Source organism: Fontibacillus panacisegetis, from assembly GCF_900102215.1.
In the GTDB taxonomy this organism is placed as follows: Bacteria; Bacillota; Bacilli; order Paenibacillales; family Paenibacillaceae; genus Fontibacillus; species Fontibacillus panacisegetis.
Genome location: NZ_FNBG01000011.1, coordinates 1 through 57,671 on the forward strand (window position 1 = coordinate 1; position 57,671 = coordinate 57,671).

The 57,671-nt window shown below is 42.9% G+C and carries 46 protein-coding genes; 16 read left to right on the forward strand and 30 right to left on the reverse strand.

Translation table 11 applies throughout. The annotated features are described in order from the left end of the window. Positions 1-98 precede the first annotated feature (98 nt). The 5 genes from BLS49_RS10865 to BLS49_RS10885 form a co-directional block, all read right to left on the reverse strand. A complete protein-coding gene (locus BLS49_RS10865; protein WP_091229715.1) occupies positions 99-1,073 on the reverse strand; it encodes an aldo/keto reductase in 975 nt (324 codons plus the stop codon). A 124-nt stretch (positions 1,074-1,197) separates the two neighbouring features. Next, positions 1,198-1,968 carry a DODA-type extradiol aromatic ring-opening family dioxygenase gene (locus tag BLS49_RS10870; RefSeq protein WP_091229718.1) on the reverse strand — a complete coding sequence of 257 codons (771 nt, stop codon included), beginning with the start codon at positions 1,966-1,968 and terminating at the stop codon, positions 1,198-1,200. Positions 1,969-2,563: 595 nt separating this feature from the next. Next, positions 2,564-4,015, reverse strand: coding sequence for a polysaccharide deacetylase family protein (locus BLS49_RS10875; protein ID WP_091229721.1), 1,452 nt, complete (start codon positions 4,013-4,015; stop codon positions 2,564-2,566). Positions 4,016-4,216: 201 nt separating this feature from the next. Beyond that, entirely contained in the window at positions 4,217-10,402 is a 6,186-nt protein-coding gene (locus BLS49_RS10880) for an S-layer homology domain-containing protein (RefSeq protein ID WP_091229724.1), read from the reverse strand. Positions 10,403-10,611: 209 nt separating this feature from the next. Then, positions 10,612-11,043 (reverse strand): MarR family winged helix-turn-helix transcriptional regulator, encoded by a 432-nt coding sequence (locus tag BLS49_RS10885; RefSeq protein WP_091229727.1) that lies wholly within the window; start codon positions 11,041-11,043, stop codon positions 10,612-10,614. A gap of 136 nt (positions 11,044-11,179) precedes the next feature. Here BLS49_RS10885 and BLS49_RS10890 point away from each other — a divergent pair, with 136 nt between their 5' ends. After that, positions 11,180-11,764 carry an NAD(P)H-dependent oxidoreductase gene (locus BLS49_RS10890; RefSeq protein ID WP_091229730.1) on the forward strand — a complete coding sequence of 195 codons (585 nt, stop codon included), beginning with the start codon at positions 11,180-11,182 and terminating at the stop codon, positions 11,762-11,764. A gap of 57 nt (positions 11,765-11,821) precedes the next feature. Here BLS49_RS10890 and BLS49_RS10895 read toward each other — a convergent pair whose 3' ends face one another. Both BLS49_RS10895 and BLS49_RS10900 read right to left on the reverse strand, forming a co-directional pair. Further along, positions 11,822-12,304, reverse strand: a complete 483-nt coding sequence (locus BLS49_RS10895; protein ID WP_091229733.1) for a GyrI-like domain-containing protein — start codon at positions 12,302-12,304, stop codon at positions 11,822-11,824. Between the two features lie 64 nt (positions 12,305-12,368). Further along, positions 12,369-13,307 (reverse strand): helix-turn-helix transcriptional regulator, encoded by a 939-nt coding sequence (locus BLS49_RS10900; RefSeq protein WP_091229737.1) that lies wholly within the window; start codon positions 13,305-13,307, stop codon positions 12,369-12,371. A 151-nt stretch (positions 13,308-13,458) separates the two neighbouring features. Between BLS49_RS10900 and BLS49_RS10905 the strand changes: the two genes are divergently transcribed. Further along, entirely contained in the window at positions 13,459-14,931 is a 1,473-nt protein-coding gene (locus tag BLS49_RS10905; protein ID WP_091229741.1) for an MBOAT family O-acyltransferase, read from the forward strand. Positions 14,932-14,947: 16 nt separating this feature from the next. Next, the gene (locus BLS49_RS10910; RefSeq protein ID WP_091229745.1) at positions 14,948-16,036 is read left to right on the forward strand and encodes a hypothetical protein; all 1,089 of its coding nucleotides are present in this window, start codon (positions 14,948-14,950) and stop codon (positions 16,034-16,036) included. Between the two features lie 39 nt (positions 16,037-16,075). Here BLS49_RS10910 and BLS49_RS10915 read toward each other — a convergent pair whose 3' ends face one another. From BLS49_RS10915 to BLS49_RS10930, 4 genes are all read right to left on the reverse strand, one after another. Beyond that, positions 16,076-16,453: a RidA family protein gene (locus tag BLS49_RS10915; RefSeq protein ID WP_091229748.1), complete on the reverse strand. Its 378-nt coding sequence runs from the start codon at positions 16,451-16,453 to the stop codon at positions 16,076-16,078. Positions 16,454-16,525: 72 nt separating this feature from the next. Then, positions 16,526-17,452, reverse strand: a complete 927-nt coding sequence (locus BLS49_RS10920; RefSeq protein ID WP_091229751.1) for a helix-turn-helix transcriptional regulator — start codon at positions 17,450-17,452, stop codon at positions 16,526-16,528. Positions 17,453-17,621: 169 nt separating this feature from the next. Continuing rightward, positions 17,622-17,894 (reverse strand): PadR family transcriptional regulator, encoded by a 273-nt coding sequence (locus tag BLS49_RS10925; RefSeq protein ID WP_091229753.1) that lies wholly within the window; start codon positions 17,892-17,894, stop codon positions 17,622-17,624. 86 nt (positions 17,895-17,980) lie between these two features. Beyond that, complete coding sequence (locus BLS49_RS10930; protein ID WP_091229755.1) at positions 17,981-18,535, reverse strand: C40 family peptidase; 555 nt, start codon at positions 18,533-18,535, stop codon at positions 17,981-17,983. Between the two features lie 97 nt (positions 18,536-18,632). On the opposite strand from BLS49_RS10930, the gene BLS49_RS10935 reads away from it, so the two are divergent. After that, positions 18,633-19,550, forward strand: coding sequence for a phosphatidate cytidylyltransferase (locus tag BLS49_RS10935; protein WP_091229758.1), 918 nt, complete (start codon positions 18,633-18,635; stop codon positions 19,548-19,550). 13 nt (positions 19,551-19,563) lie between these two features. On the opposite strand, the gene BLS49_RS10940 is transcribed toward BLS49_RS10935, so the two are convergent. Further along, positions 19,564-20,235 (reverse strand): response regulator, encoded by a 672-nt coding sequence (locus BLS49_RS10940; RefSeq protein ID WP_091229760.1) that lies wholly within the window; start codon positions 20,233-20,235, stop codon positions 19,564-19,566. 20 nt (positions 20,236-20,255) lie between these two features. After that, positions 20,256-25,355, reverse strand: coding sequence for an AAA family ATPase (locus tag BLS49_RS10945; protein ID WP_091229766.1), 5,100 nt, complete (start codon positions 25,353-25,355; stop codon positions 20,256-20,258). A gap of 132 nt (positions 25,356-25,487) precedes the next feature. On the opposite strand from BLS49_RS10945, the gene BLS49_RS10950 reads away from it, so the two are divergent. After that, positions 25,488-27,002, forward strand: a complete 1,515-nt coding sequence (locus BLS49_RS10950; RefSeq protein ID WP_091229770.1) for a sensor domain-containing diguanylate cyclase — start codon at positions 25,488-25,490, stop codon at positions 27,000-27,002. A gap of 514 nt (positions 27,003-27,516) precedes the next feature. Here BLS49_RS10950 and BLS49_RS10955 read toward each other — a convergent pair. Beyond that, the gene (locus BLS49_RS10955) at positions 27,517-27,858 is read right to left on the reverse strand and encodes a zinc ribbon domain-containing protein YjdM (RefSeq protein WP_091229773.1); all 342 of its coding nucleotides are present in this window, start codon (positions 27,856-27,858) and stop codon (positions 27,517-27,519) included. 311 nt (positions 27,859-28,169) lie between these two features. On the opposite strand from BLS49_RS10955, the gene BLS49_RS10960 reads away from it, so the two are divergent. Further along, positions 28,170-28,799 carry a spore coat protein gene (locus tag BLS49_RS10960; protein ID WP_425432142.1) on the forward strand — a complete coding sequence of 210 codons (630 nt, stop codon included), beginning with the start codon at positions 28,170-28,172 and terminating at the stop codon, positions 28,797-28,799. Positions 28,800-28,855: 56 nt separating this feature from the next. Here the strand turns inward: BLS49_RS10960 and BLS49_RS10965 are convergent, their stop codons facing one another. Next, positions 28,856-30,556: a hypothetical protein gene (locus tag BLS49_RS10965; RefSeq protein WP_091229777.1), complete on the reverse strand. Its 1,701-nt coding sequence runs from the start codon at positions 30,554-30,556 to the stop codon at positions 28,856-28,858. A 228-nt stretch (positions 30,557-30,784) separates the two neighbouring features. Here BLS49_RS10965 and BLS49_RS10970 point away from each other — a divergent pair, with 228 nt between their 5' ends. Next, on the forward strand, positions 30,785-31,519 hold the full coding sequence (locus BLS49_RS10970; protein WP_091229783.1) for a glycosyltransferase family 2 protein: 735 nt from the start codon (positions 30,785-30,787) through the stop codon (positions 31,517-31,519). A 111-nt stretch (positions 31,520-31,630) separates the two neighbouring features. Here the strand turns inward: BLS49_RS10970 and BLS49_RS10975 are convergent, their stop codons facing one another. The 5 genes from BLS49_RS10975 to BLS49_RS10995 form a co-directional block, all read right to left on the reverse strand. Then, positions 31,631-31,879: a hypothetical protein gene (locus tag BLS49_RS10975; RefSeq protein WP_091229787.1), complete on the reverse strand. Its 249-nt coding sequence runs from the start codon at positions 31,877-31,879 to the stop codon at positions 31,631-31,633. Positions 31,880-31,920: 41 nt separating this feature from the next. After that, complete coding sequence (locus BLS49_RS10980) at positions 31,921-32,295, reverse strand: tetratricopeptide repeat protein (RefSeq protein WP_091229791.1); 375 nt, start codon at positions 32,293-32,295, stop codon at positions 31,921-31,923. Between the two features lie 181 nt (positions 32,296-32,476). After that, positions 32,477-33,094, reverse strand: a complete 618-nt coding sequence (locus BLS49_RS10985) for a M20/M25/M40 family metallo-hydrolase (protein ID WP_217640053.1) — start codon at positions 33,092-33,094, stop codon at positions 32,477-32,479. A gap of 492 nt (positions 33,095-33,586) precedes the next feature. Further along, on the reverse strand, positions 33,587-34,552 hold the full coding sequence (locus BLS49_RS10990; protein WP_245742340.1) for an alpha/beta hydrolase: 966 nt from the start codon (positions 34,550-34,552) through the stop codon (positions 33,587-33,589). Positions 34,553-34,636: 84 nt separating this feature from the next. After that, the gene (locus BLS49_RS10995) at positions 34,637-35,827 is read right to left on the reverse strand and encodes an outer membrane protein assembly factor BamB family protein (protein WP_175471377.1); all 1,191 of its coding nucleotides are present in this window, start codon (positions 35,825-35,827) and stop codon (positions 34,637-34,639) included. 111 nt (positions 35,828-35,938) lie between these two features. Here BLS49_RS10995 and BLS49_RS11000 point away from each other — a divergent pair, with 111 nt between their 5' ends. Together BLS49_RS11000 and BLS49_RS11005 are read left to right on the forward strand one after the other, a co-directional pair. Continuing rightward, positions 35,939-37,093 carry a helix-turn-helix domain-containing protein gene (locus tag BLS49_RS11000; protein WP_091229801.1) on the forward strand — a complete coding sequence of 385 codons (1,155 nt, stop codon included), beginning with the start codon at positions 35,939-35,941 and terminating at the stop codon, positions 37,091-37,093. A gap of 87 nt (positions 37,094-37,180) precedes the next feature. After that, positions 37,181-37,555: a hypothetical protein gene (locus tag BLS49_RS11005; protein WP_091229805.1), complete on the forward strand. Its 375-nt coding sequence runs from the start codon at positions 37,181-37,183 to the stop codon at positions 37,553-37,555. 109 nt (positions 37,556-37,664) lie between these two features. Here the strand turns inward: BLS49_RS11005 and cysC are convergent, their stop codons facing one another. The 7 genes from cysC to BLS49_RS11040 all read right to left on the reverse strand — a co-directional run bounded on the left by cysC (position 37,665) and on the right by BLS49_RS11040 (position 47,942). Beyond that, positions 37,665-38,168, reverse strand: coding sequence for an adenylyl-sulfate kinase (gene cysC, locus BLS49_RS11010; protein ID WP_091229808.1), 504 nt, complete (start codon positions 38,166-38,168; stop codon positions 37,665-37,667). A 20-nt stretch (positions 38,169-38,188) separates the two neighbouring features. Further along, positions 38,189-38,557 carry a sulfotransferase domain-containing protein gene (locus tag BLS49_RS25525; RefSeq protein WP_091229811.1) on the reverse strand — a complete coding sequence of 123 codons (369 nt, stop codon included), beginning with the start codon at positions 38,555-38,557 and terminating at the stop codon, positions 38,189-38,191. 25 nt (positions 38,558-38,582) lie between these two features. Then, positions 38,583-39,989 carry an ATP-binding cassette domain-containing protein gene (locus BLS49_RS11020; protein WP_091229814.1) on the reverse strand — a complete coding sequence of 469 codons (1,407 nt, stop codon included), beginning with the start codon at positions 39,987-39,989 and terminating at the stop codon, positions 38,583-38,585. Between the two features lie 25 nt (positions 39,990-40,014). Beyond that, positions 40,015-41,853, reverse strand: a complete 1,839-nt coding sequence (locus BLS49_RS11025; RefSeq protein WP_091229817.1) for an acyltransferase family protein — start codon at positions 41,851-41,853, stop codon at positions 40,015-40,017. Between the two features lie 26 nt (positions 41,854-41,879). Next, positions 41,880-42,950: a hypothetical protein gene (locus BLS49_RS11030; protein ID WP_091229819.1), complete on the reverse strand. Its 1,071-nt coding sequence runs from the start codon at positions 42,948-42,950 to the stop codon at positions 41,880-41,882. Further along, positions 42,947-46,081, reverse strand: coding sequence for a hypothetical protein (locus tag BLS49_RS11035; RefSeq protein WP_091229822.1), 3,135 nt, complete (start codon positions 46,079-46,081; stop codon positions 42,947-42,949). The genes BLS49_RS11030 and BLS49_RS11035 overlap by 4 nt, the downstream gene beginning before the upstream one ends. Before the next feature lie 346 nt (positions 46,082-46,427). Next, complete coding sequence (locus tag BLS49_RS11040) at positions 46,428-47,942, reverse strand: malate:quinone oxidoreductase (RefSeq protein ID WP_091229823.1); 1,515 nt, start codon at positions 47,940-47,942, stop codon at positions 46,428-46,430. 304 nt (positions 47,943-48,246) lie between these two features. On the opposite strand from BLS49_RS11040, the gene BLS49_RS11045 reads away from it, so the two are divergent. Then, positions 48,247-49,014: an ANT(4')-I family aminoglycoside nucleotidyltransferase gene (locus BLS49_RS11045; RefSeq protein ID WP_091229826.1), complete on the forward strand. Its 768-nt coding sequence runs from the start codon at positions 48,247-48,249 to the stop codon at positions 49,012-49,014. Positions 49,015-49,084: 70 nt separating this feature from the next. Beyond that, on the forward strand, positions 49,085-49,282 hold the full coding sequence (locus BLS49_RS24545) for a hypothetical protein (RefSeq protein WP_139173128.1): 198 nt from the start codon (positions 49,085-49,087) through the stop codon (positions 49,280-49,282). Between the two features lie 174 nt (positions 49,283-49,456). On the opposite strand, the gene hprK is transcribed toward BLS49_RS24545, so the two are convergent. Beyond that, positions 49,457-50,371: an HPr(Ser) kinase/phosphatase gene (gene hprK, locus BLS49_RS11050; RefSeq protein WP_091229829.1), complete on the reverse strand. Its 915-nt coding sequence runs from the start codon at positions 50,369-50,371 to the stop codon at positions 49,457-49,459. Between the two features lie 236 nt (positions 50,372-50,607). Between hprK and BLS49_RS11055 the strand changes: the two genes are divergently transcribed. Then, complete coding sequence (locus tag BLS49_RS11055; protein WP_175471379.1) at positions 50,608-51,546, forward strand: copper amine oxidase N-terminal domain-containing protein; 939 nt, start codon at positions 50,608-50,610, stop codon at positions 51,544-51,546. Between the two features lie 135 nt (positions 51,547-51,681). Here the strand turns inward: BLS49_RS11055 and BLS49_RS11060 are convergent, their stop codons facing one another. Then, positions 51,682-52,065 carry a RidA family protein gene (locus BLS49_RS11060; protein ID WP_091229835.1) on the reverse strand — a complete coding sequence of 128 codons (384 nt, stop codon included), beginning with the start codon at positions 52,063-52,065 and terminating at the stop codon, positions 51,682-51,684. 105 nt (positions 52,066-52,170) lie between these two features. Here BLS49_RS11060 and BLS49_RS11065 point away from each other — a divergent pair, with 105 nt between their 5' ends. Both BLS49_RS11065 and BLS49_RS11070 read left to right on the forward strand, forming a co-directional pair. Continuing rightward, entirely contained in the window at positions 52,171-52,512 is a 342-nt protein-coding gene (locus BLS49_RS11065) for a winged helix-turn-helix transcriptional regulator (protein ID WP_091229838.1), read from the forward strand. Positions 52,513-52,596: 84 nt separating this feature from the next. After that, positions 52,597-53,223 (forward strand): hypothetical protein, encoded by a 627-nt coding sequence (locus BLS49_RS11070; RefSeq protein ID WP_091229842.1) that lies wholly within the window; start codon positions 52,597-52,599, stop codon positions 53,221-53,223. 86 nt (positions 53,224-53,309) lie between these two features. Here the strand turns inward: BLS49_RS11070 and BLS49_RS11075 are convergent, their stop codons facing one another. Next, positions 53,310-55,352 (reverse strand): S-layer homology domain-containing protein, encoded by a 2,043-nt coding sequence (locus BLS49_RS11075; RefSeq protein ID WP_091229845.1) that lies wholly within the window; start codon positions 55,350-55,352, stop codon positions 53,310-53,312. Positions 55,353-55,563: 211 nt separating this feature from the next. On the opposite strand from BLS49_RS11075, the gene BLS49_RS11080 reads away from it, so the two are divergent. Further along, positions 55,564-56,253 (forward strand): response regulator transcription factor, encoded by a 690-nt coding sequence (locus BLS49_RS11080; RefSeq protein ID WP_139173129.1) that lies wholly within the window; start codon positions 55,564-55,566, stop codon positions 56,251-56,253. Next, entirely contained in the window at positions 56,250-57,659 is a 1,410-nt protein-coding gene (locus BLS49_RS11085; RefSeq protein WP_091229851.1) for a sensor histidine kinase, read from the forward strand. The genes BLS49_RS11080 and BLS49_RS11085 overlap by 4 nt, the downstream gene beginning before the upstream one ends. The last annotated feature ends 12 nt before the right edge of the window (positions 57,660-57,671 follow it).

Here is a 57,671-nt window from a genome sequence, read left to right on the forward strand (position 1 = left end):
GCATCCTTTTCCTGATATCTTGCCTTTACACTGCTAAACAAGAAGCGCCCCTCAAAGTTATCTTAGATAACTTTTGGGACAGCCTCTAAGCATTTTTTTCAAGATAACCGATACGTCGCAAACGGCTTGCCGTAACGGAATGAATCGCTTATTATATCCAATTTTTTAGAAACCTCTAAATCTAGATGGACCTCTACACTTTTCAGGTTATCCTCAAGCTGCTCAGTACGTGTAGCCCCTACAATAACTGTCGACACCGCTGGCCGATCCATCAGCCAAGCAAGCGAGAGCGCACCAGAAGTACAGCCATATTCTTCAGCAAGCTTACTTACATTTTGTCCAAGCGTTATGGATCGCTCATTAAGAAAACTGTTAAAATTCGGATCGGTAACAGCTCTTGAACCTGAAGGCGCACCTTCTGCGGAGCTATATTTTCCAGTTAAAATACCGCCTGCAAGCGGAAAATAAGGAATAATGCCAACGCCCTGATCCAGACAAAAAGGAACAAGCTCTTGCTCAGGCGTTCGATCTGCAAGTGAATAACTGGTTTGAGTAGATACATAACGCACATACCCTTTGTGATCGCTAATACCTGATGCTTTCATTAATTCCCATGCCGCATAATTAGATGCTCCAATATATCGAACCTTTCCTGAAGTCACCATATCATCTAAAGTACGTAATGTCTCTTCAAGCGGAGTATTAGGATCAAATGTATGAATTTGATACAGGTCGACATAATCTGTATTTAGACGTCTAAGGCTATCTTCCAGCTCCCGCTGTAAATGAAAACGAGATGATCCCCTCTCATTGGGGCCTTCCCCTTTTACTAAACCTGCTTTTGTCGCTAGAACTACATGATGGCGTCTTCCTTCAAGAGCCTGTCCAATCATTCTCTCTGATTCAGTACCTGCATAAATGTTAGCTGTATCAATGAAATTTATTCCACGATCCAAAGCACAATGAATGATTTTGATGGAAGTGTCTTGATCTGCACGTTTGCCAAACGCATTTGTACCTAATCCTAAGGCCGATACTTCAAGACCGCTCCCTCCAAGACGCACATACTTCATATTTTCCACCCGCCCCATCCAGTTCTTATACCATTGTTATTATTGTAGCTTGTGTTCTGTCTTTTTCAAGTTGATGAACGGATGGATATTGAGAATTCAATGAATGACTTCGAATCAAATGTCGTTAGAACTGCCAGCAGCTTAAGCTCAAATTGCCCAGCTGATAGCTGCGGTGGAGCAATTTGGCCTGCCGAGTCTTATCGCCTGTTCCCATCGCAATTAACAAAGGAATAAAGTGTTCGCTTGTTGGCACAGCCTCTCTAGCATAAGGAGCTAGCTCTCTATAGTTAAACATCGCCTCTGTATCCCATAACTCTATTTTGTTCTGTAGCCAGCTATCAAATGCTAACGCCCAATCATCTATAGCATTACCCTGCCAATTCACCATGCGCAAATTATGAACACTGCCGCCGCTGCCAATGATGAGAACATCCTGCTCCCTAAGCTCAGCAAGCGCTGCTCCAATTTGATATTGCTGTTCATTCGATAAATAACGGTTCACCGATAGAGCAACCACCGGAATATCGGCATCAGGATAAACTAGCTTCAGAATCGCCCAAGCGCCATGATCCAATCCTCTCTCCCCATCCAGTTGGCTCTGAATCCCATGCTCCGCAAACAACGATTGAATTTGTTCACTGATCGAAGGGGCGCCTTTTGCCGGATAGGTCATCCGATAAAGTTCATCTGGAAATCCGCCAAAATCGTAAATCGTACGGTACGTATCCGCAACAGCACTAACCGTCTGCACCTGTTGCTCCCAGTGCGCCGAAAAGATTACGATTGCTTTGGGCTTAGGTGTATTTGCAGCCAGATTTTTCAAAAGTTCTGTATATTCGTGCTGCTCAATGACAAGAGAAGGTGCACCATGTGCGATAAAATAAGATGGCATCATATCATAATCACTCCTCATTAAAGAATTGTTTATATTAGTAATAGAAATATATAATTCGTATGACTAATTTATCATTTTGTGCACTGACTGTCAATAAAAAACAACCTGCTAATTTCGCAACAAAGTCCCGTTTGGAGTTCAAAAGCTGCACATCTGCATCAATTTGCTAGACGAGCAAGTATGGACTACTTGGATGCTGCAAAAGCTTGCAAAAGTGCAGGTTTTTTCCTGTGTAACTGTTCATATGCCTGAAATTCCTGCAAAAGTGCATCAATTCAAGCCAGATCATCTCTATACCTGAAATCTGTGCCCCAAAGCCTGCACATTTGCATCAATTTCGCGTCAAAGTCGCGTTCGTTGTTCAAAAGCTGCATTTTTGCATGATGAGCACATGCGGATTACCTAGGTATTGCAAAAACCCGCAAAAAGTGCAGATTGCATAACACGTTTTATGTCTTGGATCGCGTTCTGATCCGGGAAAAAGGAATGGACTTGCCTCCGACAAGCGACGCGGTTGAGGCTGAGTTCGACTGGAATTGATTCATATAAGCGACAAAAGAGCGCCTGGTGTTTTTGCCAGACGCTCTCTTCGTTTTTATTCTTTTATCAAATCGCTAACTCTCACAAACGAATAGCCCTTGGCCTCCAGCTTCTCAATGGCTATCGGTAGTGCCTCGATCGTATGAAGATCATCCAGCATATGCAGCAAAATAATGCTGCCGCTCTTGCTCTGCTCCATAATCGCCGCGACGATTTGATCTGCAGTTCGGCTTCTGTTCCAATCATTAGGGTCAGCATCAAAATCAACGATCAAATGGTAACCCGCAGCTGATATGATCTGTGCTTGCTCATCCGTTACTGCCCCTGTTGGCGGACGAAAGATCATCGCAGGCTTTTCTTGAATAGCCTCGGTAATCACCTTGTGTGCCTTGACGATATCACTTTGAATTTGTAGTGCACTGAGATCATTCAACTCAGAGTGGCTATATGTGTGATTCCCTACATCGTGTCCTGCTTCAGCAATGGATCTGGCCAGATTCGGGTTCTTCTCAACCCCGTCCGCGCGTAAGAAGAAGGATGCCTTAACCCCATATTTGTCTAAAATGTCAACAATTTTAGTAATTGTATAATCCGTACCCCAGTCATCGAAAGTTAGCGCTACCTCTTTGCGACCGGTTTCTTTTCTGTCGATCAGAGTGTATTTCGTTGAAGTATAGTCAGCATTTATTCCAGCAGCATCATATCCTTCAATTTCTTCTAACCGCTTCCGCTCCCCACCTTCCGAGACAAGCTGACTCAGCGGCACAAACGAATAGCCCACATCCTTGGCAGCCTCTGCAATAAGGGAAATGCTTTCAGTAATCTGTTGGTTCTCCTCTGTATCCAGTGAAATAATGCCGCCCCGATTTATATATTTACGAATATAGTTTTTCTTCTGAATTTCCGTTTCATCTTGCCAGTTGTGAAGGAACAAGCTGTAGGAGATCACAGCACTCAGCCCATTATGTGCCGCCGCTAGCCTTACATCGTCGTTATAGTCTCCGCTTGCCGTTCTTATATAACGGGGAGTGACCCCCGTCTCCTTCTCTATGACCTCATTCGCCAGATGAATCTCCTTATAGATTTGATCATAGCTAAGCTTGCTCATATCATAACCATTCAGAGTATTGTTCCCGATTTCATGCCCACGCAACAAAATATCCTGTGCAATTCCAGGTTCCTCTGCCACTCTCATTCCCGTTAAAAAAAAGGTCGCCTTAATCTGATAGGTATCCAGTTGATCAAGCAGCTTGTCCATTGTGCCACTGTCCCCCATCCCGTTAAAGGTAAGCGCCAGCTCACGCTTGGTCGTATACACATAAGGAATGGCCTTACTCGGGTCCCCTGTGTATTTTACTATTGTTTCCTGAACCGCAGACTGCTCATTTGCTTTCGAATCATGTTTGCTCTCATTAGAGCCACAAGCTGACAGAAGAGCAACAACCAATGCCAAACATATGGCTTGAGCCATTTTGCCGCGGAGTCTAGTTGCTATTTTTGATTCCATGTTCCTTACTCCTTATAATGTATATTCAAATAAATTAATAGACTTGATAGACATAATCATACCAGCTAAAGATATACAAAAAATATACATACATAAAGCAGCAAATATTCCCTTGCCTACTTTGTACAATCGCTAAACGAATCTACAAAAAACTCCCGAGCAAGCCATCACATTTGGCCCGCTCGGGAGTTACTTATTGCATTATTTAACTTCGTCTTCAATACGCTGCACAAAAATTTCTACGGTTTTGCCGTTAATCTCAGCTCGTCTTGACTCATGAGAAACTGAAGCTTCTTCGATTTGCTGGAACGCCCAGAAGGACGGTGCAATATCTGGCCATGTCTGCTCTACTTCCGTCAATGGACCACGATAGAGCATTCTATTAATAAGTGTAACCGCCTCGGAACGAATGATGCTGTTGGATGGTTTGAATGAGCCATCCGGATAACCAGCAATCATGCCATTGCGATACAGCGACTCAATAGCCGAAGTTGCCCAATAATCAGAGGTAACATCAGTGTAATGCAATTCAAGCGGCTTACCTGTCTCAAGCTTCAAATATCGGGCCATTACCGCTGCGAGTTCACCACGACTAACCGGATCATTAGGACGGAATTTCCCGTCTGTTCCACCCTCAAAAATATCGTGTTTTGTCACAGTATTAATGTAATCATATGCCCAGCTGCTTGTTGATACATCCGAATAGGATTTCGACTCTACACCGTATTCACCAATCAAACGTGCGATAATCGCAGCCAATTCAGCACGATTCAAATATCTTTCAGATTTGAACGTACCATCTGGATAACCAAGAATATATCGCTGATGCTTCAAGTTACCTGCGCGATCGGAATAAACCAGCAGCTTGATCGATGAAGCCGAACCTTGTGCATTTGATACGATTCCTTGCTTATCTGCAAATTCTCCCTTAAGTGTTACATTAAGCTCTTGCTGACCGTCAGCTAATAAAGGCCACTGCAGAACAATTTTAAAGCTTCCTGATGTATTCGCCTTAAGGTCTTTTATATTCCAGACGATCACTCCTGCAAGGATTTCTCCTCCAGCAGCATCAAGCACCTTGACTCCATCTGGAAGTGTAACGCGAATTTGACCTTGCTTTAATTCCACATCAGAAATGTTCTTGTACAGAACGTCGACAGTACCCTTCCCGCTCTCTGGATGAATTGTGCGATCACTTTGCAGGTTCACAGCAATCTCTGGAGCCTTATCCGGCTGTGGTTCCGGTGTCGCTTTATCCGGCTGTTTTGCCGGTGGTGTAGCTGAGCCAGAAGACGAGCTACCTCCTGATCCAGAGGAGCTATCACCAGATGATGATGACACTGGGGCCATGAAAATATCGAATCTGACAATAGAGTACTCTACTTTAATCGCAGTCAATCCGTTTTCTGTATACACGGAGCTTTCCGGATGCGCGGATTTATCATTTCGGCTATCATATGTTTGATATCCTGCTGCTTCAGCCGTGATATAGTAATCACTGTCTGCATAGACCATCCAAGCATAAGCACCACCAGATACGATTTGCGTCGGACTGTCATTATTCGCAGGCGGGAACCCTGGCAGCTTAGGCAGAGTTACCGGCCCCGGTGTAATGCCATTGTTTCTGTTGCGTGCCGTATCCGCGTACCACAGCTTGACTGTAACATTGCGATCATTAATCAATTGTCCTGTCACAGAGTTTCTGATATCTCCATAGGGATCAATCAATTCTTCATTGATGTTTAGCTCTCCAGCTGCCTGAACCGTTACGCTTGGCAAATCACCATTACGTTTCACGTTAATGACAATGTAGCGACGATCAACCACCTGCCCGTTACTATCCAACACATTATAATAATAACGAATTTCCAGTTTATACGAGTTATCCGAAGCATTTCCTTGCGGTAATCCATCTGCAATAAACAAGCCATTCTGGTCTACTTCAAACCCATTGGTCTCCGCTGCTGTATTAAGCAAAGCTCCCGAAGGATTCGTAGAGTTCACGTACTGCTCACCCTTCTTAAGGAATACTACAAAATTCGGGTTAGCCGGCGTGTTTTGGATCGCAGAAAAATCAATCAAATGCAGTAATCCATTAGAATCCTTGCTTCCGATTACACCTGCAACCGCCTTATTAGCAGTGAATTCGTCCGTTCCATCACCCTTAATCGGACGATCGATTGAAGCTTTTTGTTTATAAGTAATAGACTTGCCATCACTAATCTCTTTACTATATTCAATCGTATACTGTTGTTTGCTAGGAATCAGAAATTCATATTCGCCATTCTTATCCGTAGTGACCGTTCCTACTACAGTACCATCCTCGCCTTTAATCGTAATAACCTTACCTGCAACAGGCTGAACACCTGCGGAATCTACCGTCTCGGTAATTTTGCCTTTTAATTTTGGAGGATCAAAAAAGATCGTAAATGATGCTTCGCCGCTGACCTCATGAACCAGATCAAATACAGAAGCCTTGATTCCTATTTCCTGCGCTCCCGTCATGCCTGTTAAGTCAGGAGACTGATAGTAAACAACTGCTTTACCGTCAGGTCCCGTCACTGCTTCCGGTGCAGCAAGCGGCTGTCCGTTAATATCGACGAATATACCGCCAGCAGCAGGAACATCGAATACAACCTTCGCCCCTGCAACCGGATTGCTATTGGAATCAGTTACCGATGCAATAAGCTTTGTTGTTGACTCTCCATCCCCGACGTTACGAACCGGAGTAGCTGTAAGCTCAACGCCACCGCCAAGAGGAACCGTAGAATCCATAGTAAACTCAATAGCAGATACTGCCGTCGTGCTTAATGTTCCCGCAGCTGTAGCAGTAACCTGATAAGTACCGTCCACACTTATTGGTGTTAGAGGTATCCAGCTCCAGCTTCCATCCGGATTTGTGGATAAAGATCCTTCAATTGTCTCTTGATTGTTATCCTTCACCACAAGACTGACAACAGATCCAGGTTCGCTTGTGCCTGTGATTTGTGTTACTGGCTTGCTGCCTCTCCAGCCATCCAGCGGCTCATCAATAGTGACATATACGTTATTTACCGGGAAGTCCTGTGGATTCCCCGTTTGAGGCCCCAGCGGACGCAGCGCTCTTTGAGGATCGCCAGCATCAACAATGCTCCCTCCATTTGATACGTATCCTAATTGTACTTTGGCGCTAGGTGGCACCTCAGTATCATTTTCCAATTGCAGCGTAAGCGTATCTGTACCGTTACCATCCGTAACGACCCCCGCAATTCGTACCGGATTACCGTCACCATTATCGATTGTAACCCAAATTTCCGGACTGCCTGTTTGCTCTACTACTGAAGGGAACTTGACCTTGATTGTATTTCGATCATTTCCAACAGCTGCTGCAATCGGCTCAAACATCAATTGATTATCAACAGGAAAACTTGACAGCCATCCCAGACTTCTGGCATTCGGCCCTGATTCTCTAATATCAATAAGACCACCATCAATAGGGTTTAATTGATTAGTCGAATAGTTCAATGTAATGTTCGTTCCATTTAATTCATCCAGCAGAACCGGAATACCGCCTGAAGGAATCCCGTCGCCTAATGTGAAGATCAGTGTTTTTCCGCTTGCATCACCGCTGTCAAACACCACACTGTCAACAAGGACCGGATCAGGAATTCCATCGATATTAAATGAGAATGAATAGACACTATTCACAACGCTGATCGGCTCAAGTGCTTGTCCAAAGACCACCCTCACCTTATCCCGCGTTTCATCATTGATCACTGTAGCCTGAACAGGTCTCATCTGGTTGTGTACTGGGTCGTTGATTAACGTATCCAGCTCTGAAGAAGATGCATCTGTTATACGATCAGCAGCATTGAGGTTTTCCGGATTGTAAGTCAACGAAACCTCCGCATTCAGCGGAATTTGACCACCCCATGCTGCAGGAAGCCCATCAGCAATAGATAAAGATAATTTATTTGGTGATGCTGGATCATATACCATGCTCGCATTCGAGCTATTAAGCAACAATGAGAATGCCGGATTGATTCCATCATTAATCGTAACTTCAAAGGCCTGCAAAGCTTCAGAAGGTACATTTACACTATCAGGAAACGTAATCTCGATCGCATTACGGCTCTGGTCATTTTTAACGCTCATGCTTTCAGGTTCAAACCGGTTTATAACCGGGATATCTCCGCCACCAGCCGTCGGGAAGCTTTCTAATGGCAAACCACCAGTGCCTGACCCTTGAACAGAACCAGAATTTTGATTATACCAGAGTGGAGGTTTCGATCCTGCAGGAATGACATAGTTATTCGGTAAATTCGTCGGAAAATCAGGACTATTCGAATCGATCTCCAACTTCAATCGAAACGGATCATTTTCTCCGTATTTGTCTTTGACAAAATCTACGATTTTCAACGGAACCAGAATGGGATCATTTGCCGTTCCAATATTTATGGAGAATCCACCTGTTTCAGTAGAATCAAAATCCACAGGAACATCCAAATCTACAATTACTGTACGGCGATCCGGACCCACCTCCGCTTTCACCACATGAGGAGCAACCCCTTCGGCAAACAGAACAGGAGCAGAATCGAAATTTCCACCGCCATATACTTTGCCTTGAATCTCGCCACCGATTCTGGCTTTGACATTCGTCAAATGCGGATAGTTACCGAGGTTCCAGACATTTACTTTGGCTACGCCATTCTCGTCTGTCGGTACTGTAATTTCACGCACGGTGACATCCTGACCATTGCGCGTATAGTGCCGGGTTGTAACCGTGTATCCATCTGCTGTCAAATACAATTTTTCGTCATCTTTTTGTGTAGCAGCCCAAGCTGTTCTTCCACTGCCGATGTTTTGCGAGGTATATTCTGAAATATAATATAACGAAAAAGTAACCGGATATCCCGCAATCAGCTGACCATCAATTGTTCTTACTTCAGCTTCCACATTCGCTTGCGAGCCTGCTGCAATGATACCTTGAGCGTTTGAAGTTTCACCCTCGTTAACCGGAACTACCTCCGTACCATAAGGCATGTCCTGGTTGCCACCATACTTCTTGAAGTCAACGGCCGCTCCATCCTTTACTAATGGCGTTTGATGAAGGATATTGATTTGCGTAGGAGCCTGTTCCACCTCTTGAGGTGTAGCCGTTTCCGGCACAATCAGTCCGCTATAATTGTTGAAGTACCAGGAATAAATATCATGATTTTGAGTAGATCCTCCAGTTGCAGCGGTAAAACCTATAAAAGCATCATCCTGCAACAGTAAGCTGGATAGATCCGTAGTATCGGATATGATCGGTTTGATCGTAAATGAACCTTCTGCATCCGCACGGTCTGCAACCAGATCTGTTCCTCTTAATACAGGGAACGAGGATAGCTTAACGCTTTGAATCTTGTTAGGACTGCCCTCTTTCACAAGCTTTCCGTCTTCACTGACAACAGGTGCCCAATATGTTTTGTCATCGTTTTCTCTAATCAGGTACACCTGAAACTTTTGTGTTACTCCATCATAATCAATCCAGGTATGAAATGACGTGTACGGGTCGCTCGTCGCCTCGCTGTTTGTTTGAGCTAATGACATCTTGCCAAGGTCAAGAGTGGCGATATTTTTCCCCTCTCGTATCCCCCCGTTCTTGGCTGATGCATGATGCACATCTCCATCACGAACAAGCGCTACATGAGATGTACGTGTACTTGTTACACCTTCAACAGGAGCAGGGTCACTACGATCCTCTGTTCCGTCCTTGGGGTAATTGTAATAAGTGTCATATTCCACACCAAAGCTTTTTGTTACGCCCGAATATCCCAGACCTCCGCCGCTGGCTCCCGCTTCATTAGACACAGTTTGCACAGCAAATACGATTCCATCGGCTTGTGATCCGCTCTCCATTTTGAAGCTGAAGTATGTACTGAATGAACGATTGTCCGACAGCGCAACACGCTCTTTATTGAACAAGCTGCCGAACGCGTTGCCCTTTGTAGTAGCCAAGCGGATAATGTCACGAGATCCGTCATTTTGAAATCCGACACGATTGGCAGTTGTATCGTTGCCCATGGTAAGCTCGGCTGCCGAATACTTTGTACCTCCACTCTTCACACCATAGTTATATTGAAGAGCTGATGATGACGCATTTCCCAATTGAATAAGTCCTGACGGAACTGTTGAACTGTCTGTCGCAGTAATTGTCGCTGAGCCAACTAGTGGATTACTGGTTCCAAAGCCAGCATTTTTTAGAGAAATATAGCTTTTGTTCAGATCAACCCCAACCGGAGCATTTCCTGCATCAGCTCTGCTGGTCGGATACAGCGAAAGACCGGAGCATACGATCACGAAAGCTAGCGCTGCATGAAGCCACCTTCTCCATTTCCTTTGCTTTCGAATGACATGTTTATCCAATACCTCTTCCTCCTTTGGAAATTCAAATCTATTAATTCAGCATAGCTAAATACATTACGTCCCAATATTATCCATCGTATGTATTGTATTACACGGTTCTGGACAAATTCTGAACAAATATGACAGCATTCATCAATAAAAATAGCCTGCAGCCCCATACATCGGACCACAAGCTACTGCTTCAGCAATATTCAACTATTATCATTGCATCACGTATAAAACACCTTACCCTGAAGAACATCAAGGGCCTGCTCGATTTCCTTTAATTCTTTCTCTGAAAAGCCTTGAATTCGCTCGTTAAATCGGGCTTCAATCTGCACAAAAATTTCATTCATCATCGTCTGCCCTTTAGCAGAAAGGCGAATATATTGCTTCCGGCGATCCTCCGTATCAGCTATCTTTTCGCATAATTGCTTGTCGGTTAGCTTTTTTAGCTCACGACTCGTATTCGGCATCGACATATGCATACATTCACTAATATCGCTTAGAATACAAGGCTGACTTACAGCGATATATTCTAGAATTTTATATTGTACGGTCGTGATCGCTTCTGATTTCACATCTTTGGTCATATCATTTGTTATTTGATGAACGGCTGTAGTAAAAGCCACAAATTTTCGAAAAATAGCGCTTCTGTCCATAAAATCACCTCTACCGACAACATATCAAAATATTTATCAAATAACAATTATCAATTTAAAATTATCATTTGACAACAAAATTGCAAATGTGGTACATTTTGCTTATCAAATGATAAGTAAAGGAGCGCAATAATACATGAACCTGCTCATTATTTATACTCATCCCAATCATCAAAGCTTAAGCTATGCATTTTTACAAGAAGTGATCAGAGGCAGCAAGGAAAATCCCAATATTAAAGAGGTGCAAGTGTTAGATCTTTATGAAGAAGGCTTTAACCCTGTTCTAGTCTTTAATGAACACAAGCGAAGAAGAGATATGCATATTGACCCGGATTCAGCAAAATACCGTGATCAGATTCTGTGGGCTGACAAAATTGCTTTTGTATACCCCATTTGGTGGGGACGTCCTCCGGCTATGCTCATGGGATACATTGATAGGATGTTTTCATCAGGCTTCGCCTATAAGGATACGGGTAAACTGTTGCCGGAAGGCCTGCTCAAGGGAAAGTCAGTCGTTTGCATCTCCTTTATGAAGGGGCCAACCCATTATCCGCTGCTTTGGTTAAATAATGCCCACAAAGTGTTAATGCGAAAAGCTCTGTTCAACTATGTAGGCATCAAAAGGGTAAAGTTCTTCGAATTTGGCAATATGGAGAGCCCAAAGGGACGGCATAAAGAGAAGCTGGGCAAAGTGTATCGCTACTTCAGAACGGTTCAATAGCCTGCTATATCCGCTGTCAAACAAAAAACGCCGTGAAACCCGGCGTCTCTTTCTGTTCTATTTTATTGCAATATAAATCTGTACTTCACTGTTAACAGGATCAAAATGGCGAGCATCATAAAGCTCAAAATCGCCCGTAAAGGCTCTTGTCTCCGATGAAGCCTGAAAATACCCCCAAATTTCCCCCCATGCCTGAGCTACCACCTCATACACCGGACCTTTTTTCGTCGTAAATACGAGATATTTGCTTGCCGGTATCACTGCAGAATTGTAGTTATTGGACTTCTCCGTCTCAGTATCGCCCGCTTCATGCCCTATAACCACCGTATATTCTCCGTTTGCGTCACTCTCGTAATCCGTGTATAGAGCGTAGATAAATTCCGGATTGATAATACGGGTGTCAGAAGCCATGTTGCTATTAAAGTAGGCCTCCCAAAGCCCTGGCAAACGTCCATTCGGACCCGCTTCCGCGGCGTTTGTTGTACGCACGCTTACCCCGGTCATTTTAATTTCTGGCTTTTCGATAGTAAATGTGTTCACTAGATCATCCTCTTTTCCTCATGTTTGATCCTATTATAAATAGGAAAAGCGGACACCTGTCTGTCTAGTTGCAATAACGTTCAATCACTTTTTGCGCAAGGCGCACGATTTCCTTCGCAACTGAATCCGGCTGCTCTACTTTGACATGATCCCCATAGCTTAGCAGCATTCCATAGAACCAATCATCAATAGGAAACCGTCCCTTCACCTGAATAGAACCATCCTCTTGAGTCGTAATTACCGCCGGAGGAAAGGAATCCTCAATCCTGTAGCGAACTTTGGGATGAAAGGTCAAAATCATTTCCTGTTCGATCTCCCTCGACCATTCCAAATCCCATACATACTGCTCTAACGACGGGCTCTCACGACGCACAAATGGCTCGCTCCGCAGCGTAAGCTCCTGAATCCGGTTCAATCTGAATACGCGAAAGTCGCCCCTTAACGTGCAATAGGCCTGCAAATACCATACATACCCCTTCAAAATCAGGTTTACGGGCTCCACCACTCTCTCGCTCTCTGTCCCGTTCCTATTCATATATAGAATTTTCACTCTTAAAGATTTTTCTATGGCTTGCCTGAATGCATTGATTTTTTCCTTAGCAGGAGCATTCTGACTCCAGGGATTAAAATCAAAAATCATTCCCATTCCTTTTGGCTCACCATCTACTCGATCTACTCTATGAAGTAACGCCTTCACCTTCTCAAGAAGAGTGTCCAAGTTGCTATCATCCAACGCCGTGTTCATCCCTTTGACCGCAGCGACAACGGCTGAAATCTCGTTAAGGGTTAAATATTGTCGAGTGATCGTGTACTGCTCCATAATTTCAAACCCGCCCGATGTGCCTTGGTGCGCCACAATAGGAATTCCCGATTGATTCAGCGTCTCCATGTCCCTGTAAATCGTCTTTGTTGAAACCTCAAAACGATCTGCTAACTCTTTTGCACTAACACGTTCACGATTTAGCAGTAAAATGGTCATCGCAAGCAAACGATCAATTTTCATCCGTCTTCTCCTAACTCTTTTACGAAATATTCCCAAATGTCACATGACAAAAAAATGACATCTAACACTACTGCCTATAGAAAAAATAGAGTATATTAACTACATTAATATAACAAAGATATCTGCTAATTTTATTTAGGAAAGGGTATTTATGCTTTTCAACTCACCTCAGTTTATCTTCTTGTTCTTACCCATCGTTTTTGTGGGTTATTTTGTCCTTAACTCCATCGCTCCTGTTTACATTTCAAGAGCATGGCTGGCTGCTTGTTCTCTCTTTTTCTATGGCTTTTGGAATCCTCGATATTTGCCGCTCATCCTTCTGTCCATAGCTTTAAACTTTTTAATCGGTCGTTCACTCATCCTCTATAAAAAAAGAGCATTTCTGATCGCAGGAATTGTTTTCAATCTGGGGCTGTTAGGATACTACAAATATTTCGACTTCTTTCTGGAGAACATGAACCTTTTATTTTCAACAGACATTCCTCTGCTGAATCTTGTGCTTCCACTAGCTATCAGCTTTTTTACATTTCAACAAATTTCATATCTGGTAGACTGCTACAGGGGAAAAGTAGAAAATTATAACCTTATTAACTATGTCTTATTCATTACTTTTTTTCCGCATCTCATTGCAGGACCTATCGTTCATCATCGAATCATGATGCCCCAATTCCAGAGTGCATCGAACTTGAAAATAAATTTTGAAAATATCGCATTAGGGATTTTTGTATTTTCCATAGGTCTATTCAAAAAAGTAATGCTTGCCGATCATTTCTCAACAACTGTGCTGGATGGGATGAACTATTTAGATACCATTACTTTTTTTGATGCCTGGACGGTCACCCTTTCCTACACTTTTCAACTGTATTTCGATTTTAGCGGCTACTCAGATATGGCAATAGGGCTGGCCTTATTGTTTAATATCAAGTTGCCTATCAATTTTGATTCACCCTATAAAGCTCGCAACTTTCAAGAGATGGTTTCACGCTGGCATATAACATTAACCCGTTTTCTGTACGAATACGTGTATTATCCCATGCAACGGTGGCTATCCAAAAGGTTCTTTTCATCTCCACGTTTCAAGCTTAACACGAATATCAAAACCTCGATTAATGTCTTGTTTCTATTTCTCTTAAGCGGGATTTGGCATGGTGCGGGCTGGAATTTTATCATTTGGGGTCTGCTTATGGGGATTGGAGTGGTCGTTTACCGAATGTGGAGCAAATGGAATATCAAGCTTCCTTTGTTTTTAGCATGGGGTCTTACCTTTTGTTATGCAAATTTCATTCTAGTTTTCTTTCGAGCAAGTAACCTTGATCAAGCTTTATTACTAATCAAAGCGATGTTTGGTTTGAACGGCTTTATTTTACCAGAACAGTTATCACACGTGTTAAGCCCGCTTTCAACAGTTGGGGTCCATTTTGGGAGCACTCCTCTAAAGGATAAATATCAAGCCTTAGGGCTCATTATTCTAGGGTTTATCATTATATTAGGGTTCAAGAACACTTCTGAAACAATGAAAACTTTCAAGCCTACGCTCATTTATGCCCTTTTTATTGCCATTATTTTCGTGTACTCAATCTTAAATTTAACCAAAGTATCTGAGTTCTTATATTTCAAATTCTAAGCATTAAGGTGAAGCCATGAAATTATACAAAAAATGGACGACTATTACTCTTTCTCTAACAGCCTTTGCTTTATTTACGGTGGCTGCGATAAATTATGTGATCGATCCTTATGGAATCTATCATTTCTCAGGTCACAGTTATAATTACAACAAAATTATAGATAGTGATCCATACCGATCAAAGGCCTTTCAGGTCAAAAAGTATCAGCCGGAGGCTATTGTATTGGGGACGTCCAGAGCTATGCGGTTAAATCCCCCTTCTATCGAGTCATTAACTGGAGAAAATGCGTACAACATCGGGCTCTCGGCTGCGACTCCCTATATCGACTTTAAATATTTAGAATATGCACTAAAGGTCGATAAAAACTTAAAAACGGTGTACCTTGGACTGGATTTCGAGGTTTTTGAAAAAAATTATTCGACCCATGCAAACTATGATGAGCAAAGATTAACTTCCTTTTTGTATACTCAGGATCTGTTCGCAACCTTGCTGTCTGAAAGTGCTTTAAAGGATAGCCGTAAAGTAGTTATGGATAACCTAAACAACACGACAAAATACACAGAACATCGTTATCTCGGGGACGGCAGCTTTGATGAAACCCTTGTATACCCTCCGAATACTAATGAAAGTACTTTGCACGTAATGCCTACTTCGTTTCAGTTGTCGTCAGACAGCATGCTGTACATCGAGAAAATGAAGGAACTGTGTGAACAAAATGATCTTAGTCTGTATATATATATTAGTCCCGTTCATGCTATTATTTTAGAAACCTTTTGGCAAAACAACTTATGGAACGAGTATGAAGATTGGAAAAGACAACTAGTGGATATCGCTCCTGTGTGGGACTTTTCAGGGTATCATGAGATTTCGATGAGCTCTTTAAAAAAAGAGGGGAACTACAACGATCTTTCCCATTTTTCAAAAAAAATGGGCGATCTAATGCTCTACCGAATGTTAAATAAAGAAATCGATAGTGTCCCCTCTTATTTTGGAGTATATATAACTTCTGACAACATAGAAGAACATTTGAACAATCTGCGGGTCAACAGAGAACAATGGTCTGAACGTGATAAAAATATGTTTGAGGTTGTTGCCAGCTATTAATTAGTATTATTAGAATCGAATTTCTGAACAGTGTATAGCTTAAAATAACTTTTTAGGGTTATAAGCCACACCATCTATCTGCACCTTTAATCTATTAGGACCACCTATATGTGCAAACTCTGTAGAAATGGTTTTTCTAGCCGGATAATTGCCTTTAAATCTACGCTTAAAAACCTCTTCCATCACAGGAATATCCCAGACATCCCTAAGCAAAACATCGATCTTGACCACATCATCCAGCGATAAGTTCACCTGCTGTAATCGATCGCTCATGTGGTCAAGCGCTCCTTCGACCTGCCGTTCAACCGATTCGCCAACATTTCCCACACAGAAGGTAAGAAAAATAAAATCACCTGCTTCTACATAACCAGAATAAGCGCATTCCTCATTCACGTCGTATCTAACGATTTTGCCCAAATTTGTCAGCTCCTTTTATTACTAGATTAAACCCAGTATAAAAGAGGATATCTGACAACAGTATGTCGTCATTCAACGATGCGATAGATAGGCCTCTAAAATATCTTTCGTATGTTCAATCAGCCTATGCTTTAATTCCGTCGGCTCCAGCACAGTTACCTTGCTTCCAAAGCTCAGCAGCGTTCCGAACCAGCCTCTTTCATTTGCCGGTACGCTGAATTCAATCAACAGCTCACGATCCCCGATTTCAGTGATGCAGGAGTTCGGAAAGCACTCTTCAATCGGAATCCGAAGCTCAGTCGAACATGCCAGCTTAATATTAAAATATGGCTGATGATCGTTTTTTTGCGCTAATAGCTCTTCTATATTGTTATGTACATTGGAAAAAGCCGCAGAGGTTAAGCCCAGATTACGCATTCTTGTGAGTCTGAACATACGATAATCCTGCTTCTCACAGCAAAACCCCAACAGATACCATGCATACCACTTATACGTTAGTACAACAGGTTCAACCGTTCTTTGTGATTTAACGTATTCTGCATTCGTATATTCAAATTGAATGACATGCTTTTTGCGAATAGCGTCCTCTATACCGCTCAAATAATCCCTTACATGAAATCCCTCGCGAAGCACACTAAAATCAAGATGAATATTCTGCTCAGCATCTACGCCGTCGGGCGAAAGAGATAACAGCTTTTCAAAGGTCGCTTCGATCCCTCGATGTTCATATGCGGAGCATAATCCTTTTAACGCCGTTAAGATGAGAACATAATCCTGTTCACTTAAAAGCTGCTTGCTTAGCTTAAAGCTTTTTAAAATACTATATCCCCCATTAACCCCCTGTGTTGAAGCAACCGGAATACCCGCCATGCCCAGCGTTTCTATGTCCCGTTGGATCGTACGTACCGATACCTCAAACCTTCCAGCCAATGCACTTGCGCTAACCGTATCACGGTTCAACAGGTAGATCATAATGCCAAGCAATCGGTCAATTTTCAAATGAATCACCCTTTGAGCTGCCTAATTAAATACGTATCATAGGTGTATTGTACACTATTCATATCGAAATGTTTTGACCGCAAGGATAGAGCATATCACCGCAAGCAGATCATGCCATTGACATTATTACCCCTTGGTTATCCAATGTTGGATATTAGTTTAAAAAAAATTACAACAAATCGATCACTTTATTTAAATAATCTACGTCCAGCTTCATCTTTTGGATACCATTCCGATAAATTTTTCTGATGCGGGCTCCTGTTCGTTCTTCTCTGGACGTTTCGATCTTACTCTCTTTTTCTAGGTTGTTAAGGGCATGATACAGTGATCCCGATAGTAAATTTGCCCATTGCTCTATCTTGCTCATCTGGATCAGGTTCTGGATCTCGTAGCCATGCATCTCTTTCATACGCAAAAAGCTAAGCACTACAAATCTTGTCATACGCTCCTCCGACTTATATATCCAACGTTGTATATTCAAAATATAATATGGGAATTTTTACACTGTCAACCAAAAATAATCACAGTTTATGTGCTCAACTTTGATTCAGGCTCATAGTCGCTCAATTTCCCCTCATAGATCAATTGCAGTCGATCACTTTGCCGAAAATCATCCGGTGTAACGAGCGCAGGCAGCTTATTCCACAGCTTTATGCCGGATCGCTCTAGAATTTCTGCGACGAACTGCGAGCAAAAGTAGGAGTTGCTAAATTCGACCGGTTCTTTTAGTGCAACGCCAATCACTCCCAAAATATTATACAGAAACTTATTCCGCCTACGAATAAAGAGCTGCAAGACACGCTGCATTTTCTCTACTTCCCGTTCGGATACTTGAAGCTCATAGATGACGCACGTCGTGTTCGGATACTTGCTGAACGTGCCTGTCTTGATATCCTCCTTCACGAATCCACCATTCAGGGGGTTGTGTGGATTCTTTCTCCCAAAGCTGTACAATTCGGAAAGCGTCCTATCAAAGGAAATCGAAGCATGATTATACGGCGCCTTCGTGTAGGTCTTAATCATTTTGGTAAAAAGCGTTCCGGTATTCGTAAGTAAAATATAAACTGAGCAATCTCCTGCCATTTAAAAAATTTCCCCTTATCAAGTTTCGACTATTCCTTCATAATAGCATATGATCCCTTTTATGGAATCCTACCTGACGATAAGTAGGTGATTGGCAATGAACAGCAGCTCATTATACACATTAACCCTTATTTTTATCGCTTTATTGGCCATTCATTTAATTTATTATGTGCTAAGAAGAATTCAGCCAAACAGGGACTATTCGGGTATTGGTGTTCGCTTCAAAACCTGGTGGGGCATGTTTATTATTTTAAGTTTAGCAACCCTTTTTAATCCGGTCGTCTCGTTGCTCTCCCTGATGATGCTTACCTTCTTTGCGCTAAAAGAATATTTCTCCATGATCCGATCGAGAAAAGCGGACCGCAGGCTGTATCTATGGGCATACCTGTCCATTCCAGTGCAGTTCTATTGGATTTATACCGAATGGTACGGGATGTTTATTATTTTTATCCCTGTGTATGTATTCTTGTTCTTACCGCTCCCGCGACTGATCAACAAAGGAACCATTGGCTTTCTGCGCAGTGTCAGCTCGACCCAATGGGGTCTTATGCTGATGGTGTTCGGGCTTAGTCACCTTGCCTATTTCCAATTCGCAACTCCCCGGTATGGTGGAGGACTGGTATTGTTTCTAGTGCTATTAACCCAGCTTAATGATGTTGTGCATTATCTGGCATCCATTTATTTCGGCAAACGAAAAGTGGTCCCCACTGCTAACCCGTATCTAACTTGGGAAGGGTTTGCCTCCGCATTCCTTGTCACTACTGTATGCTCGTATCTGATCTACCCGTATTTGACGCCGCTTGATCCAACCTTTGGCTTCGTCTCCGGTATGCTGATCAGCTTGAGCGGTTTCTTCGGCAGCTTAACGGTATCTGTTCTGAAGCGAGATTTATTAATCGGAGATGACGATAAGTTCGAAGCCCTGAAAAAAAGCTATATGAGCCGCGTTGACAGCCTGGCTTATACCTCACCTGTTTTTTTTCATGTCATCCGGTATTTTTTCGATTTTATGTAGTATGTAGCGCTGGTTATTTACCCGGCCCGTTTCCTTCATTAGCTAACAATTCTCGTAATCGTATACTTGCCTGTAGTCGATCCATTACACCTAATTTGCTATATAGGTTACTCATATAATTACGGACTGTACCCTCAGAAATATACAGTGCGGCAGCAATGTCACGGTTGTTGCGGCCCTTGACTACCAGCTCGGCAATATCCCGCTCCCGCTCAGTTAATCGGATTCGCTGATCTACTGTTGTTCCTGGTGAGCGATGCAGCTCCATCTGCGACATTCTGCTAGCTAATTTGGAGGCTACGGCAATCGGTAAAATAAACTGACCGGATACGGTGTCACGAATCGCTGCAAGCATTTTGTCAGTATCCATATCCTTTAATATATAACCATTCGCCCCACTTGCCAGACCGTCAACAATGTAGTTATCTTCGAGAAACGTAGTCAATATGAGAATGCTGGTATCAGGGTGATTCTGCTTTATTTTCCTTAATGCAGAAATACCGTCCATTTCCGGCATTTGAATATCCATCATCACTAGTGTCGGTCTTAGCTGATCCACCATCTTGCAAACCTCTATCCCATTGCCGGCAACACCAACCACTTCCATATCATCCTCTAAATCCAGTATTGTTCTTAATCCTTCTCTTATCATCATCTGATCATCAGCAATAACGATCGTTATCATCCCGAACCCCTCCCCATTTATTACATGGAATAAGGCAAACTAATCCGCAGCAAGCATCCCTTGTTCGGCTCCGAATCAATATTTAATGTGCCCTTTAGCTGTTTTACGCGTTCTCTCATCATTTTAAGCCCAAAGCCCATTTTCATTTCACTCGAACCTGTACCGTTATCTGCTAATCTAAACTGCACTGAAGAGCCATCATCTCGTATGCTGAAGCTAAACTCACTGCAATGTCCATGCCTGATTCCATTAGTCAAACCTTCCTGCAACGCATGGTATATGACCTTCTTTTGCATTAACGTTAAATGCTCGATCGGATCTATCATCGCATGAATACTAACTCCCGCATTGCGCTCGGTCTCTAGTATTAACTGATGTAGCGCCTCCTCAATATCATAGTACTTATCCTCTTTCAGCATATGAACAGAGTTCCGGATTTCACTCAGACTATGCCTGACCATATCCTGGGCTTCCTTCAATCGAACCACAGCACTGTCACGATCCTTGTCAAGAAGTCGCTTGCCTGCTTCGATCTGAAGAATGGTTGAAGTGAGGGTGTGCCCGACTATATCATGGATTTCCTGAGCAATACGGGTTCGTTCCGCATAGACTGTCGCTTCCGCCAAAGCCTCGGAGGCTAGCTGCATCGATTTCTCAAGACTGCGTGTTCGTTCCTCGACCTCAGTCTCCAGATTATTTTTCAAGTATTGTATTCCTGAAAACAGCTTGGCATTTGCAATCGAAATGGCACTTTGAGAGCTTAAGAGCTTCAAAGTATCTAGCCGTTCCTTAGTAAATACACCTGTGGACAGATTGTTCTCCATATACAGCAAGCAAATCAATTTGCTCTGGTACATAATCGGGAGACAAAGTACTGATTTTAGTCCCTTATCCTTCACATAATCATTACGTTTAAATGCATCATTGCTTGCAGCATTATGCAATACGACTTCTTCGTTGATCCTTGCTGTATATCCTACTATGGATGTCGGAACGAGATGCTCCGCAGCATGTAATGGAATCGATTCAACATGCAGCTTCCTCACCGTTCCATACGCCTCAACCATCCACTTTCCGTCATAATCAAAGATCAATGCACCATATTCGGCTCCCGCGTTCTGCAGCATAATACGCAAGAGCATGTCCAGCAAGCGGTCCATTTCCATTTCACTGGATAATGCTTGTGCAGACATAGCCACCGACAAATAATCAATTCGATCCAGATCATTGTCCCGCTTAAACTGCAGCAGGTAGCCGTATTTCTTTTTTATTTCTGCCGTTTTCGCGAGTGCACCCCACTTAAGATAAGCTTCATAAGCTTCATTCATATACAGCTTCGCAATCATTGATTTACCAGTGCGCAAACCATATTTAGCAAAGCACTCGGCAATGATACCCACATTGTGAATGTATCCGCGCGAACGGGCACTAGCTAACGCCTCCTCATACAGCTGCTCGGCAAGTCGATCATTTTGCTTTAATCCAGCTAGCTCTGCTTTAGCCAACAAATATTTATGTAAATTCATTTCTGGACACTGACGAGCCATGATCTTTAGACTTTTCACGCTGCGATACACTTGATTCAAATATTTTTGTTGTTCACGCTGGTTTCCTGCCGCATAGAGCTCCTTCAATACCAGTACAAGATAATAATGATAACTGGACGAATCTGCGATCCTTCTCTTCCTGGGGCTATGAGTATGCAAGGTTTGTTGCAGTATCCGGTATGCCTGGTGGTAATCACCAAATAAGTAACTCGTAATGTATTGATATAAATATATTAACTCCTGTAGCTGCTGGGCAGCTCCTTCAGTCAAGTTGTCTTTGAATGACTCTGCTTCAACATCTGTCCCTATAAATGGATCGTCAGACTCTCGATATCCGGTAAGCCTTGAGATTAACTCTGCAAATATAGCTCCCTGCTTCCAGTGTGATCTATTGTTATTTCGCAAAAATGATGATGAATGAGACATTAATTTTGAATAGATATCATTTAAGGGATGCCCAAATTCAAAAAGCATTGCTCCATTGATCAGCATACTCTGATTGGCATGCCATAAATCTACGAATTGCCAGTTACCCTTACTGATATCCTCGGCAAATCCATGAAGCAGATTTGGCTCGTATTTAATCCAGCTGTGATAACAAAGGGAGAATGAATTACATGCCTGGGCATACAATTTAGGCTCCTTTTTCGACACCTCACAGGCAAGTTTCCCCCATTTATATACCTCATCGTACTTGCGGGACTGATAATTTAGCATTAATGCATAGCCTGCGAAACATATTGAAGCCTCTGGGGTCATTCCGTAATCCAACGTCATCTCTAGCATGGTCAGGATGCAAGAAACCCATCCATCGTTATTCGTTATAAAGCAAACATTACTTATGTCTACCAGAACAGACATTGCTAACCTATATCGTTCATCGGTCATGGGCGCCAGTTTACCTATCATTTCTACCGAATGCTTACGTAGTTTTCTTTGGACCCTCATCCAATGAGTAACTAAATTCAGCGGACTAGGTGTTAAATGATATTGGATGCCCAACCATTTCAGACTCATCTTGCCAAAAATAATGACCTCCTCATAGTGATCCCGGTTCACTTCCAACCGGGTCATTATGATAGACACCTGTGCTTTATCAAAATCCGTAGCTGCCTTCTCCAATAACAGGATGAGCAATTCGTGGGCACAGTCCAAATGGTCACATAAAAATTCCACTTCTGCCCGTGCCTTATAGGCTCGATAGCTCAAATCATAACAGGAATCCCAGCATGCTCCATCTAACAGTTCAGTTGCTTGCTGCAAATATTCCCGTGCAGTCTCAAATGTGGCAGATTGCTTATGCTTCAGCCCAGCTGTCAGGTTAAGCTCGACTAGCTCAAGTCTTTTCCCCTGACCAATCACTTCATGGACAACTTGATTCAAATGCTCCAGCACTTCAAAAACTTGAACATCCTCGCCAGCTCTCATACGGCCAGCTAAAAGCCAACCAATTGCCAAATGCAGCTGCGAGCGCTCCTGTTCAGTTGCCAGCTCATAAGCAGATTGTCGTATACGATCATGCTGAAAGATGTAACTCTCTCTTTTCCCATGAACAGGCTCAAGCAAGCGGCTTTTAACTGTGCTTTGCGCCCATTCCGAACATTCAATAGCTTGAAAACCCGCGACAATAGACAGCGCCTCTATATCAAAACATTTTCCCAAAAAAGCTGATCTGGTGAGAATATGTAAAGCCCTATTATCCATGTCTATTATCTGACTCGATAACGATGCAGCCATTTGATCAGAAACGCTCCATCCCGCGATCCTCCTGATATCCCATTGCCAAACTCTGTCGTGTTCATGAAAAAATATTAGCTTATGATCCGACAGCTTCTGTAAAAACTCCTTCAGGAATAACGGGTTTCCCCCCGTCTTATGCAGCAGTACATCAATTAACTCATCCACACCGTTCAACGTGACATGGAAATATGGGCTGAGCATTTGTTTTAAAGCTTGATGATCATAAGCAGTTAGATGGATCTCTTCCATCTGTACTTGCTTGTCTCTGAAATGCATCACTAGCTGTCTTAGCGGATGTAACGGAGTCAACTCTTGATCCCGATAAGCACCAACAATCATGACATATTTAGCATCTCTGGCTAATAACAAATGATCCAGGTATTGAATTGATGCTTCATCTACCCATTGCAGGTCATCCAGAAGCAGCACAAGAGGCTGATCATTCTCGAAAAATAGCCCAAAGAACCGATCCATCACAAGGTGAAGCTCGGTCCCCTCATCCCTTCGCAGCATACTATTATCATTATCAACAATATGCTGCTCACCGACTAACCATTGCAGACGCGGGACCATATCAATTAGTACTTGGCCGCCGTAACCCTGCAGCGCATCTAATATTCTTAATCTCCATACCTCTACTTGAAGCTGATTAGATGTTAGTAAATGAGACACCAGCTGTTCGATCACATGTATCCAAATTGCATAAGGCTCTACAGATGCAGACAGTTTGGGCTTGCCAATAGCAAAAAACATCTCAGAAGGTACTTCCCGGCCCAATGTCTCCACTACCAGGGAGGTTTTACCGATCCCGGCACTCCCGCTCACCCATACAACTACGGACTCTCCCCTTGATGCCTTGTTCAGCGCTTCTACTAATATTTGCTCCTCATCACGTCTGCCAAACAGGCCATCTGAAATGACCCATTTCTCCAAAATATCACGATTAGCAATAGGAAACGGCTGAACCTTCCCGGATACTCTTAGCTGAATCAAGCATTCTTCCAAATCGGAATATATTCCGTATGCACTTGCGTACCTGGCATCAGGCATCTTTTCCATACATTTATTGATAATATTTGAGATGACCCTTGGGATTGATTTATTTTTAATATCAATAGGGTCTGGAGTGGTGGCTAAATGATGATATACCAAATCCAGTGCATTCTGTAACTCAAATGGAAGGCATCCCGCAAACCATTCATACAGAATAACGCCTATACTATAAAAATCCGAACGATAATCCGATACCATTCCCGTTCTTCCGGTCTGTTCCGGTGAGAGGTAAGGAAGTGCAGATTCCAGCCTCCCCTCATTAGTCGGTAGCGGATTAGTCAGACCCTCTTTGACGCTGCTTGCTTGTATATCTATCAATTTCACATCACGGAGGTCTTTGCTGACCATCAGATGTAGAGGTGTAATTTCATTTAACGTGATTTGTTCACGATGAATTTGGCGAATACAAGCTACTATGGCGATCGCAACCTCCAGAAGATTCGATAGCTTTAATGAATCCCTTTGCGCTTGCATCATCCCCTTAAGCGTAGTCCCACCAGAGTCGCGCATGAATAACACAGGTCTGCCGCCTACGGTTTCCAGATGATATGGTTCAAGTACCCCGTTGCCTCTCAATTCTAGCAGCTGTTTGTACTCGTATTGAAAAGAAGGCATCCTGCCGGGTCCAGAATATTGATCGCTAGTTACCTTTGCAATCATACTCAAATTATCTTCTATTCGCACCACACGATACAAGCTGATCTCCTCGTTGCCTCCCAGCTCTTCAACAACTCGGTATCCTGATAGCTCCAACATGACCCTACCCGCTTTTGTAGCCATATTTTTAGTATTACTCCCATCATAACAAACCTGAAATATTCCATAAACACAAGTCACCTAAAATAAATTAGAATAACATAATAACAACTTTTGCTCAGTTGCATAAATCACAGAAAGTCCTGGTGAGATAGAATGTCTTTGAAAATCGCACTGATCCTTTTGTTTACACATGGGTTGCCGATTCTATTTTTTACTTATATGGCTACAGACGTATTGCTGCGTAACAGAAAAAAAGCAGATCACATCCTGCTTAGTCTCATCTCTCTCTGTTACCTTCTTCTATTCGCCGAAGAGTATGTTAGAAATCAGGTCCCTTTAGAATACAGCGGGATTCTTTCCTCAGCTTGGTTAAGCAGTGTCGGCATTATTATTCCGGGGCTTTGCTTCCATTTTCTAATCAAGTTCACCAGGCTGGACTCAAAAATGCCGCGATTCATTTATCCTTACATTTTTTACGTACCGGTCATCTTTGTTCTGCTGAACCTTGCGACAGGTGCCCAGTTGATCTCGGCACAGCAATTTTATCAGGCTGGTATGTGGAAGCTGCCTGTTTATAACGATGGTTATTACATAGCCATGACATCCAGCATTGTTAGTGATCTCCTGTTTCTGATTCCGCTCTTCATTGCCAAGAAGAAAGCTGACACCCACGAGCAAAAATCCATCTACAATCAGCTGGTCATCGGCATTATCGTCTCAATTATTTGGCATATCGTGTTTGGTTATATCAACTATGGCGACAGCTTGCCGCCTTATCCGTATCTATATAGCGGAATCATATGGTGTTACTTTTTACGACATACGATGAGGAGGCATGATTTTCTTAATTTGTACGATAAACGATATGAGAAGCTGTTCAATATGAATCCCGATCCAATTGTTCTGGTTGACCTTAAAGGAACCATTAAAAATGCGAATCCAGGGGCATTGGAATTATTTGGTGCAAAGAAACTGCGATCCCCTTCTTTTTTTGATTTACTGAATGATAAGATCAAAGAAAGAATACAGGCTCATAAGGAGATCATTCATTATGAAACCGAACTCCTGCACGAAAACAAACGGTTCATCCTGCTCGTAGATGCCGATTATGTGTGGGTTGATAATGAGCAGCACGTCCTGCTGATTCTTCGGGATGTCACAATGCAAAAAGTATATCAGGAAGAAATTCAATTTTTAGCCTACCACGACCCGCTAACCAGACTGCCGAATCGCAGATATTTCCATGAAAAATTAGATGAAGCCTTGCTGGAGTCTGAACGCAACCATGAAACACTGGCTTTGTTCCTTATTGATCTGGACAAAATCAAATGGCTAAACGATAATCATGGACATCTTGCCGGTGATGATGTGCTAAAGCATGCTGCAGGCATTATTAGAGACACCGCAACTAACTCTCACGGGATGGCAGCGAGAATGGGTGGCGATGAGTTTATTATGTATATCAGCGGCTCACCTTCCAAGCAGGACATTCAAACCATCATTGAAAAGATGCAGCTCAGCCTTTCCCAATTCATGTTCAAGTACGGGACAACTCCTGTCGCCATGAGCATCGGGGTAAGCTATTATCCGACAGATGGCAAGGATGGACAAGCATTGATCAATATTGCAGATAATGCTATGTACGAGATGAAAAGAAGTCATACATAACCTGGAACTGTTTATATAATAGAAGTCTTCTTAAGTTCAATCATAGTAATTATTTTCATGAACAGATAGTGAGTGATGTCATCATTTTTGTCATGTTACATTTGTAATTATTTGTAATTATTTGTAATATTATTAGATGTATAGGTTTAGTGTCAAAACAAGATAGCGGTGCAAGGAAGACGCCCCCTGCACCGCTTAATCCCGCCGCATTCTATGACCGTATCTCATGTGTAATAGTGTCATGATGCGGAATTCCTGAAATTCCTGCAAATGTGCAGGCTTTGTTTATGTAAAACCTCTAAATGCCCTGAATTGCTGCAAATGTGCAGGCTTTCTCTGGGATTCTTTTCAAACTAGTCTATTCTGAACGATATTCCTGCATTTTTGCAGGCTTTGGCTCATCCTTTCATGGCTACTTCTAAAAAGATGCATTTTTACACGCTTTTCCTGATATCTACTTGTTGTGACTCCAGGTTCCGTTAACGTCTCAAACATTCGCTATAAGTTGTTCTATTTACACCTTTTTCACAAATTCAGATTTCAATTTCATAGCTCCAAAACCATCTATTTTACAATCTATATCATGATCCCCATCGACCAACCGTATATTTTTTACTTTGGTACCTATTTTTAAAACCGAGGAGCTTCCCTTAACTTTAAGATCTTTGATGACTGTTACTGTATCACCATCGTTTAGAACATTTCCGTTTGCATCTTTTACTATCTTCGCACTCTCCGTATGATCGAGCCCTGATTCCAAGGTCCACTCATGAGCACATTCCGGACAAATCAATAGACTCCCATCTTCATAAGTGTATTCTGAGTTGCATTTGGGACAGTTTGGCAAATTAGACATAGGTTAATACTCTCCATTCGTTATTGTTCTTTCTTACCTATCCATTAATATATCATATGATATATATCAAACGATCTACAAAGGATACCGGAGGTGCAATATAAACGAGAAAATCGTTATCATTACAGGGGCAAATTCGGGAATAGGCTGAGCATCTCAACCTCAAGCTCCTCATGCTCTGACCAGCAATCGGGATGAAATTTGTCCATATCGTTACCATTGAATATCTGTTTATTTAAAGGACTCATACATAAGCGGGCATAAAAGGGAGAATATAAATTAGGTACTTTAATTAACAGGAGGGAAACACTTTGCAAAATTTGAATCAAAACCAAAACCAGTTTTCAAACACGATGCCCATGAATCAAATTAAGGTGAAAAATCGCGGTGGTCATGAATTATTTGATGGTCATGAGACCATTTCCAGTATCATTAACATGCTGGATCAATACCAAATGTATCAGCAATACATCAAGGACCCGGAATTAAAATCGATCGCACAGCGCCAGGCTTCTTTCGTTACGCAAGCATACAATACAATTGTTGAATGTTATAAAACAGGCAAAGATCCCGCAGTCCCTACCCAGCAGTACAGAATGACTCAAAATAACAATGTGATATATGGGGTTAAGCCGGGGCAACCTAAAAAGCCTAGTCAATCCATTAGTGAAATTTCTGATCAAGGACTATCCGCGTACATGTTAGCCAATACAAAAACGTTAGCTACTCTTCTGCCGATGACAGCGCTTGAAATTAACAATCCTGTATTACGCCGTGTCCTTGCAGACAGCGTACCTAATTTCATTGAGATGAGTTATGAGATTTTCCTTTATCAAAACAAGCATGGATATTATCAGGTTCCAGAGCTTATGGAACAAGATGCAAGCATTATGCTGAACAGCTACGCAACAACTTCTCAAACCGGGAATATGACGCATTAGAATACGGATTCGGATTTAAAGAAGGGGCTGTCCCAAGGGACAGCCCAAGATATATATTATCCTTCCAACGGAATTGTATAGAACATTCTCATACCATTATTATTGGTATACCACACTGCTTTTTTATCCACTATAACAGGCTGGCATTCTGATAACATAAAATGCTCGACAGTTTTGATGTCACCTATACTATTTCCATCCTGATTAATGTACACATACTTTAAGCTGCCTCTGTTATGCTCAAGATCAAATTCCTGCCATGTAACCATCAATTTATCGTCTGTGATTTTTACAAGTTTAGGGATAGATGCAATTTGGTCACTTCCCACATAGGTGGCTAAGGTAATTTGCTTCACCGATGCATTATCGCTGTTGGTTCTTGGCAACACAGATATAATAATATCTCTCTGATCCAGATCGAGTCCCACCATCTCGTAAGAGGTATATTCCTTAACCCGCGAATGATCAACGGTATTCATTACGGCGATATAGTTTGTTGACGACATTTCAAATCCACCGACCGAAACACCTGTCGAATTCGCTCCTGTTTTACCTGGAATCCTGAACAAATCAGTTTTGCTATAAGAGCTTCCATTTCCTTTCGAGAGAACAATCGAACGTGGATAGGCATCGCCATGATCAACAAGGACATGATAATTGCCATCAAATAAAACATACTGATCAAATGAATGACTCACATGATTTTTCTGAAATCTTCCTAAATCATTAGTTACCGTCATGGACGATGTATTCACAATAATCGTGAGTTGAGACTGATGATTGAGACCATCCGCTGTCGTATATCTGGACCGAGCCGTGTGAAATACAAGGGTATCCCCACTCTCAGCCATTCTTCCAGAGCCTGCTTGAAAGGGATTAATCGTAAAGCTTGCCCCACCTTTAACCGACACACTATCCATTCGATTAAATTGTTTATCGTATCGAACAATACGTATGACTTCTTTATCGTTGTTCTCTTCACGATTTTCTTGTCCGAATGCTATATAGTTATATTTTTCACCACTATAAAAGCCACCAAACAAGGGAAGCTCAAAGTCTATTGTTTTCTTATCTAGTAACTTATAGTCTGCATCATATGTATCAATCGCCACGTCTTCATTCACTTCGATAACACTCAGGGTATGATCTTGATTAGAAACTAAATAGGATTCCACCGTGCTGCTCCATCTCGGAAAAGTGGAGGAGACTGCGTTACTCTTTTCAGCATTTTCTGTTTCAGCCCGATAGACATTCTCTGGAACCTTCGAATAAATCTTAATTTCGTTCGCATTATTGTTAAAATCGATATCAAATGGAACCAGCCTGCCAAGATCCCTTAGTTGGAAATAGTTGTTGTTATCGATATTAAAAGCAGTCACACTCTGCACTTGTCCATTGACAATAATCCTGGAGTCCGTAGGTTTGGCTGAATATGTTTGATAGGAGCTATAGTATTTAGAGTCCTCAGACTCTATTGGAGTATACGGCTTTCCAGTTATGATCTCAATAGCATTTTCCTGACCATTCCAGGACACATCAAATTGACTTGTCGTTCCAGATAACTCCTCTGCCAAATCACGCAACTTAAAATAGTTGCTGCCCGAAATATTAAATCCATTAAACCTGACTGACTCCCCATCTAAAAAGATGCTGTCTTTTGTTACCTTCGCCTGAGATGAATTTTGTGCATATGCAGTTGTGTTAAAAATCGATGCTACCATTAAAATCACTAGAATTATACCAAAATACCTTTTCATTGCACCATTCCTCCGTCTTTTCACACATAAGCTTAATCCTACTTTGTTCATAGTAACCTGGTCTATAGTACCTATTCTATAAAGGAGCTATGACTCCTTCTCGATTGATGATCCAGAAAACAAAGTACAGCTTATTCTCTATTTGGTGGATATGCCGTTACCCTTATCTTTCATCTACATAATGTAGAGTAAGTTATTATTTATCACAGTGGATAGGGGAGCGATGTAATGGAAGCCGGCCCAAAAAACTCTACTAAAATGCAGGGAGTTTCCATTATTACCTGCACAAATCGCCAAAGCTATTTAAGAAATCTGATTCAGAACTACACCCGACAAACCCTCGCAAAAAAAGAACTGATTATCATTGTGAACAACAATAAGATTCCTCTTGCACCTTATCAGAGCCTTGCCAAAAAGCTTGGAAACGTTAAAGTTTTCAGAGTTGACGGGCATCAATCTCTCGGGGCTTGTCTAAATTTTGCAGTTAAAAAAACAAAGTACAGCTATATTGCCAAGTTTGATGATGACGATTATTATGCCCCTCATTATTTAGCAGATAGCTTGCGGGCATTGCGAAGGGCAAATGCCGATGTCTTAGGAAAACGAGCACATTATATGTATCTACGTGGATCAAAAACACTGATCCTTCGTTTTCCCCATGATGAAAATCGATCCGTAAACAAACTTCCAGGTGCCACACTCTTCATGAAGCGAGACGTTGTAAACAAGGTTCAATTTCCAAATCAAAACGTAGGTGAAGACGATGTGTTTTGCTTGAGAAGTAAGAGTAAGGGCTACAAAGTTTACTCTGCTGGAAAATACAATTTTGTCGCCATACGCAGAAAAAATTCATCTAATCATACCTGGATCATCAGCGATAAAGAGCTAATCAATAATCACAGAAAAATTCCGAATGTTAAAAATTATAAGAGATTCGTACAGCGAAAGCCAAAGGGTGTTTAATTATGACAATATCGGTCATTACAGATTTACGCAGGAAATCCATACAATTTCATTGCCATGCGCAGGAAGAATTCAAAAGACCATACGTGGATCGTAAGCGACAGCCATCTTTTAGGCAATCAAGCTAAAGTGTTGAAAATGAAAAACATCCGACAGTTTGTAGGCAGAAGCTAAAACTTTTTGGCTTACGAGCGGGTTACCGGAAACTAAAAAGAGCACCCGAACGGGGGCTGTCCCAAAAATAGGTTTAGGTGTCAAAACTAGAAATAGCGGTGCAAGGAAGACGATCCCTGCACCGCTTGATCCCGCCACATTCATGTGTAATAGTGTCATGATGCGGAATTCCTGAAATTCCTGCAAATGTGCAGGCTTTTCCTGATATCTTGTCTCTCCACCAGCATTTAATTATCCTCCGGTTGGGCAGCAGCCTCATTCCGGCTCCATTCCAGGAACGTCAACGTATCTTCGTCCTCCGGGTCCATTTGATGCGCAATTTCGAATTCTTGTGCTGCTTCCTCATTCTGATCGAGATAATAATACGCATAACCTACGCGGAAATGCCAGAGCGGGTTATTTCTACCCTCTTCGTCGATTTTCAAAAACCACTTAAGCGCTTCCTTGTAACGCCCCAGGTTGTTGAGAGCTCTTCCCAAATGAACAGCCAATTCATCATCAATGAACGATGTAGGAATTAGATTGATTTCATCCACGATTTGCTGGAATTCGTCCTCTTCATGCCAAGCATCCAGCTGCGCAATAAGTTCTTCTCTTGTCATTACTTACGCCTCCTTATAATAATAATTTACTATTTTCAGCTTAACATTTCCTGCTCAAAACAGAAAATGAGGCTGCACCATATATGAAAACATAAAAAAACATCTGCAATTCCTGCTTGATGATCGCCATCAAACAACACAGAAAATGCAGATGTTACTATGATTAGTGAAAGCCGGGGTATTAATTCTGTGCCATTTGCAGCAGCGTTTCCGCCAAAATATCAGTTCCGAGGGCGATATCGCCGTAATCGGTATATTCCTCGGGGCTGTAGCTGATGCCATCCTTGCTGGGTACAAAGATCATGACAATCGGAGCAAACCTCCCCACCAGCATAGAATCGTGAAAAGCACCACTGATCATTTTGTGGTAAGGTATACGCTTTTCCCGATAGGCTTGCTCCAGTAAAGTGATGATGCGCTCATCAGACCTTGTTGGCAAATCGTCATTGATCTGCTCCACCGTGATCTTCACACCCCGGCTGACCTCGACGGCGTGGACAAACTGCCGCATTTCCTCTACAAGGCTGCGCTTGGTTTCATAATTGCTGTCCCTAATATCAACGGTAAATTGAACATCGCCAGAAATAACGTTGGCAGCCCCCGGCAGTACCTCTACTTTACCTACCGTGGCCACCGTATCTGGACTAGAGGAGTCCTTTGCAAGCTGCTCCAGCTTCAACGACAGCTCGCAGCAGGCTAAAAAGGCATCATGCCGCAGATGCATCGGGGTGCTGCCCGCATGACGCTGCTGTCCAGAGACCGTCACCAGAAAATTGGTCGGAGCGGCGATCGTATGCACAATTCCTACGGGCAGATCCAGCGATTCAGCACCCCGGGCAGTGATTTACCGTCTGCGTCCTTCAAGGAGTAAGCCTGCTCCAGTGACAATTCACAGATTTCGGCTTGCCTTTCTGGCGGAAAAGCTGCGATAGACCGATTTTTTCAAGTCAATTTTGTGGGGAAAGCGGACTCATGCTTTAAATGTGACATGATGCGGAATTCCTGAAATTCCTGCATATGTGCAGGCTTTGTTTATGTAAAGCCTCTAAATGCCCTAAATTGCTGCAAATGTGCAGGCTTTCTCCAAGGATGCTCTTCAAACCAGTCTATTCTGAAACATATTCCTGTATTTTTGCACGCTTTTGTTCATTCTTTCATGGCTACTTATATAAAACTGCATTTTTACATCTTCTCCTGATATCTTGCCTTTCCACTGTAAAAAAGAAGCCCCCCTCAAAGTTATCTTAGATAACTTTTGGGACGGCCTCTTTCTCACAGTCTGTGGCCTTTCTCATTTCTTCACACCATCACTCTTATTATAAAAGATCAAATAATTCTCCAGTTGACTAGACCAATACGTACCATCATGCCCTCCAGGATGAGGGGCCCACTGCGCATCAATTCCCTTTGACTGCAGTAGCTCATATAACAGGTAATCCTTTTCCGCCAAGGCATCTTCCGTTCCACTGTCCAAATAGACCTCAAGCTCATTCAGCTGCCGGCTCTCCGCCAACTTGAAAGGGTCGCGATTATCCCGTAATGACTCGTTCGCATAAAGCCAATCCCGTTGACCGGTGAATTGATCTGTTTCAGAATAATTCCAAAGTGCAGCGCTATGTGCTCCCACTTTACTGAACAGCTTAGGGTGATTGAAGCCAAGGTATAGAGCGGCATATCCGCCCATCGAAGCGCCCCCCACATACCTGCCCGCTCTAGCTACGACCGTGCTGTACTGTCTATCGATATACGGAAGCAGCTCTAGGATCAGATAATCCTCGTAGGGTCCAATATCTACGCTGCCAGGATCTTTCCCTTCCCCATCAACCGAATTCACACCAAAGCTATTTCCATAATCGGGAGAGACTATAATCAACGGATCAATCTTCCCTTCATCAATAAGTCGATCCGCCACTTGATGGATGTTCAGATAAGTAAACCATGAATCATGCATTCCCCCATAACCGTACAACAGGTAAAGCACGGGATATTTAGTATCGGGACTGTACGCTGGGGGAAGATAAACAGACATCTCCAACTCGCAATCAAACCGTTTACTATACAAGCGATCTGTAACGACCTGAGAATCCCCCTTTAGCGTATCAGGCCTACCCTGACCCTTATCCGACACCTTTGCCGACTGAACAGGAATTATTGATTGATTAGGAGATAGAGATTGTTTCAATGGCTCCGGCTTACCTATACAGCCGCTTAACATGATAAGCACAAAACAGCCTATAACCATTGCGACCATATACATCTTCACAACAACCGTCTCCTTTCCACCAGAGCTTACAGTGAATCTATCAATTATCCCGCATGGTTCTAAGCTTTTTATTTCACATTATTCTATAGCATACAAATACCCATCGTCAGACCCAATGATAACAACTCCATGATCAAGGGCAGGTGAGGAATAGATATTTCCTTCCGTCTGATAGGTCCACAATTGCCCCCCTGTCTCTGCATCTACTGCGTAGATAAGCCCATGATTTTCTTCCGTATAATGATTGCCCAGAGCAAAATATACTGTCCTGCCATCTGTCGAAGGGGAAGCATGAATAGCATCCAGCGTTGGAAACATCCATTTTTTCTCACCCGTCGCTTTATCTAAGGAAACAAACATATGGCTATCCGAGCTTCCTGAAAACAAAGTATCGCCAACGAGGGCCAACGATCCAAGCAAATAAGGAGCTATATCACTATGCCATACGACTTGACCTGTCCTTTTGTCTATTGCGTAAAGCCCACCATTGCGTGTCCCAAAATATAAAGTGTAATCATCTACCACAACAGACCCATCTACTGCACTCACTAGAGGCGACATCCAAATTTGCTCCCCGGACTTCGCGTCAAGCGCGACTACATGACCGGGCTCCTTTTGAGCAGATAGATCATACCCAGATAACCCCATATAGATCACACCCTCATCCACAGCCGGTGAGGAATGCAAAATGGGCACAAGCCCTTCATTCTCATATCCACATAAAGACAGTTTCTTTTTCCATACTAATTCACCATGATCCGCATATAAGGCATAAAAGCTTCCTTCTCCTGCGCCAAAATATACAATCCCATCCGCTACAGCCGGGGATGATTGCCAATAATCAACAGGATCTCTGGGGTCGTCCTTTTCTTCAGTCATATAACTCCATTTTAGCGCCCCATCGTCTGCATTCAGGGCGTAGAGCTTCTCATCACCACTTAAAAAATACACCGTCTCATTGGCAATCGCTGCTGAGGATTTAATCGCCCCTTCCGTCTGATAGGACCATTTCAGTTCTCCTGTTATCGTGTTAACCGCATAGAAGTTATGGTCATCACTGCCGAAGTATACCGTCTGCTTAGCAATAACGGGGGATGAACGGATTCGATCATTCGTCTGAAACCTCCATTTGACCTGATGGAACTCTCTTGGTCCCTCAGTGTCATACCACCCCGTATGCTTAAGATTTCCACGAAACATGGATGCATCACTTTGATTTCTCTGGGAAAAGCCCATAGAGTTCTTACTGAACCATTGCTTCATAGACATGAATAACCCTCCTCTTCGATGAGGAGAGTATAGCATGGTCGATCTCATTAATGATCAGGACAGGACACTAATGGCCTGCTAATGTGATACACTTGAGTTGGAGGTGTTACAATGATTCATCGGCTTACATTCGGACAATGTTTGCAGGAGCTGCTGTTCATTCGCGGATGGTCGGCGGCACAGCTTGCCAAAGTTTTAAATATTGATGCCTCTTATGTTCGAAGATGGGTTCGGGGAGACCGAACACCAGCTTTACATACCAGCTACATTAATGACATTACTGAGGCAATCTGCGATGGACTGGATCGAGAATACAGGAAAGCAACAAAGGCGGCTCTTACTACTCTCCTAGACCAATCAGAAGCAGATGCACTGATGGGGGCCGCAACCCTTCGTGACAGAGTGCAGCATCATCTCCATGAAGCCCAGATTTACACACTTTCACTAGACACCACTGCTCGAAAAAACCGTAAACCAACAGAAGGTCAATCCGTCGTATCACAATTGCTAGAAATAACGCAGGTAACGCTACGTAAACCGAACCACCAACCTACATTACAGACATCCCCACCAACCCACACCCGAGAGCTAGAGCAGCTTCCATCTGTTCTAACGAATCGAGAGGCCATTTTATCGGCAGCAATAACATTGCTTAAGCACGCAGTACAAAATCAGGATACAGCACCTGACAAGCAAATCTACCTTACCTTTCAAAGCGAGCGTGATTACTTCGACGGATACCCGGAGCTCTACCACGAATGGCAGCAGGCAATAATTCATGCATTGCGCCTCGGTTGGTGCATTCATCATCTCTGCAGATTAAACAAAAATGTGGAGCGCTCCCTTCAATTAGTCAATCAAATTCTGGCTTGGACCAACTATTCAGGCTCATATCATCTCTATTACTTCACTAAATACGGAATCGATTTTCCAGCCCAGGAAATCATTCTCATTAAGGGCAGCGGTGCTATCACGGGCTACGCAACGGATCAATTCAAAGAGATGGATGCAGGTCTCTATTTGAACGAGACGAACGCAGTACATGTGATTGAAAAATACGTAGAGCAAATGCTGCGTAACACCGAGCCTTTAATTCACATACTGAGCCAAAATGATTACTTCGAACTTAATGTGACCAAGGACCGGAAACCAGGTAGTCACTGTATGTGTATGCACGATCTTTCCTATCTCACCGTACCGCCTGAAATCATGAAAAAGTATATGAGTCTGTCGATATCCGATGAAAATGAACGTCGAGTTCATTGATGGAGGATCGAGGATACCGTAAAGTCATTCTACAGAGACATTCAACGTTACCCGATGCGTCACATCTATCCAATGAGAGCGATTGAAATGCTCGTCACAACAGGCGAATACGATCGAAATCCTTATTTTCGACCCACGCGTGAAGATATCCAGGCGCACCTTCTCTATCTCACCGAGCTGCTGCACAATTATGACCAGTTTGAAATCGCACTAATCGATGACCACACATATAACCTCATTCATCGCACCCAATTCGATATTAAGGGCAATCACACCGTGGCGATTGGAGTCCTGCCTAGAAGTGATGCAAGACCAAAGGTCGAATTAATTGCGATTACAGAAGGTACAATTGTGCGGGCATTTCAGGATTATTTTGATGACATCTGGGAGCGGATTAATCCAATCTATCGGGATAAACAGTTCGTCAGCTCTTGGATCAAGGACAAGCTTGCCCTTTTGTAAAAGGCTGCTATTCCCCTCCTAAAGTAAAAAAGCCGGAAAAAATTCCGGCTTACTTACACTTCTTCTACCCGCATACGATCTTCCATCGCTTGATATGTCCGATCTGCTACTATGCATTATTCTCAACGTACTTCATGATCCGTTCAACACATTCATTCACAGACAATGTATTTGTTTCCACGACTATTTCCGGATGAACAGGCTCCTCATACGGGGAATCAATTCCTGTGAAATTACGGATTTCTCCGGCTCTTACTTTTTTATATAAGCCTTTAGGGTCTCGCTGCTCGCACACCTCCAAAGGACATTGAACGTACACCTCCATGTAAGGTTCTCCAATGAGAAAACGGACTTTGTCACGAGTCGCTCTGTGTGGAGAGATTGAAGCAACGATAACATGATGATTTGCATCCAACAAAATTTTTCCGATTTCACCAATTCTTCTTCCTACCTCAATACGATCCTCAATGCTGAATCCGAGATCTTGATTAATTCCCTTTCTCAAAATATCGCCGTCTAGTATATAGCAGTTAGGAAGCAGCGGCTTCAAAGCATTCGCAATCGTAGTTTTACCTGAACCGGACAGACCCGTTAGCCAAATTAATTGATTCATATGCCCATTCCCCTCAATATTCAATCGTTCCAATCGTATACTTCACCAATCAGCTCAAACAATTTTCGGTTCGGTTCAGTAAAATAATCCTGTAGCCATGTCAAAGTATCAGCAGGAATTTCCGACCCCTCTTCGCCCTCCTGCAAATGCGGGAAATCATCACGCTCCCAGGTGGGTATGTTCAGAAAGCTATATATCTTACGGCAGCCTTCTACAGGATTCTGAAATAACTTTTCGCTATTTAAAATAAGGAACTGTTCCTTCGGAAAATACTGATACCATCCCTCCAATTGTTCCGCATAAAATCCCCGTTTCAAATAGGAGTAGTGTGAGCAGCTTGGACTTAAGTAGCTGGAATCCCGCGCCATTCTTTCATATTCATCATTCACTCTGTCATGCTCAGCCTGTAAAGCTTCAGGGAAAAGACAACTGCTCCAATCCCCGCCTAACCATCATTCGATAATGGGAATATGCCCTGTAGACAGGGTTCCGAAGCAATACGATCAATTTAATGTCCGGCAGCAGTTCATGCACCCTTCTTGGTGTTTGGGGATGGAACAGATAGTACGGACTAGCCTCCCCCGTTATACTTCCTGCCGACAGATTAGACGGGAAATGTCTCTTGTACCAATCAAACCCTCGACCAAACTGCTCGTCAAAATAATGGACTTCCTTGACAGCTGCGGCTTTAATGTTAGGGTGGTGAGTCAAGTGGTGATATAAGGAGGTTGTACCTCCTTTTTGCGTCCCGATGATCAGAAAATCAGGTTCTGTAGTTGTATTATCAGTGAGTACCGCACGAAAATGTCCCGTGCCCACCGCTTCAACCTGACTTTTTACGAATTGGATATGCTTGAGTATGCTCTCAATATCGGCATCCGGAGGGGCAATATCAAGGCAGCATTCGGCATCGCGTATAGCTTCCTTCTTCATGTCTAGTTCAAGATACACGGACGAGCGCAATATTTTCACCGAAAATTCGCTAAAGCCATACTCCAGCGCCTGATTAAAGTATGTTAGCGCGTGCTCAAAGTTCCTTTGTTGCTGGCTTCTACAGCCCATACGATAATAGTATTCCGGGACATACGTCCCTGTCGCACTGCCCTTCTCATATGCCATCACAACATCACGTGAAGATCCGCTCATCTTGATCTGACCATCTTCCAGCCAAATGGCCTGATCGCATATTTGCTGTGCCTGTTCCCCTGAATGGCTTACAAACACAATCGTTTTGCCTTCACTTTTTAATCGAAGGATTTCGTTCATGCATTTCTTCTGAAATTCAAAATCACCAACTGCCAAAATTTCATCCATCAGCAAAATATCAGGCTCCAGATGAATGGCAACAGAAAAACCAAGCCGCATGTACATACCCGAAGAATAGCTTCGTACAGGCATGTCAATATACTGCTCAAGCTCAGAAAACGCGATAATGCTGTCCAGCTTGGACTGAATTTGCTTACGGGTAAATCCAAGAACCGAGCCGTTAAAAAATATGTTTTCACGCCCTGTGAAATCAGGATGAAAACCTGCTCCAAGCTCCAGCAGCGTTGCTATTTTCCCATTCACTCTTACTTCTCCTGAAGTAGGATGCAAAATTCGGCAGATCAATTTTAGAAGTGTGCTTTTTCCTGAACCGTTTTTTCCGATTAGCGCCAGGCTCGATCCTGGAGGCAACTCCAGATTAATACCCCGCAATACCCACATTTCCTTCTGTGGAGGCGATTCTGGATTAAAAATTTTACCCTTCAATGTGTTGTTCTTCCCGCTCAGCATATTGAATTTTTTATAGACATGATTTATTTCGATAGCATTCTTCATGATGATCCTCTCCTGCATGTACTCGTCATACTTCTTCGACCACATTTCTTTGCAGCACCGAAAAGACGACCGCTATTGCTGTATTCAACACGATCAACACAAGCAGCATCGGAAGAAGAGTTCCAAAATCCGGCCACTGCCCATATAAAAACAAATCTCGATAAGCGTTTATAATCGGCGTCATTGGATTGTAATCGAATATCCATCTGAATTGTTCCGGAATGAACGAAACAGGAAATAAAACCGGTGTCAGGTAAAAACAAATCATCATCAGCACATTTAGAATATGCTCCAAATCGCGTAGGTAAGGCACCCCTAAGGAAGCTAGCATGACAATAGGAAATATAATCATAGATTGTATGAACAGTACAATCGGGAAGGAGAATACTGCCGTTGTAATGTGAATCCCGCTTATCCAAAGCGCAGGAATCAGAATGACCAAAGTAAGCAAATAGTTAATCAAATTACTGCCAATGACGGATAACGGAAGGATCTCTCTCGGGAAATATACCTTTTTCAACAGCTCTGCGTTGTTTACGATGCTCCTTGCTCCTTGCAGAATCGCTTGCGAAAAATAATTCCAGGGCAGAAGCGCAACCAGAATAAACATCGGAAAATCAGGAATGTCCGATTTCATAATGGATGAGAATACAAAGCTGTATATTGCCAACATAAGCAGCGGGTTCAGGAATGTCCAGAGGAAGCCCAGCACAGAGCCCTTGTATTTTGTCCGCAAATCTTTAAGCACCATGTTGCGGAGCATTTCTCTATAATCATAAATTTCCTTGAGCTGTCCAATTAACTCCTGCACCTTCGGTAAACGGCCAGGCAGCTTTGAGATCCCTTTTAACATATAAAGACCCCCATACCAAACCAAATAGAGCAAAAAAGAAATCAACAGAATAAATGCCGTGACAACAAATACATACATCCATGGATTACCGTGGACGATATCCCAAGGGTGCCACTCATAAAGGAATTCCATGACAAGCACGTGGCTTAAATAAATACTGAAAACAGATGAGCTGATAAGATAAAGAAGTCGTGAAGTACCGGCTGTAACGAAATTGAATCCTATTTGTTTGAACCATACAAACAATGCCGCCGCGGTTATAAGTACAGGGAAAGAGATGTAGTTGTAAAAATAACTCCCCAAGCTGGGAAAATACTTTATCATCCAATAATTACCGAGCACAATGATTAGACAAGAAGCGATACCAAACCCATATAAAAGCCGACGCCTTTTTAAATCCAAACAAGTAATCGATAAATAATAGCCGAGTAAGAAATAACCGATATAGCCTGTTATTTGAGGAATCTCAGTCGCTAACCTCCAGCCCAGCAAGCCGGAGATCAAAGACAGATTTGAAGCAATAAAGCACGCTGCACAAGCGTATATGATCCCCTGAGAGGCATATTTAACAAATAAACGAAGTAATGGAACAATAATATATAACGCAATAATTGTATACACAAACCATAAGTGATAATGAAGACTACCTTCAGCCACACCCTTTATGAAGGAACCTGTCTCAAAGCGATTTAACTCATGCCTTATCTCCCACAAATAATAAATGAAACTCCATATCACAAAAGCCGGGAGCACTCTGGCTAATCTTTTAAAATAAAATTGTTTTGCCGATTCATTTCTGTTCGGGTCTAGCAAGAACATTCCGCTGATCATAAAAAAAACAGGCACGCTCCACCGAAAGGCAGAATTCATGATATTGGCCGCCCACCAATACCGGACTTCTTCTATTACGTCCAAGATTCCTATTACTGGAGCTGTTACATGAATCAGCACCACCCCAATAATAGCCATGACACGAAGAACATCCGGATATAGCAATCTTGATTTTGTCATGATACAGTTCTCCTAATTCCGTCCCATCAGCGGTTGATGATGCGCTTCAGCAATTTTTTCCCTTGTTGAATCACATTTCTGGCGACCATCTCGACACTCACATATTTCTCAAAAAAATCGTTGCTCTCAGCAAAAGGATTCTCTACACGGTAAGGAAGTTCTGGTACATCACGGAAAATAATACGCGAATTGCGTTTAATCGGCTCTCCACTATGGAAAAAATCATAAGACCATTCCACACGACCAAGCTTTGATTGATCCGCCTCTTCCAGCTGCCGGACATAATTGTCTCGCAGATTGTAGACACAGTTGCTTAAGTCTGGAACGTACTTTCTAATCATACCTTCATTCGCACCGGAATCGAATCCGGAGTAATGGAAAAACCTCAGTTTCTGGCCATTCACTTGGTATCCATTGGAGTAGACCAGCTTACGCTTGGATAAATTCCAAGGAGCTACGTTATATCCCGGGTGTTTCAATATATATACATCGAAATAACATGGCGCAAGATCAATCCACTTTTGATCGGTAAAGATTCCCCTTGGAATATCGTCGTAGCAGAACATAGATAGTCGACTTGCCCACCATGCCGCAAAACGTTCCGCTTCCTCAGATCTGGAAATGGCCAGAAAGCCGAGGTTGAACACTCCGTGCTGCAGTGCACTTAATTCATTGTCCATGACAGCATCCATAATATCCTCCGGATGACATAGATGCGGAGTAAGTACAATCGCATGTTCGTCTAGGGCGGCCTTAAGCTCTACAAGCTCATCATATACTTCAATGTCAGGGTCCAAGTAAACAAATTGGTTCTCCTCAACATAGCGGTTCAACATATACACAAATAGCTGCCCTTTTACTGCAGTGGCTGCTTCAACGATGGAGTGCTTGAATATAAATTTATCGAATTGCTCAAAACCAAGATCTTTGGCTAACACAACCTCATCAAAAGCATCGCAAGTCAACGCGGCTGGATGAATCTCCCGTTCAAGCAAACAAACGATGAAATGAGCGTCAGGATTGGTTCTTTTAACGGATTTGGCCAGAACCATCGCCTTAGGTAAATAATTGGCACAAATCGAAGTAGTTATAATCATGATTGAAGCTCCTCTTTAGTCAAAGATAAGTGATTATATTCCAGAGTATACCTGGCCCTTTCACCCGACACGTAGCATTTTACCTTCTCGGTATTGGCCAAAAACGCCAACAGCTGCTCCTCACTGTGAAGCACCTTGCCTAACTCCGGATGCAGGTCAATCGTAGCTGCAATATTTCCGCTTTTAGGTGAAGTAAGAACTGGAATTCCTGCAGCGATAGCTTCCTGAAGCGTATACGAATAACTCTCCGGAACAATAGACCATAACAAAACCAAATCAATGTCATGTTTAATAAGCAGGTTAGGAGCGGCCATTTTGCCGTCATTAATAAAAGAGTATTGATGCATGACAACGTGATCGGCATAGTCTTCCTGTGAACCTGCATGATGAAACTCATAGCTCTGTCTCAGAGATTCATCCTTGTATAGACGCTCCCAAAGCTGCCAACCTTTATTGTCCATTTTATAGCCTAAATAAGCGATTTTTAGCTTGCGTTCAGTTGGCTTAGGTTTGAACACGATCGTTTGTTTATTAAAAATCAGGTGACCCTTGACTGTGATTTTATCAGCAATATCTCTATACACGGCAGAAACGGTATCCTTAACAAAAATGGACGGCACTACAATCTGATCCGCATTGTCCAAAACGGCTTGGAAGGCCTGTCTCCATTCAGATAGCTGATAGCTATACCGACAGCTTTGACAAATTGCAGCTTCTTTACCGCAAGCTGACGATGCCACGATTTCAGAGATACACGATCTTCGCTCGCCTGCTTGCTTGACACTGAATTCTGTTTTTGGCTCGTACATCATATGATAACTGGAGCAAAGCACAAAGAAATCGTGCATAAACATGGTATGTACAAAGGAAAATTGATTTTGAGCCTGGTTGTACAACGTCAAATAATCACTTACTTGCCAGTTCAATAAATGATGTGTGTATAACATCTTTAGTTGAATATGAAGCTTGGATAACCAGTTGACTATTTCGCCTATGGAATGAAAGCCTTTGAATTGCCCATCCGCAACGACCCCATAATAGGTTCCTTCCTTATTGTCCAGCAGAGAATAGCTTTGAGCCGGATAAATCTGAATAACACCTACATCATTGTAGGCCAGATGAGAAGCCTGTTCATAAATATACTTTTCCGTACCGCCCATCGATTCCAAATAGTTGGTATGGGAAATGATTAGAGCATATTTTTTATAGCTCAATCTTCCCGTCAAACCGGTAGCTCGGGTAAGCTTGTTATGCTGGATGGCATACCACTTCAGCATACGTTTAACCAGCATCTTGGCCCTTCTTTTGGAAGCTCTTGCTGTATCCCCAAGCAATCTTAATGGCATGGTGACTCTCCATGACATCGACCCTGTATATATAGCGATTTCACGGCGATATTGTTCGATTTCCTGATCCTTCTGTCTCATCAGCAGGAACTGATCACTGCGTGGAAGCTTGTTGTCCTTTACCTGTACACGAGCCTTCAGCTCATCATTTTCAGCCTGCAGTTCCTGATTCAGTGACATATGCTTAGCTTCAAGAGTTTGTCTTTCTTCACAAAGCAACTCTAGCGTCTCCAACTGCTTCTCAAGCTGATTGGCAGCCAAGCGGATTGTTTCTTCTTTTTCAGCATTCAATAATTGAAGCTCCTTGATTTGTAATTCCAAGCGCATCTCAAGTTGATCCGCTGCCAAACGAAGTGTTTCTTTTTCAGCATTTGCCATTTGCAATTGGTCTACAGTGATACGAGTTGTCTCTTCATGCTTAGCGTTTATTATGTGGAGCTGTTCGTTTTGCTCAGTCATTGCTTGTATAGCGGCAAGTATATCCTCTTCACTAGTGCGTTGCTGCTGGAGTCTTGTAACCAATTCCTCATTCAGCTTAGAAGAACAACTAATATCAATAAGTAAGGTAACCATCCCTTGGAGCGGCGGCAATTTTTTTATCACCCACTGTGGCTCGTCCCCAATGGTAATGCCTATTATCGAATCCTTTTCCGCATCATGATTGCTTAATGTCAGAAAATCAACGTACTCCACCATTCCACTCTGAAGCAGGTCTATCTCCTTTTCGCCTTGTGCAAGTTTCAGTTTTGAACATTTAATCATCGCCAGTTCTCTAGCTAGACTTATTCGCAGGCTCGAACCGAAGTCTTCCTTGATCCTGATCTGATAGGAATCCAATTTACCTGACTTGTTGACTGTAATATAAGAGGAGTTTTCTTCAGAAAACTGTCCATCAGCTCCGGACCAATAAAATTGTACACGACAAGCCCGTTCGTGATTCAGTAGCTGGGCAGATTGCTCCAGATTGTTATAGATACTGACAACACTAGCATTCAAATCCGTACCGTTAAAATTGTAATCATCATCTTCCCCGCTCAAGCATAATTGATAGATTTGCTTAACGATGGGTAGCACGGATTGCGATTGCCTTAATTCACTTAATGAATAATTACCATGCCTTAATCCGCTATTAGGCAACGAACTCATCAAATCCCGCTCGGTTCCATTGTAGGGGATGTTCAGGAAATGGCTGATCCTTTCACCTGTTTCAACGGGTTGTTCAAGCAAACGATCATAACTGACAACCATTCGTCTTTCATCGATTGTATAGTATAAGCTCGACATGACGTACAGAGTCCAGAGTGCCATAGATTTCTCGTTAGTAAACCGATCTCGCTTTTGTAGAGAAGCTGCCACATTCAACGGATTACGTAAACATATGATGTATATTGGCTCAATATCCAATTCCTGAAATACCGATTTCCATAGCGGCAGCAGCAGACAGGTTCGCGGATCCTTGAACCCCCATACAGCACGGTTAGAAAAATTTCCGGTAACAATGTCTTTTATCTGTGATCGGTAAGATACCACTTCTTCTGACAACCACCATTCTGCAGGCAATGGCTTCGTAGTATCCCATGAAGAAGACAAGTTGCCGAGCAGCTTTTCATGAACATCTACTATTTCAGAATGCTCCCAGAAGCCCTCAGGATTGTCCTCACGCGGTCCGATCATTTCCTCATCACGACCAATATAAACACCTAAAGATTTTATAGTCTTGGCTAACAATGAAGTCCCACTTCTATGCATTCCTAATATAACGATTGCTTTTGATCTTGCTGACATATATCCACCTCTATAAGAATGTATGGCAATAAATTATGCTGCATATTTCGACCCACTAAAGTCTACTATTCGATTATATTTCTTATTTATGTCGAAAAATAGTGATAATTGTAATGTACATTGTCATATGACAATGTACATTACTTCACAATTAGTAAAATGAACACCAAAAAAAGACCAGGCCCCCTATTCTGAGCACCCAGTCCTTCATAATCTAATAGTCACTCCATATTTCGACTGTAGCTGCCGTCGAACTTGCTGCGCGATGCTGTATGCGGTTGCGCCTTCTCCGAAGCGGCCTCAGTCCCATAGAATTCAGGACGAGGCCGCTTTTCTCATGTTTATATTAGTGTGATGTGTACTGACGAAGATTCAGTTCACTGTTTAAACCGAGCGTCTGCCCTGTTGAAGTATGGATTTCCTGAATCAGCTCTGGATTTTCTAATAATGACACCCCATAAGAAGGGATCATTTCTTTTATTTTCGGTTCCCACGCTCTAATATGTTGCGGGAAGCATTTATTCATTACCTCAAGCATGACAGAAACAGCTGTGGAAGCGCCCGGAGAAGCACCTAACAATGCAGCTATCGAGCCATCCTCAGCACTGACAACTTCCGTACCAAATTGCAGCGTCCCTTTGCCGCCATGAGCAGTATCTTTAATAACTTGTACACGTTGGCCTGCTACAACCAGATCCCAATCATCCATTTTGGCGTTCGGAATAAACTCTCGTAACTCTTCAATACGCTGCTCCTTCGATAACATAAGTTGTTGGATCAGGTATTTGGTCAATGACATCTCTTTTGCACCTGCTGCCAACATCGTTAAGAGATTGTGCGGTTTTACAGAAGTTATTAAATCGAACATCGAACTCGTTTTTAGAAACTTTGGCGAAAAGCCGGCAAACGGTCCAAACAGTAACGATTTTTTATTGTCAATATATCGTGTATCAAGATGTGGAACAGACATTGGCGGAGCACCAACCGAAGCTTTACCGTATACTTTTGCATGATGCTGCTCAACGATCTCCGGATTGTTGCACACCATAAATAATCCACTTACCGGGAATCCTCCGATATGCTTTCCTTCTGGAATGCCTGACTTTTGCAGTAAATGCAGGCTTCCTCCACCAGCACCGACAAAAACAAACTTGGCAGTATGTCGCTCGACCGTACCACTCTCTTGATTTTTCACTTTTAATTGCCATAATCCGTCGCTAGTACGTTTCATACTCTTAACACTATGATTGTAATGTATATCAACGTTATGATTTTTTAAATGATCGAACAGCATACGCGTTAAAGCACCAAAGTTGACATCCGTTCCGGATTCTATTTTGGTCGCCGCTACAGGTTCATTGAAAGTACGGCCTTTCATCATAAGCGGAACCCATTCCTTTAATTTGCCCGGGTCATCAGAGAATTCCATCCCTTGAAACAAAGGATTGCCCGAAAGAGCTTCATAACGTTTTTTCAAAAACTCTACATTTTGTTCTCCATGTACGTAACTCATATGAGGCAAAGGCATGATAAAGTTCTGCGGATTACGCAGCAACCCGCTTTTCACAAGATAAGACCAAAACTGTCTTGAAACAAGAAACTGTTCATTAATGTTTCCAGCCTTGCTTATATCTACCGATCCATCCGGTTTTTCAATAGTATAGTTAAGCTCACACAGTGCAGCATGCCCTGTCCCAGCATTATTCCATTCGTTGGAGCTCTCTTCCCCTGCCTTCGGAAGTTTCTCAAACACTGTAAACTTCCATTCCGGTGCTAATTCTTTCAGTAGAGACCCTAAAGTCGCACTCATGATTCCAGCGCCAATTAAGATAACATCTGATTGGGTTTGTCCGTTACTCATTATTACCGTCCTTACACGTTAATATTTGAAGAATATAACCTGATCATAGTATATCACTATTATTTAAAGATTGAGATATCTAAATTGTATGAAAATCATAGTTAAACGTTATATAACAATCGTTAAAATTTACACACGCAACGCACACCTTGCTAAAATAATTGAGATTGGGTAAAATCCCCACATTATTACATTGTAGGAGGGAATCCATTGCATCGAAAAAAAGTTCCCCGTTAAGTTCGAGGCCCTCCATGCATGTAGCACTAGTTACCTGTCTAGATTAAATAAAAGGAGCTGCAAGCTAATGCACATGAATGGACCTGTCAAAATTTCTCGGGATGAGAGACTTCAAATCTGTCACGAAATTGCTTCTAGATTACATGAGGTGTACGGAGATGAAATTGTAGCAATTGGGGTCTATGGCTCTGTTTCCAGAGGTACAGACGGACCGTTCTCCGACATCGAGATGTTGTGCGTACTAAGTGTAAGTGAATCAAGTGAATTTAGCTATGAATGGTTAGCGGGACCCTGGAAGGCAGAAGTGAACGTCTGTAGTGCAGAGGTTCTCCTTAAAACAGCCTCTACTGTTGAAGGAACATGGCCTTTGACGCATGGCCCATTCTTTTCCCAGCTTAGTCTGTATGATCCCGAAGGCTTTTTCCCAAAATTAATAGAAGCTGCCGAATCACCAACAAAGGGGGATTTCAGGCGTGCCATCCACGAAGTCCTTGTAGGAGAAATCTACGAATTTGTTGGGAAACTTAGAAATGTCAGTCTAAATGGTCCTCGCACCTACTTACCATACTTGGCAGTACAGTTTGCCCAATATGGAGCTATGTTAGTCGGGTTGCACAATCAAAAGCTTTTCTCAACTGGAGCAATGGTTCTACCAGAGGCATTGGAAATGCCAAATCGTCCTGATGGATTCGACAACGTTGCCCGAATGGTTATGTCTGGAGAGTTAGGAGAACCTTCAAAGATCGTTTCAGCTTGTGAAAATTTCTGGAATGGTCTGGAGAATTGGGCAAACGAGCATGACTACGTAATTTATTCAAAACGAATCCCATTCTGACAACTATCAGTAAAGCGAAATTAAGCCTACAAAAAAGCGAAGTAATCAATAATAACACAACCAACGAACAATGCTAAAAAAAGCCGGCGCAGCGGATATCGCTCTTGGATCAGACGGCAACTTTAGACCAACTGACTCGATCAGCCGAGCGGAGGTCGTGACTTTAATTACTCGGGCTTATGAATATAAGCATGGCATAATCGTTGTACCTTCGACAGCCGTTTCCTACCGAGACGGAGCGAGTATAGGTCACGAGCTGAAGCTGTGAAGCTTATCATAGGCCCGCGTTTACAGTTGTAATTGAAACTTTCTTGTAAGAGATTAGCGTTAATATCACTTTTGACGCTCATGCTCCTGTTTGATCCAGCGCTAGTGCGCTAACAGCAACATCAGCTTTCAGGCCTTTTGGGACAGCCCCTTCTTCACCCAGTCACTACTTTCGCTACTGCATCTCGTTTTCAATTCGCTTCATGAACTCTTCAGCGGCGCTATAGCCGAGCTGCTTGAGATACCAGTTATTCGCCGCTGCCTCGATCAAACCGGCTACGTCCCGCCCCGGTTGAAGCTGGATTTCGATATGCGGTATTTGAACGCCGAGATATTCCGTGAACTGAGGTACTACGTCCAGCTCATTGTTCAGGGAATTTTCCTGCCATGGGGACAGCTCAATGTCGAGAACAATTCGCGTCTCGTCTTGAAACGCCTTGCGACCATATTGGCGTACAACATTAATCAATCCAACGCTGCGCAGGGCGAGGAACTCGCGTGTGGTCTCATTATGAGTTCCGAGAAGCGTTGATGGACCCAGCTTCTTGAGCACGACAATATCATCCGCCACAAATCGGTGGCCTCTTCTGATAAGCGTATGAGCTGTTTCACTTTTACCGATTCCTGATTTCCCCCTGAGCAGAATGCCTATACCGGAGACATTCACGCATACCCCATGGATTGACACCTCCGGTGCCAAAGCCTTCACCAGATAGCTGTCCAGCTTGGTGATAAACTCCGTTGTTTTCTCTGTCGTCCTCAACAACGGTATACCCTCCTGATCGCAGAACAGGGTCAAGTAAGGGATTTCCTGTTGCCCAGATGTCACAATAAAACATGGTGGATGATATTTGACAATGTTTCCGATATGCAGCTTACGTTCCTCTATAGTAAGCGTCAATAAATAAGTAATCTCCTTACGACCGAGTACTTGCACCCGTTCCATAGGAAAAAAATCAAAGTACCCAACAAACTCAAGGCCCGGTCTGTGCGTTCGTGGACGAGTAATCACGCGATCCATTCTATTAGATCCCGCAAGCACTTCCAATTGGAACGCTTCCTTAAGGCTTTTAACAGTGATCGTCTTCATGCGTCTCTCCTCCTGCAACAGGGCGTATCCGCATACGCCTAATATTCAACACTTCGTTGTTGGATATATTCCACGACGGAACAGTACTTTCCTGCTAATGAAGGCCATCAGAGTACAGCCTGAATATAAGCATTCAGTAAATAGGTAAATATTGGAACTGCCATCGCGCAAAACTATGCTATATTAATGAGAATAGTTCTACTATTTTAAAAAATATGTATGGTAAAGGAGACGTTATGAAAAAAATAATCTACTTAACGCTTATGGGGTGCCTGACTACCTTCGTCGGCCTTTTCTTTTCCGCTCCCATAACTTCCGCTGCTGCTCCCGTTTCTTACACTCTCTATATAGAGGGCAAAGTTTCATCGGCAAAATTTCCAACCGTTGTGGAAAAGAACACCACTCTAATTCCGATGAAATCGGTTCTATCAGAACTAAATTATACCACGACTGTCGATAACCAAACGAAGGCAATTACGGCGAAAAACTCGGCAGGCTCCTTTATAACCGTGAAGACAGGAAGCAAAAAAGCAAAAATCAATGGAGCCGAGGTTCTTCTATCCGCATCGGTCAAGACGATGAACGGAACTACATACATACCTTTATCAGCAGTACAGAAATTAACCGGAAAATCCATCGGATCGGATGCTTCTCAGGGCATCGCCTGGATCGGAGAAAAGCCGACAACTGCTTTCATACCGCCATGGGGAGTAACCCCGGACAACATAAAGTCAGTTTCTGGTGAGAAGCTGCTTACCCTTGAGGAAAAACATGGAGATGTTCATTTCCTTGTATACGAAACGCCCGAGGTGCCCGAAGCTCCCGAAGAACTATATATATTTTACAAAAATAAACTTGCTAAAATGGTGTATTTGCCGGACATTTCCGGCTTTAATGAAGGTGTATTGCTTGGCATCTACCACGGAATGTATGATAGTTTAACCCAATCTTACGGGAAGCCAGTAGAAGGCTATTTACCACCCAATGACAATCCACTAGATCAATATCTTACGCTTTTTGCTGATCAAGGTTACTTATCTAGCAAGTGGCAGGTGGGGAGTACTACAGTCTCTCTTTTACTAAAAGCAACGGACACCGGATATACCATTAGCATGCAATATGTGAATGCGTCGGTAGAAGCAGAACTTAATGCTGCCTTAGATGCACTTAAATAAAATCGTTAAAATGAGCAATAAAGAAGGGGCCGGTATACCACCGACTCCTTCTTTATATTTAATAACTAGATACCGTAACATCTATAAGAGTTCAGGCTACCCGGCGCTGCACGAACCGCGATGACCCACTTACAGTTAGTCCGTATGGGCAACGGCACTGATTTCAATCAGCTGTTCAGGGAAAGCCAGGTGTGTCACTCCAATGAGACTGCCGGCGGGCCTGTGTTGTCCCATGTATTCCTTAAACAGCCGGATGCACGGCTCAGCATGCCCTTGCGCATTTGTCAGATAGATCTCCACATAAGCGAGATTCGTTCTCGTGACACCAAATCCCTCCAGAACGCGATCGAGATTTTCCAGCGTCTGCCGGGTCTGCGTCTCGATATCCCCCTCACCAATGAACGCACCCTGCGTATCGTGAGAAAATTGTCCCGAAACGTAGATGGTGCCGTTCACACTGTAACCCTGGGTAATGCCGTGATCCCAAAGACCATGATCGTAGATTTTAACATTAGTCATTTTATGCTCTCCTTTAGTTCAAAGTAAGGTTAGTATAAAATGAACGTAAATAAAACATAAGTACGCACTTTATTGATAGATACTATCAGAAAGGATAGTGTAAACATGGGTATGGCTGATTACAAAGGCAAGGTTAATAATATTCAAGATACACCTTTTGGATATACGCTTTCAGTTATTGGAGGCAAATGGAAAATGGTTATTATTTACCTCCTGGCAGAAAACGAGCCAGTTCGATTTAATGATCTGAAAAGACAGATAGGAACTATTACTTATAAAACACTAAGTTCACAGCTCAAAGAATTGGAAGCAGATGGTATGGTAACGCGTAAAGAATATCCTCAAATTCCACCAAAAGTCGAGTATAGTCTAACAGATAAAGCGAAAACACTGTTACCCGTTTTGGAGGAGTTATGTGAGTGGGGAGCAAAAAATCAAAATAATTGAATCCAGTACCAAACAACTCTTTGCATTTTAAGTTATTAACCATGCCCCTACACCATATATTTATGCGAGAAAGGGCGTGATTAAATGTACCATATGCCGGTGCGGCAGGATCCAAACTTTTGGTGGGCCAATGCCAACTTTATATTAACCCCTCCCTTTACAGGAGAGACGCAAGCAGATGGCTTTCACTTAAAGGGCAATATGACATATAGCGGCGGCTCGTTAATTAATCGACAATTTGGAGTAGCATCTCGATATGAGCTCCACTCCAATCGGATTCCACGACCAGATCGTGGACCTTGGCGTTCAGCACCCCATGTTGAGATTACAGGCAGAGTCATTGGGTCTACAACTGCTGGGGATATTTTCAGCGGAGACCAATGGAATAAATGCTGGATGCACAGAAGACAAACTCTTTACCAATTCGTTTTCGCGCCGCCTGGGACTGATAATAGGAGAATTATCGGTGAAAACCGTGAGATTCAGGAGCTTATCTTTTTAGAAGGCTCAAGCAAATATAAGGATTTCGTACTTCCTGGTTTTCAGAATATGCCTGTGGTGATTCTCAACCAAAACTCCATTTTCCCTGGGCTTAGTGTCTGGGCAGAACTAGAGATACTCTTCCATGTACAGCTCGAAGGGGGCAGCACTCTATGGTTAAACCCCGATGTCTTAATCCGCATGTTCCAGTGGCCATTAGAGCCCATCTAGGAATTTCATGTTCATCTCCATAAATGCTCTGTATAAAAAAAGACTCACTCCACCTTCTATCAATGGAATGAGCCTTTTAAAAACGCCTACTCAGAAAACGGAATATAGCTTACTACGTTCGAGCGGATATTATCGCCCAACGTTGGATCATTAGCCACAATGACCGTATAAAGTCCGGTACTTGAAGTAAACGAACCTGGGATACTTACCGTACTGTTTGCCTGATCATAAGTTCCGAGCTTGCCCTGATTAATAATATAATCAGCAGAAGGTGGATTCACGCCTGCAAACTGATCTGTTGTTAAGTAATAAAACTGATAATTACTACTTCCGCTATAATCCGGTGAGACCGTAATCGAATTGGGATTCACGACAGGCGTGCCAATGCTCGTGAACGTGTCGATGATCGAATCCGTCCGATAGAAAGTGAATCCCGCAACTTGACTATCCAGTATCCCATTAGATCCAACTATGTAGAAACTATAGGTCTTACTAGAAAGCAAGTTCGCTGAGATGCTGTTATTGGAGCCTTCTAAGTTCATATCAATCATTCCATACTGAAACGCTGATCCTCCCGTTGCATCTTGGCCGGATTTTACCTGCGCAGCGCTTGGAGAAATGGAAGGGTTGAACTCGGTAAGAACGTAATATAGCGTATCATACCCATCGGAGTTTACACTTACTTCAATCGTGTCGCCAGAATATCCCTCGCTCCTCTTTGTACCCTCAGCGTTAAAAGTAATCACAGGTCCGATCTGCTGCTCAGCCAACGTCTGAAAAGGTACTATGGAGATGGCAGATGTTTTGTTGCTGGCAAACTCATAAGCATATAACACATAAGAGGTTCCGGCGCTCAATCCGCTCAATTCCAAATTCCCCTTCGTTCCATCTAATTCCACCGAACCGTAGACGACAGCATTCGTCCCTAACTTAATATTATCCAAGCTTGGAGTTGCCAAACCGGACGGCAGCACGGAGTAATACACAACCCCTGTGACCGATCCCGTTACCGGATAAGAAGCTGTCGTATGAGTGATGCTTCCGTTCGCGACATCGATCGTCAGAGTCACAACAGGCTCAGGATCAGGTGTAGGCGTAAATGGTGATGATGATGAAGATGGCGAAGATGTTGATGGTGCTGGCGTAACCACTGGCGGCGTAACCGGAGGTTCAGTTACCTTCACCGGTATTGGTTTACTTTCCTCATTTTTTACCTCGTTGCCCAATAATGTCTTCAAGTCCTTTACAACGATAACCGGTTTCTTGGATGTATCGAGCTTAAAGCCTTGACGCAGCTTGATAATGATCGTCTTCTTGTCTTCGGACAGTTCATAACTGTCCAGCTTCAGATCAAGCGGTACACCGTTAATCGTAATCTTGGACAAATCCACGGAGTCCGCGGCGATCCCTACCGTCAGCGTCAACTCAAGCTTGTTCCCCGCCAAGAAGTCCGCTCCTGACACCTCAAGAGGCTGAGTAGCCTCGAACGTTTTGGCGCTTTCATAGGCCCCCGATGCAAGCAGTTCACGGCTTGCTTCTTTTTTACCGCCGAATGTACCATCCAAAGAATTCCCTAGCAGCTTTTGCTGGAGTGCCAGCTGGACATAACCTTTCGCCCAGTCGGAGACAGTACTATCGCTAATACCTGGCGTCGACTGCGCTTCCGCATTCAGCCCTAATCCTCGAACGAGAAATGCAGCTAGTTGCTCCTTGGTTACATTACCCGAAGGATCGAATTTTCCAGAGCCCACACCGTCCGTTATTCCCGCTCGCTTGACCGCCTCGATATAAGGTAATGCATAGCCGTTTCCAGGATCATCTGCCTTTACATCACTGAAAGACGATGTCTTGAGGCTTTGGTCAACTTGCAGGCCAAAAATTAACGCTGCTACCTTCGCGAACTGAGCTCGATTCATTTCTTCTTTCAGCCCGAAACTAGTATCTGAGACTCCGTTGAAGATACCCGCCTGGATCATTGCATCGAACTTTGCCTTCGTAGCTGCGTCCAAGTCTTTTAAATCGCTGAAATCGGCCGAAGTCTTCGCCTCGCTCACGCCGGCACCAATCGAGGTTGCGGACGTCAAACCGAGGGTCAGCGCGGTAAACCAAATAAAAAATTTCTTGTTCATGATCTGCCCCAACCTACCTTTCCAAAATAAAAATCTTCAATTCTTAAAAACTTATTATTTTTATTTTAATAAAAAATTTTAACCGAATCTTAATGAAATCTTAATGGAATGTCAAAATAAACCCTCGACATAAATCATCATTATTCAATATTCTACTCATATAGTATTCTTTTAAGAGATTCATATTTTGGAGAAGAAGGGTGGTTTGTGGATGGATCGAATTCTACTTATCGATGACGAACCCGAGATTCGTACGTTAATCCGTATCCATATGGAACGGGCAGGCTTTCAAATTATCGAAGCCGAGTCAGGACGACAAGCAATTGAACGGATGAATGAGCAGCATTTTGAGCTTATGATATTGGACTTGATGATGGATGACGGAAATGGCTTTGATGTGCTTCGTTATTTGCATGAAAAAAGCTTAGAAACGATCGTAATCGCTTTGAGCGCCAGAAGAGAAGTGCAGGACAAAATTACTACTCTCGGTTTGGGAGCAGTTGATTATGTGACAAAGCCATTTAGCCCGTTGGAGCTGCTTGCTCGGGTTCAAGCCCAGCTAAGAAGGCAGCGGCCAAAATCGACCCATCAATCTGAACTCATACGATTAAACAAGCTGGTTCTGGATGTAGATAATTTAGTTTTACAAAATGACGGAAGTAATCCTCATGAATTAACTCCGGTTGAATGCGAGCTTCTGAAATTGTTTATGCAAAATCCTGATCGTGTTCTGACCAAAAGAGAAATATACAGACAGATTTGGCAGCATGAAAACTATGATGACAATAACTTGAGCGTATTTATTAGCCGCCTCCGCAAAATACTCGAAAGCCTCTCTGGTTCTCAGCATACCCTGCATACCGTTCGTGGCGTCGGATATCGTTTTTCGGGAGATAAATGATGAAAAATCGTACTAAACTATGGATCATCATGCTGACAAGCATCGTCTTCAGTTTGATTTTGTTTATTTGGCTTACAACAATTTCGGGGAATATTTGGAACAAAGGTTACGATCTAAATACGCTGAATGCAATCTCACAGGAAATGCTGAAAGCAATTGAACAACAAAATACATACGACAAGGATAAAATCCAGCCGATCTTGGATCAAGCTCATTATCAGCATCCAGAGCTTCGATTTGAATGGCTTGCTTCAGATGGGTCCATGCTCTATGATACTTCCGGCGAGATACAAAGCTACGACTTCAAGCAATTAGCGGATCGCTTTATAAATTTGCCCAACAACCTTTGGGACGTAAATAAACCTATTACGCTCGCCTATTCAACGAGCAAGAATGGACAGCCTTATTACTTATTTCTGAGTTTATCTAGCGATGCGATGAAACAAGGGCAGGTGTATTTCTTTGTGCGTACAATCAAAGCACTGTATTCCTGGGCTCTGCCATTGCTGTTGTCTTTTTTAGTACCTTATATGTTGTCCCTGTTGTTCTTCTCCTCGGTCAATCGGCGTATTGGCAAGCTCAACCAAGCCCTCAATCTGGTTAATATCCGAAGCGATGTGGTTGTACTCGAGGATAAGTCGAAGGATGAAATCGGCCAGCTTACCCGACATTACAATTCGATGGCGCAGCGGGTTCGAAGCCAAGCGGATGAAATCGAGCAATTTGAAAACGGGCGCAAGCTGCTGCTTTCCAATCTATCACATGATTTGCGAACACCGCTTACAATGATCCTGGGCTACGCCGAAACTATACATACTGGCTCCTACAATAACGAAAACGAACTGAAGACCAGCGCAAAAATCATTTTGCAGCGATCCCGTTATATGGACAAACTGCTGGATCAATTGTTGGACATCGCACGACTGGATGCAAATGCACTTGAAGTCCATCTTGCTGCGCATAACTTATCCGAAATGATGCGAAAAATTGTCGCCGAATACATGTTGTTTTTAGATGAGCAAAGCTTTTCAATTGATGTGGACATCCCCGATGAGGATATTCACGAGTTGATCGATGCGCCTCTTATTGAACGTGCTATACGCAATTTATTGGACAATGCGATCCGCTATGGAAAAGACGGGCATTTCCTTGGAATAGGCCTCGTTGAAGAAGGTGACTATGTGTGCATAACCATTAAGGATAAAGGCAGAGGAATTGCTCCTGAGGATCATGAGCTCATTTTTGAACGATTTTATCGCGTTGACGGAGGAAGAAGTGGCGAGGGGCTCGGTATCGGGCTTTCGATTGTCAAGGAAATCGTTGAATCGCATCAAGGCCATATTCGCTTGATAAGTACTCCCCATGTAGAAACCTTGTTCATGGTAAGGCTCCCCAAAAATCAATAAAGCTAACAAAAT

Excerpts from the sequence above, each read along its gene's own strand:
- BLS49_RS10905 (WP_091229741.1), top strand. The coding sequence starts at position 13,459 with ATGCTTTTCAACTCACCTCAGTTTATCTTCTTGTTCTTACCCATCGTT.
- BLS49_RS11080 (WP_139173129.1), top strand. The coding sequence starts at position 55,564 with ATGGATCGAATTCTACTTATCGATGACGAACCCGAGATTCGTACGTTA.
- BLS49_RS10950 (WP_091229770.1), top strand. The coding sequence starts at position 25,488 with ATGTCTTTGAAAATCGCACTGATCCTTTTGTTTACACATGGGTTGCCG.
- BLS49_RS10910 (WP_091229745.1), top strand. The coding sequence starts at position 14,948 with ATGAAATTATACAAAAAATGGACGACTATTACTCTTTCTCTAACAGCC.
- hprK (WP_091229829.1), bottom strand. The coding sequence starts at position 50,371 with ATGAAGACGATCACTGTTAAAAGCCTTAAGGAAGCGTTCCAATTGGAA.
- BLS49_RS10955 (WP_091229773.1), bottom strand. The coding sequence starts at position 27,858 with ATGTCTAATTTGCCAAACTGTCCCAAATGCAACTCAGAATACACTTAT.
- BLS49_RS10900 (WP_091229737.1), bottom strand. The coding sequence starts at position 13,307 with ATGAAAATTGATCGTTTGCTTGCGATGACCATTTTACTGCTAAATCGT.
- BLS49_RS10870 (WP_091229718.1), bottom strand. The coding sequence starts at position 1,968 with ATGATGCCATCTTATTTTATCGCACATGGTGCACCTTCTCTTGTCATT.
- BLS49_RS10980 (WP_091229791.1), bottom strand. The coding sequence starts at position 32,295 with ATGACAAGAGAAGAACTTATTGCGCAGCTGGATGCTTGGCATGAAGAG.
- BLS49_RS11025 (WP_091229817.1), bottom strand. The coding sequence starts at position 41,853 with ATGACAAAATCAAGATTGCTATATCCGGATGTTCTTCGTGTCATGGCT.
- BLS49_RS11065 (WP_091229838.1), top strand. The coding sequence starts at position 52,171 with ATGGGTATGGCTGATTACAAAGGCAAGGTTAATAATATTCAAGATACA.
- BLS49_RS10990 (WP_245742340.1), bottom strand. The coding sequence starts at position 34,552 with ATGTATATGGTCGCAATGGTTATAGGCTGTTTTGTGCTTATCATGTTA.
- BLS49_RS10930 (WP_091229755.1), bottom strand. The coding sequence starts at position 18,535 with ATGGCAGGAGATTGCTCAGTTTATATTTTACTTACGAATACCGGAACG.
- BLS49_RS11060 (WP_091229835.1), bottom strand. The coding sequence starts at position 52,065 with ATGACTAATGTTAAAATCTACGATCATGGTCTTTGGGATCACGGCATT.
- BLS49_RS11075 (WP_091229845.1), bottom strand. The coding sequence starts at position 55,352 with ATGAACAAGAAATTTTTTATTTGGTTTACCGCGCTGACCCTCGGTTTG.
- BLS49_RS10885 (WP_091229727.1), bottom strand. The coding sequence starts at position 11,043 with ATGGACAGAAGCGCTATTTTTCGAAAATTTGTGGCTTTTACTACAGCC.
- BLS49_RS11085 (WP_091229851.1), top strand. The coding sequence starts at position 56,250 with ATGATGAAAAATCGTACTAAACTATGGATCATCATGCTGACAAGCATC.
- BLS49_RS11055 (WP_175471379.1), top strand. The coding sequence starts at position 50,608 with ATGAAAAAAATAATCTACTTAACGCTTATGGGGTGCCTGACTACCTTC.
- BLS49_RS11005 (WP_091229805.1), top strand. The coding sequence starts at position 37,181 with ATGCTCGTCACAACAGGCGAATACGATCGAAATCCTTATTTTCGACCC.
- cysC (WP_091229808.1), bottom strand. The coding sequence starts at position 38,168 with ATGAATCAATTAATTTGGCTAACGGGTCTGTCCGGTTCAGGTAAAACT.
- BLS49_RS11070 (WP_091229842.1), top strand. The coding sequence starts at position 52,597 with ATGTACCATATGCCGGTGCGGCAGGATCCAAACTTTTGGTGGGCCAAT.
- BLS49_RS10865 (WP_091229715.1), bottom strand. The coding sequence starts at position 1,073 with ATGAAGTATGTGCGTCTTGGAGGGAGCGGTCTTGAAGTATCGGCCTTA.
- BLS49_RS11035 (WP_091229822.1), bottom strand. The coding sequence starts at position 46,081 with ATGTCAGCAAGATCAAAAGCAATCGTTATATTAGGAATGCATAGAAGT.
- BLS49_RS10995 (WP_175471377.1), bottom strand. The coding sequence starts at position 35,827 with ATGTCTATGAAGCAATGGTTCAGTAAGAACTCTATGGGCTTTTCCCAG.
- BLS49_RS24545 (WP_139173128.1), top strand. The coding sequence starts at position 49,085 with ATGCTAAAAAAAGCCGGCGCAGCGGATATCGCTCTTGGATCAGACGGC.
- BLS49_RS10890 (WP_091229730.1), top strand. The coding sequence starts at position 11,180 with ATGAACCTGCTCATTATTTATACTCATCCCAATCATCAAAGCTTAAGC.
- BLS49_RS10940 (WP_091229760.1), bottom strand. The coding sequence starts at position 20,235 with ATGATAACGATCGTTATTGCTGATGATCAGATGATGATAAGAGAAGGA.
- BLS49_RS11045 (WP_091229826.1), top strand. The coding sequence starts at position 48,247 with ATGCACATGAATGGACCTGTCAAAATTTCTCGGGATGAGAGACTTCAA.
- BLS49_RS11030 (WP_091229819.1), bottom strand. The coding sequence starts at position 42,950 with ATGATTATAACTACTTCGATTTGTGCCAATTATTTACCTAAGGCGATG.
- BLS49_RS10875 (WP_091229721.1), bottom strand. The coding sequence starts at position 4,015 with ATGGAATCAAAAATAGCAACTAGACTCCGCGGCAAAATGGCTCAAGCC.
- BLS49_RS11020 (WP_091229814.1), bottom strand. The coding sequence starts at position 39,989 with ATGAAGAATGCTATCGAAATAAATCATGTCTATAAAAAATTCAATATG.
- BLS49_RS10925 (WP_091229753.1), bottom strand. The coding sequence starts at position 17,894 with ATGACAAGATTTGTAGTGCTTAGCTTTTTGCGTATGAAAGAGATGCAT.
- BLS49_RS10945 (WP_091229766.1), bottom strand. The coding sequence starts at position 25,355 with ATGGCTACAAAAGCGGGTAGGGTCATGTTGGAGCTATCAGGATACCGA.
- BLS49_RS10935 (WP_091229758.1), top strand. The coding sequence starts at position 18,633 with ATGAACAGCAGCTCATTATACACATTAACCCTTATTTTTATCGCTTTA.
- BLS49_RS11000 (WP_091229801.1), top strand. The coding sequence starts at position 35,939 with ATGATTCATCGGCTTACATTCGGACAATGTTTGCAGGAGCTGCTGTTC.
- BLS49_RS11040 (WP_091229823.1), bottom strand. The coding sequence starts at position 47,942 with ATGAGTAACGGACAAACCCAATCAGATGTTATCTTAATTGGCGCTGGA.
- BLS49_RS10970 (WP_091229783.1), top strand. The coding sequence starts at position 30,785 with ATGGAAGCCGGCCCAAAAAACTCTACTAAAATGCAGGGAGTTTCCATT.
- BLS49_RS10965 (WP_091229777.1), bottom strand. The coding sequence starts at position 30,556 with ATGAAAAGGTATTTTGGTATAATTCTAGTGATTTTAATGGTAGCATCG.